The sequence below is a fragment of the Sodalis sp. RH15 genome, assembly GCF_047324255.1.
GTDB classification, from domain to species: domain Bacteria; phylum Pseudomonadota; class Gammaproteobacteria; order Enterobacterales; family Enterobacteriaceae; genus Acerihabitans; species Acerihabitans ligni.
Window position 1 is genome coordinate 2,645,408 of record NZ_CP178738.1, and the last position, 57,671, is coordinate 2,703,078.

The 57,671-nt window shown below is 54.3% G+C and carries 45 protein-coding genes (2 of these 45 running past the window's edge); 23 read left to right on the plus strand and 22 right to left on the minus strand.

What is annotated here, in order from left to right:
* Positions 1-823 carry the 5' portion of a LysR family transcriptional regulator gene (locus tag ACL2XO_RS12255; RefSeq protein WP_132922163.1) on the minus strand. Its footprint begins 92 nt before the window's first position, so only the first 823 of its 915 coding nucleotides appear in the window; it begins with the start codon at positions 821-823; its stop codon lies off the left edge, out of view.
* Positions 824-959: 136 nt separating this feature from the next.
* On the opposite strand from ACL2XO_RS12255, the gene ACL2XO_RS12260 reads away from it, so the two are divergent.
* Positions 960-1,616: an O-methyltransferase gene (locus tag ACL2XO_RS12260; protein WP_413742822.1), complete on the plus strand. Its 657-nt coding sequence runs from the start codon at positions 960-962 to the stop codon at positions 1,614-1,616.
* A 49-nt stretch (positions 1,617-1,665) separates the two neighbouring features.
* Here the strand turns inward: ACL2XO_RS12260 and ACL2XO_RS12265 are convergent, their stop codons facing one another.
* Positions 1,666-2,673, minus strand: coding sequence for a Gfo/Idh/MocA family protein (locus ACL2XO_RS12265; RefSeq protein ID WP_413742823.1), 1,008 nt, complete (start codon positions 2,671-2,673; stop codon positions 1,666-1,668).
* A 394-nt stretch (positions 2,674-3,067) separates the two neighbouring features.
* Between ACL2XO_RS12265 and ACL2XO_RS12270 the strand changes: the two genes are divergently transcribed.
* The 5 genes from ACL2XO_RS12270 (at position 3,068) to ACL2XO_RS12290 (ending at position 8,567) form a co-directional block, all read left to right on the plus strand.
* Complete coding sequence (locus tag ACL2XO_RS12270; protein ID WP_413742824.1) at positions 3,068-4,090, plus strand: TRAP transporter substrate-binding protein; 1,023 nt, start codon at positions 3,068-3,070, stop codon at positions 4,088-4,090.
* A gap of 62 nt (positions 4,091-4,152) precedes the next feature.
* Positions 4,153-6,027 carry a TRAP transporter large permease subunit gene (locus tag ACL2XO_RS12275; RefSeq protein WP_413742825.1) on the plus strand — a complete coding sequence of 625 codons (1,875 nt, stop codon included), beginning with the start codon at positions 4,153-4,155 and terminating at the stop codon, positions 6,025-6,027.
* A 54-nt stretch (positions 6,028-6,081) separates the two neighbouring features.
* A complete protein-coding gene (locus ACL2XO_RS12280; protein ID WP_413724097.1) occupies positions 6,082-7,131 on the plus strand; it encodes a LacI family DNA-binding transcriptional regulator in 1,050 nt (349 codons plus the stop codon).
* A gap of 179 nt (positions 7,132-7,310) precedes the next feature.
* On the plus strand, positions 7,311-8,075 hold the full coding sequence (locus tag ACL2XO_RS12285) for an SDR family NAD(P)-dependent oxidoreductase (protein ID WP_413742826.1): 765 nt from the start codon (positions 7,311-7,313) through the stop codon (positions 8,073-8,075).
* Between the two features lie 75 nt (positions 8,076-8,150).
* Positions 8,151-8,567: an RbsD/FucU family protein gene (locus ACL2XO_RS12290; protein ID WP_413724098.1), complete on the plus strand. Its 417-nt coding sequence runs from the start codon at positions 8,151-8,153 to the stop codon at positions 8,565-8,567.
* Here ACL2XO_RS12290 and ACL2XO_RS12295 read toward each other — a convergent pair.
* On the minus strand, positions 8,545-9,468 hold the full coding sequence (locus ACL2XO_RS12295; RefSeq protein ID WP_413742827.1) for an AraC family transcriptional regulator: 924 nt from the start codon (positions 9,466-9,468) through the stop codon (positions 8,545-8,547). The genes ACL2XO_RS12290 and ACL2XO_RS12295 overlap by 23 nt on opposite strands.
* A 101-nt stretch (positions 9,469-9,569) precedes the next feature.
* Between ACL2XO_RS12295 and ACL2XO_RS12300 the strand changes: the two genes are divergently transcribed.
* From ACL2XO_RS12300 to treY, 3 genes are all read left to right on the plus strand, one after another.
* Entirely contained in the window at positions 9,570-10,304 is a 735-nt protein-coding gene (locus ACL2XO_RS12300) for an SDR family oxidoreductase (protein ID WP_413742828.1), read from the plus strand.
* A gap of 108 nt (positions 10,305-10,412) precedes the next feature.
* Positions 10,413-12,200 carry a malto-oligosyltrehalose trehalohydrolase gene (gene treZ, locus ACL2XO_RS12305; protein ID WP_413742829.1) on the plus strand — a complete coding sequence of 596 codons (1,788 nt, stop codon included), beginning with the start codon at positions 10,413-10,415 and terminating at the stop codon, positions 12,198-12,200.
* Positions 12,197-14,728 (plus strand): malto-oligosyltrehalose synthase, encoded by a 2,532-nt coding sequence (treY, locus tag ACL2XO_RS12310; RefSeq protein WP_413742830.1) that lies wholly within the window; start codon positions 12,197-12,199, stop codon positions 14,726-14,728. Before treZ ends, treY begins: the two co-directional genes overlap by 4 nt.
* A gap of 208 nt (positions 14,729-14,936) precedes the next feature.
* On the opposite strand, the gene cadR is transcribed toward treY, so the two are convergent.
* A complete protein-coding gene (gene cadR / locus ACL2XO_RS12315; protein ID WP_413742831.1) occupies positions 14,937-15,368 on the minus strand; it encodes a Cd(II)/Pb(II)-responsive transcriptional regulator in 432 nt (143 codons plus the stop codon).
* Positions 15,369-15,595: 227 nt separating this feature from the next.
* Between cadR and ACL2XO_RS12320 the strand changes: the two genes are divergently transcribed.
* Positions 15,596-17,740 carry a heavy metal translocating P-type ATPase gene (locus tag ACL2XO_RS12320; RefSeq protein ID WP_413743055.1) on the plus strand — a complete coding sequence of 715 codons (2,145 nt, stop codon included), beginning with the start codon at positions 15,596-15,598 and terminating at the stop codon, positions 17,738-17,740.
* A gap of 283 nt (positions 17,741-18,023) precedes the next feature.
* Positions 18,024-18,992, plus strand: coding sequence for a Gfo/Idh/MocA family protein (locus ACL2XO_RS12325; RefSeq protein ID WP_413743056.1), 969 nt, complete (start codon positions 18,024-18,026; stop codon positions 18,990-18,992).
* 125 nt (positions 18,993-19,117) lie between these two features.
* On the opposite strand, the gene ACL2XO_RS12330 is transcribed toward ACL2XO_RS12325, so the two are convergent.
* The 3 genes from ACL2XO_RS12330 to ACL2XO_RS12340 all read right to left on the minus strand — a co-directional run bounded on the left by ACL2XO_RS12330 (position 19,118) and on the right by ACL2XO_RS12340 (position 22,089).
* Entirely contained in the window at positions 19,118-20,572 is a 1,455-nt protein-coding gene (locus ACL2XO_RS12330; protein WP_413742832.1) for an anion permease, read from the minus strand.
* A 94-nt stretch (positions 20,573-20,666) separates the two neighbouring features.
* Positions 20,667-21,296: a hypothetical protein gene (locus tag ACL2XO_RS12335; protein WP_132922147.1), complete on the minus strand. Its 630-nt coding sequence runs from the start codon at positions 21,294-21,296 to the stop codon at positions 20,667-20,669.
* 49 nt (positions 21,297-21,345) lie between these two features.
* A complete protein-coding gene (locus tag ACL2XO_RS12340; protein ID WP_413742833.1) occupies positions 21,346-22,089 on the minus strand; it encodes an indolepyruvate ferredoxin oxidoreductase subunit alpha in 744 nt (247 codons plus the stop codon).
* A gap of 394 nt (positions 22,090-22,483) precedes the next feature.
* Between ACL2XO_RS12340 and ACL2XO_RS12345 the strand changes: the two genes are divergently transcribed.
* Complete coding sequence (locus tag ACL2XO_RS12345) at positions 22,484-24,277, plus strand: sigma 54-interacting transcriptional regulator (protein WP_413742834.1); 1,794 nt, start codon at positions 22,484-22,486, stop codon at positions 24,275-24,277.
* Positions 24,278-24,483: 206 nt separating this feature from the next.
* On the opposite strand, the gene ACL2XO_RS12350 is transcribed toward ACL2XO_RS12345, so the two are convergent.
* Complete coding sequence (locus ACL2XO_RS12350) at positions 24,484-25,068, minus strand: DUF308 domain-containing protein (RefSeq protein ID WP_413742835.1); 585 nt, start codon at positions 25,066-25,068, stop codon at positions 24,484-24,486.
* Positions 25,069-25,382: 314 nt separating this feature from the next.
* Between ACL2XO_RS12350 and ACL2XO_RS12355 the strand changes: the two genes are divergently transcribed.
* Positions 25,383-25,970, plus strand: a complete 588-nt coding sequence (locus ACL2XO_RS12355; RefSeq protein WP_413742836.1) for a TetR/AcrR family transcriptional regulator — start codon at positions 25,383-25,385, stop codon at positions 25,968-25,970.
* A gap of 97 nt (positions 25,971-26,067) precedes the next feature.
* Here the strand turns inward: ACL2XO_RS12355 and lptG are convergent, their stop codons facing one another.
* Both lptG and lptF read right to left on the minus strand, forming a co-directional pair.
* Positions 26,068-27,156 (minus strand): LPS export ABC transporter permease LptG, encoded by a 1,089-nt coding sequence (gene lptG, locus ACL2XO_RS12360; protein WP_413724107.1) that lies wholly within the window; start codon positions 27,154-27,156, stop codon positions 26,068-26,070.
* Positions 27,153-28,223 (minus strand): LPS export ABC transporter permease LptF, encoded by a 1,071-nt coding sequence (gene lptF / locus ACL2XO_RS12365; RefSeq protein ID WP_132922141.1) that lies wholly within the window; start codon positions 28,221-28,223, stop codon positions 27,153-27,155. The genes lptG and lptF overlap by 4 nt, the downstream gene beginning before the upstream one ends.
* A 397-nt stretch (positions 28,224-28,620) precedes the next feature.
* Here lptF and ACL2XO_RS12370 point away from each other — a divergent pair, with 397 nt between their 5' ends.
* Both ACL2XO_RS12370 and ACL2XO_RS12375 read left to right on the plus strand, forming a co-directional pair.
* Positions 28,621-29,958: a lipopolysaccharide biosynthesis protein gene (locus tag ACL2XO_RS12370; RefSeq protein ID WP_413724108.1), complete on the plus strand. Its 1,338-nt coding sequence runs from the start codon at positions 28,621-28,623 to the stop codon at positions 29,956-29,958.
* Positions 29,958-30,791, plus strand: coding sequence for a hypothetical protein (locus tag ACL2XO_RS12375; RefSeq protein WP_413724109.1), 834 nt, complete (start codon positions 29,958-29,960; stop codon positions 30,789-30,791). The genes ACL2XO_RS12370 and ACL2XO_RS12375 overlap by 1 nt, the downstream gene beginning before the upstream one ends.
* Positions 30,792-30,864: 73 nt before the next feature.
* On the opposite strand, the gene ACL2XO_RS12380 is transcribed toward ACL2XO_RS12375, so the two are convergent.
* The 5 genes from ACL2XO_RS12380 to ACL2XO_RS12400 all read right to left on the minus strand — a co-directional run bounded on the left by ACL2XO_RS12380 (position 30,865) and on the right by ACL2XO_RS12400 (position 35,863).
* The gene (locus ACL2XO_RS12380; protein WP_413742837.1) at positions 30,865-31,422 is read right to left on the minus strand and encodes a YtfJ family protein; all 558 of its coding nucleotides are present in this window, start codon (positions 31,420-31,422) and stop codon (positions 30,865-30,867) included.
* Between the two features lie 148 nt (positions 31,423-31,570).
* Positions 31,571-32,743 (minus strand): serine palmitoyltransferase, encoded by a 1,173-nt coding sequence (spt, locus tag ACL2XO_RS12385; protein WP_413742838.1) that lies wholly within the window; start codon positions 32,741-32,743, stop codon positions 31,571-31,573.
* Positions 32,730-32,990 carry an acyl carrier protein gene (locus ACL2XO_RS12390; RefSeq protein ID WP_132922136.1) on the minus strand — a complete coding sequence of 87 codons (261 nt, stop codon included), beginning with the start codon at positions 32,988-32,990 and terminating at the stop codon, positions 32,730-32,732. The genes spt and ACL2XO_RS12390 overlap by 14 nt, the downstream gene beginning before the upstream one ends.
* Positions 32,991-33,019: 29 nt before the next feature.
* On the minus strand, positions 33,020-33,937 hold the full coding sequence (locus ACL2XO_RS12395) for an NAD-dependent epimerase/dehydratase family protein (RefSeq protein ID WP_132922135.1): 918 nt from the start codon (positions 33,935-33,937) through the stop codon (positions 33,020-33,022).
* A gap of 186 nt (positions 33,938-34,123) precedes the next feature.
* Positions 34,124-35,863: a fatty acyl-AMP ligase gene (locus ACL2XO_RS12400; protein WP_413724111.1), complete on the minus strand. Its 1,740-nt coding sequence runs from the start codon at positions 35,861-35,863 to the stop codon at positions 34,124-34,126.
* A gap of 539 nt (positions 35,864-36,402) precedes the next feature.
* Between ACL2XO_RS12400 and ACL2XO_RS12405 the strand changes: the two genes are divergently transcribed.
* On the plus strand, positions 36,403-37,527 hold the full coding sequence (locus tag ACL2XO_RS12405) for an N-acetyltransferase (RefSeq protein ID WP_413742839.1): 1,125 nt from the start codon (positions 36,403-36,405) through the stop codon (positions 37,525-37,527).
* Between the two features lie 251 nt (positions 37,528-37,778).
* Positions 37,779-38,138, plus strand: a complete 360-nt coding sequence (locus ACL2XO_RS12410; protein ID WP_413742840.1) for a diacylglycerol kinase — start codon at positions 37,779-37,781, stop codon at positions 38,136-38,138.
* A 44-nt stretch (positions 38,139-38,182) separates the two neighbouring features.
* On the opposite strand, the gene ACL2XO_RS12415 is transcribed toward ACL2XO_RS12410, so the two are convergent.
* Both ACL2XO_RS12415 and ACL2XO_RS12420 read right to left on the minus strand, forming a co-directional pair.
* Entirely contained in the window at positions 38,183-38,938 is a 756-nt protein-coding gene (locus ACL2XO_RS12415; RefSeq protein WP_132922131.1) for a hypothetical protein, read from the minus strand.
* A 44-nt stretch (positions 38,939-38,982) separates the two neighbouring features.
* Complete coding sequence (locus tag ACL2XO_RS12420; protein ID WP_413724115.1) at positions 38,983-39,696, minus strand: hypothetical protein; 714 nt, start codon at positions 39,694-39,696, stop codon at positions 38,983-38,985.
* Positions 39,697-39,849: 153 nt separating this feature from the next.
* On the opposite strand from ACL2XO_RS12420, the gene ACL2XO_RS12425 reads away from it, so the two are divergent.
* Positions 39,850-40,575: a thymidylate kinase gene (locus ACL2XO_RS12425; protein ID WP_413742841.1), complete on the plus strand. Its 726-nt coding sequence runs from the start codon at positions 39,850-39,852 to the stop codon at positions 40,573-40,575.
* Between the two features lie 55 nt (positions 40,576-40,630).
* Here ACL2XO_RS12425 and ACL2XO_RS12430 read toward each other — a convergent pair whose 3' ends face one another.
* Positions 40,631-41,272, minus strand: a complete 642-nt coding sequence (locus ACL2XO_RS12430; protein WP_413742842.1) for an SDR family oxidoreductase — start codon at positions 41,270-41,272, stop codon at positions 40,631-40,633.
* Between the two features lie 411 nt (positions 41,273-41,683).
* On the opposite strand from ACL2XO_RS12430, the gene katG reads away from it, so the two are divergent.
* From katG to ACL2XO_RS12455, 5 genes are all read left to right on the plus strand, one after another.
* Positions 41,684-43,894, plus strand: a complete 2,211-nt coding sequence (katG, locus tag ACL2XO_RS12435) for a catalase/peroxidase HPI (protein WP_413742843.1) — start codon at positions 41,684-41,686, stop codon at positions 43,892-43,894.
* A gap of 207 nt (positions 43,895-44,101) precedes the next feature.
* The gene (locus ACL2XO_RS12440) at positions 44,102-44,452 is read left to right on the plus strand and encodes a YebG family protein (RefSeq protein WP_413724119.1); all 351 of its coding nucleotides are present in this window, start codon (positions 44,102-44,104) and stop codon (positions 44,450-44,452) included.
* Between the two features lie 702 nt (positions 44,453-45,154).
* Positions 45,155-51,172: an alpha-2-macroglobulin family protein gene (locus tag ACL2XO_RS12445; protein WP_413742844.1), complete on the plus strand. Its 6,018-nt coding sequence runs from the start codon at positions 45,155-45,157 to the stop codon at positions 51,170-51,172.
* A gap of 57 nt (positions 51,173-51,229) precedes the next feature.
* Complete coding sequence (gene pbpC, locus ACL2XO_RS12450; RefSeq protein WP_413742845.1) at positions 51,230-53,596, plus strand: penicillin-binding protein 1C; 2,367 nt, start codon at positions 51,230-51,232, stop codon at positions 53,594-53,596.
* A 430-nt stretch (positions 53,597-54,026) separates the two neighbouring features.
* Positions 54,027-54,509, plus strand: coding sequence for a cold shock domain-containing protein (locus ACL2XO_RS12455; protein ID WP_413742846.1), 483 nt, complete (start codon positions 54,027-54,029; stop codon positions 54,507-54,509).
* A gap of 189 nt (positions 54,510-54,698) precedes the next feature.
* Here ACL2XO_RS12455 and ACL2XO_RS12460 read toward each other — a convergent pair whose 3' ends face one another.
* The 4 genes in view from ACL2XO_RS12460 to ACL2XO_RS12475 are tightly spaced (at most 43 nt apart) and all read right to left on the minus strand, a layout consistent with a single transcriptional unit that may run on beyond the window.
* Positions 54,699-55,577: a PfkB family carbohydrate kinase gene (locus tag ACL2XO_RS12460; RefSeq protein ID WP_413742847.1), complete on the minus strand. Its 879-nt coding sequence runs from the start codon at positions 55,575-55,577 to the stop codon at positions 54,699-54,701.
* Complete coding sequence (locus ACL2XO_RS12465; RefSeq protein ID WP_132922115.1) at positions 55,577-56,434, minus strand: MurR/RpiR family transcriptional regulator; 858 nt, start codon at positions 56,432-56,434, stop codon at positions 55,577-55,579. Before ACL2XO_RS12465 ends, ACL2XO_RS12460 begins: the two co-directional genes overlap by 1 nt.
* Before the next feature lie 2 nt (positions 56,435-56,436).
* Positions 56,437-57,408 (minus strand): ABC transporter permease, encoded by a 972-nt coding sequence (locus ACL2XO_RS12470; protein WP_132922114.1) that lies wholly within the window; start codon positions 57,406-57,408, stop codon positions 56,437-56,439.
* Between the two features lie 43 nt (positions 57,409-57,451).
* Positions 57,452-57,671, minus strand: the 3' end of a protein-coding gene (locus ACL2XO_RS12475) for a sugar ABC transporter ATP-binding protein (protein ID WP_413742848.1). 1,277 nt of this gene lie beyond the right edge of the window; the window shows 220 of its 1,497 coding nt (coding positions 1,278-1,497); its start codon lies beyond the right edge, outside the window; it ends in the stop codon at positions 57,452-57,454.

The following is a 57,671-nucleotide window of genomic DNA, read 5'->3' on the forward strand; positions in this document are numbered from 1 at the left end:
GCGGCGGCGCATCGATCTTCACCGGCAGGTCGAAGGCATGGAAATCCCGGCGATACCAGCCCGAGGAGCGGGCCGGCACCAGTACAATATGATCTGACTTGGCAACGATGGCGAGCCCGTCGGCAAAGTTCGCCACGGCGACGGAGATGGTTCTGCGCAGGCCCTGCAACGCCAGGGCCGCATCCACAGGGCCCTCGAAGCGGCCGCGTCGCGAAATGGACACATGGGGGTAGGCGATAAAGGCTTCAACGGTAACCGCCTGCCGCGCCAGCGGATGATCGGGGCGCACCACGCCGACAAAACGATCGCGAAAGAGCGTTTGTAAACGGATTTCCGGTCCCATGGCGGCGTCAATGACCCCGATGTCAAGGTCTATGCTCCCATCCCGCAGCGAGTCGACATCCTCGTTGCCTTCGGCTACGAAACGCAGCCGGGCTTTCGGCGCCTGTTCAATCATGGCCTGAGCGATGGCGGCGCCGAAGGTGCCGACAAAACCGTCGCTGGCCCGCAGGGTGAAGGTGCGATCGATCTGCGCCGGAACGAGTTCGCCATCGCCGCGCACCAGGTTTTCCGCGTCCTGGATAAGCTGTCGCAGCTGTCTGCGCAGGGCTTCGGCGCGCGGTGTGGGCACCAGTCCCCGGCCTGCCCGGACCAGCACCGGATCGTCCAGCAGATGGCGGATACGGGCAAGTTGCCGGCTCATGGCCGGGGGGCTGAGATTCATTCGGTTAGCCGCGCCGGCAACGCTGCCTTCGGACAGCAGGGCATCCAGGGCGACCAGCAGATTAAGGTCGAGGGCCGGCGTGGAGGAGGGCGGTGTCATGGGGTGCGCCTCGGCATGGAATGCAAATAATGCATTAATATAATAATAAAGATGCACTGTATGCAACCATGGTTAGCGGGTATCTTTTTTGTCATGACGCGTCGTCCAGGCACATCACAACGTTAAAGGCGTTAAAATGACTACACTCACGACATCCCCCCTTGCCCCGCTGCTGGCCCATCTTTTCGACGAAGCCGCCGCCGCGACCAGCCCCGTAGCGATGAGTATTCCCCGTGAAGAGCGGATGCGTCTGATGCGGAGCAAAACGGAGTATATTGATTTTTATGAGAAAATGAAGGATCTTTGGCTTCCCGTCTCCCGCGAAACCGGCGCGCTGCTGTATATGCTCGCACGGGGCGGCGCGGCGCGGACCATTGTTGAATTCGGTACCTCGTTTGGCATTTCCACCCTGCATCTTGCCGCCGCCTTGCGGGACAACGGCGGCGGTCGTCTTATCACCACAGAGTTTGAGCCGTCGAAAGTCGCCAGGGCCCGGAAAAATCTCGCCGCCGGCGGCCTCATCGATCTGGTGGAATTCCGCGAAGGCGATGCGCTGCGCACGCTGGCCGCGGATCTGCCTGATTCCATCGATTTGCTGCTGCTCGACGGCGCCAAGTCTTTGTATCCGGACATTCTGAATTTGGTGGAAAGCCGCTTACGGCCCGGGGCGTTCATCGTTGCCGACGACGCCGACTTCAGCCCCGACTACCTGGCTTACGTGCGTTCGCCGGCGGCGGGTTATCTGTCCGTCCCCTTTGCCGGAGACGTGGAGCTCTCGCTGCGGCTGAAGTGAGCCGACTAAAGGTAGTGCGTTGGCTCCCTGACCTTTTTCACTGACCTTTTTATTGAACTTGGCGATCTTTCCCTGGATCTTCACCTGGATAGACGAGCCCGATCTGCTTTCTTATCGTATCCAGGGTTTCAATGATGAGTACGCTTTCGTCAGGGGGCATAATCGCCGAGGCTGTTCCTGTTCTCACCAGGCGTTCCATTTCAAATGCCTGGAACTGCATGCCGCGTTCGGCCACCGTCTCGGCGTAATCTTCGAGTACGTTGCCCTGATAGTCCTCAAGGCGAAATGAGGTGGGCGCGTACCAGACCGGTGCGATGACGATGCGCGCCTTGGAGCCATAGATGGCGGCGGCATTGGGACCGGCGCAGTCAAGGGCGGACACGCTCGTTGAAATAGCGCCGCCCTGATGCTGCATGATGGTGGCGATTTCAGCATCGACACCGGTATCCTTGAATCGGGCCGTCGCCGTTATCGAGGTGGGAGCACCGAGAATATCGAAGGCGAAAGAGAGGGGATAAATGCCCAGATCAAGGAGAGCCCCGCCGCCAAGTTCCAGCGCATTGAGACGATGCTTTGGGTCCGTCGACAGGAATTGGCGGTGTTCGGCAGTGACCGACCGCAATTCACCCAAGACACCGGAATCAATGATTTCATGGATACGCTTCATGTGCGGCAGGAAGCGCGTCCACATGGCCTCCAGTACGACCAGGTTCTTTTCGCGCGCGCGCTTGACTATCGTCCTGGCCTCATCGGCATTCAGCGTGAACGGCTTCTCGATAAGAACGTGCTTGCCGGCTTCCAGCGCCAGCAGGGCGGCTTGGGCATGTTGCGGATGGGGTGTCGCCACGTAGATGATATCAACGTCCGGATCCGTGACAAGCGCCTGGTAACTGCCATGTGCGCGGGGGATGCCGAACCGCCGGGCGAAAGCATCGGCCGTTTTCCCGGATCGTGACCCGACCGCCGCAACGTTCAGGCCGGACGCGACAAGATCGCGGGTAAATAACTCAGCAATCCATCCGGTAGCAAGAACGCCCCAGCCAAGTGACTTTTTCATCGGTTTTCCCTCAGTTGTTCAAATGTGCCGTTGACGGCCATGGAGATTGCAAGCCGCCGGCGTTATCTTGACATAGCCGCCTATCATGAAATCACGGCACACAATAAACTGTGACTAAACACCAACTAGACTTTGTATCTTTTTTTCCATTACATCATCGCCGCTCCGGCTTGTCTCACAAAATCACGCTTTCACTGCCCCTTAAGCCCAACCAGGTGTTGATCGGGTAAAAATTCCTCTATATCGTCCGCTGTGACGTTTTAGTGTAACGTTACAGAAAAAACGATTACTAAAAACCCTTTACTCCCGCCATCCCCCTTTTTGACTCGTCGGGAACGATAATTTTGCATGCCCACGCTGAAGGATCATGATGATGAACACTCAACGGCACCCTATGTTACACCAAGTACTGGTCTGTACCTTTTTAAGCTCGGTTCTGTTCGCCGCGGGCGGCGCGGCGGCCCAGGCGCAGGCTGCGGTCAATCTGCGCGTCTACTCGTCACTGACGGCGGACAATAACTCGGCGCACTACATTTGGTTTAAGCGTTTTCAAGCCAATATCGACAGCAATGCGAAACTGAAAGAGCAGATTAAACTTAGCTATTTTCCAAACGGCATGCTGGGCAAAGAGGCCGATGCCATCCAACAGGTGCGCATCGGCGCCATTAACGTAATGATCTCCGGAACCTCCATCTGGGCGACGCTGGTGCCGGAAATCAGCGTACTGGACCTGGGGTATTTGTTTAAGAACTTCGACCAGGTGGGCAATGCGCTGGACGGGCCGGCGGGCAAAACGCTGTCCGATCTGATGCTTAAAAAATCCAACGTCGTTGTGCTTGGCTACGCATACAACCTTGGCGCCAGAAATATCTACACCAAAAAACCCATTGAGAAACCCGAGGATCTTAAAAACCTTAAAATACGCGTGTTGCCGGTGCCCAATTTTATCGCCACCATCAACCACATGGGGGCAGTCGCCGTACCGATGCCGGGCGGGGAAGTCTATTCCAGCCTGCAAATGGGCGTGATCGACGGCCTGGAACATGATTCCGCAACCGTGCTGGCCAACAAATATTATGAAATCGCCAAAAACGCCACGCTGACGCAGCACATCTACAACCCCATCATGATCGCCATGAATAACAGCAGCTTCCAGCAGATCCCGGAACCGCTGCGCCCCGAACTGCTGGCGGCGGCGAAAGAAGCCACCCAGTATGAACGCCGGCAATCCGGCCTGATCGAACAGAAGGCGGTGGAACAACTGAAAGCGCAAGGCATGGTTTTCCGCGAAATCGACCGGAATTATCTGCGCGGCGAAGTCAAACCGGTCTGGGATGATTTCCTGGCCAAATACCCGCAAATGAAGCCCGTGGTGGATGAAATCAATGCTGCCGGATCGTCTGCCGGCGCGCAGTAACGTTCCTGTACCCCGTGCTTTAGGCCGACCTTCTTCTGACAGGAACCATTGAGGGGTTCAACATGGTAGACACATCTATGGCGACAAAAGGGCATACGGGACCGCTGGTTTATCTCAGTCGGCTCAGTAAATTCCTGACAATGATAACCTCCTGGGCGGGCGCCCTGGTTTTGCTGATTAACGTGCTGGTGGTGTTTCTCTCGGTAATCTGGCGTTATATGTTGCATTCCCCCATCGAGTGGGCGGAAGAAGTGGCGCGCGCCATGATGATCGCCCTGGTGTTCTTCGGGGTCGCCACGTCTACCGGCCGCGGCGGGCATATCGGGGTCGACCTGTTTTTGCGGTTTATCCCCGAACAAATACGCCCTTATATTGTACACGCCAGCCGCTGGGTACTGTTTCTGGTGGCCGTCGGGCTGGTGATTTCCAGTTATGATCTGGGCCATGCGTCCTGGCTGCAAACCACGGAAACCGGCCTGCCGCAGGTCATCTACGTGATCCCGGTCATCATTGGTTCGGTGGTCATGATGGTGGCGGCCCTTGAACACGCCCTGCGCGAGCGCGCCAAAGTGGTGCTGGTCAGCGGCGCGGGGATTGTGGTATTGGCACTGCTGGGCTACCTGAAACTTTCCATGATGCCCGATCCTTCAAGCGCAGCGGCGGGATTCATGCTGATCTGTTTTGTGCTCGGCATCTTTGCCGGCGTGCCCATCGCCTTTACGCTCGGTATGTCGGCGATGGTATTTTTTATCTGCGATCCGTCGCTGCCGTTCGTATTCTTTTCCCAGCAGGTTATCTCCGGCGTGGATCACTTTGTCTTGCTGGCGATTCCGTTTTTTCTGCTGGCCGGCGCCGCAATGGAAATCAACGGCATGTCGACCCGGCTGGTTGAGCTGGTGGTGCGCGGCATGGGCCGCTTTCGCGGCGGGCTGAATATGACCACCGTGCTGTCGATGGCGTTCTTCTCCGGGATTTCAGGCTCCAAACTGGCGGATGTCGCCGCTGTGGGCGGGGTATTGATGCCGGCCGTGCGCCGCGCTAATCAGAACAGTGAAGAGGCCGCCGGGGTATTTGCCGCTTCCGCGGTGATTTCCGAGACCATTCCCCCCTGCGTCAACCTGATTGTCCTTGGGTTCGTGGCGAATATCTCCATAGGCGCGCTGTTTCTCGCCGGACTGATTCCGGCCGCTTGCCTGCTGGTGCTGATGCTGATAGCGGCTAACCGCTTCGGCAGCAAAATCAATATCAGGGAAGCCTACCCGAAGATGCGCCCGCTGCTGCAGCTGTGGATTGGCGCCATTGTCGGTTTGGCGATGATTTTCATGATTGGCCGCGGCGTGATGATGGGCATTGCCACCTCCACCGAAATTTCCGCCTTTGCCGTGGTATACGCCATCGTCGTCGGCCGGCTGGCCTTTGGCGAACTGACCTTCCGGGCAACGGTGAAGATGTTTGTGGATACGGCCGCCATGTCGGGGGTCCTGTTGTTTATCGTGGCCTGCGCCACCAGTCTCTCCTATGTATTGACCATCCAGATGATCCCGCAGGAAATCGCGCAATTTCTGGTGGGCATCGGTGTGAAGCAGGGCGCCTGGGTATTCCTGATGCTGACGATTGTCCTGCTGATCGTATTCGGCGCCGTGCTGGAAGGCGCGCCGGCGCTGATCATCTTCGCGCCTATTCTGGTGCCTATCGCCACGCAGCTTGGATTTAACCCGCTGCACTTTGGCATTGTGATGATTCTCGCCATGGGGTTCGGCCTGTTCTCGCCGCCCATCGGTTTAGGGCTATACACCACCTGCGCAATCTGCGGGGTGGAGATGAAAAATGTTATTCCGCCGATGATTAAATACCTGGCTGTCTCGCTGTTCGGGATTATTGTCGTCGCCATGGTGCCGACCATCAGCACCTGGCTGCCCCGATTGGCCGGTTATTGAAGCCGGATTAATCAGGATACGCAGAGAATCAATTGCAAAGTCATGAGGGAAGGTATGGCAAATATTCGGGATGTCGCGCGTCACGCCGGGGTTTCAGTAAGCAGCGTATCCAATGTGCTGAACGGCCGCTCCGATCAAATGCGCCTGGCGACCTTGGAACGCATCAGGCAGGCCATGCAGGAGTTAAACTATCATCCCAACCGGGTGGCGCAGCAGCTTAAAACCGGGCAGGCCAAAATGATTGGTTTACTGGTTCCATCCATCGTCAACCCAAGCTTTGCGGTTTTGACGCGTGAAGTGGACCGGGCCGCCAAAGCGCGCCAGTACCGGGTGCTGTTAGGCAATACCTATCGCCAGGAAGACGAAGAACAGGCCTTTTTGGAAGATATGTTCGCGCACGGCGTGCAGGGAGTGATTGTGGCGGCCAGCGCCATGGAGCGCCCGCACTTCGCCAATGCCGCCAGGCTCGGGCTGGTGATGGTGAACTACGACAGCCGGATGCCGAGCGACGCGCTGCTCGGGAACCTGCCTTTCGACAGCGTATCGATGGATAACGTTGCGGCCGGCCGGATGGCGGCGGAACACCTGATAGAACGAGGATGCCGGCAGCTGGCATTCGTCACGGAGGCTTTCTTGACCATCAGCCGCGCGCATAAAATCGAAGGCTTTTTTTCCGCGGTCAGGGACCACGGTCTGACGGACAGCGCCAGGGTGATCGAAGGGAAAGCCCTGGCGGCTTATGGCGATACCGAAATGACCGAGCTAGGGCGCACCCTGGCGGCCAAAGTATTGCAACAAGCCCCCCGGCCCGACGGCATTGTGGCGATCAACGATGCGCTGGGTATTGGACTCATGGCCGGGCTGCGGGACGCCGGCGTCCGTATTCCGCAGGATATTTCCGTTATCGGCATCGATAATATTCCCCTTGCGGATCTCGTCCACCCCGCGCTGACGTCCGTCATGCCGCCATTAACGGAAATGGTGGCGGTAATGGTGGAAAGGCTGTTGGCCAGAATAGAAAATCCGTCGATTACGCCGGGAGAGTTTTTATTTCCGCCCCGGTTGATTACTCGTCATTCGGTAATCGATAGCACTGAACCTTGATTTTTTAAGCAGGCCCCCGGGCTCACAATAATGTCGCCGGCCCGGGGAAATTTATTTAGCCATTTATGGCAGGGTCTCCTATTGCCCGGCGCAGGAGAACGCACCTGAGACAATAACGGATTCACTCGCAAGCACTACGTCATTCGAACACATTTCACACTGAAAAACAGGAGATCGGTATGGGCAGTTTGTCAGGAAAAAAAGTATTTATTACCGGCGCCGAACAAGGCATTGGCAAAGCGACGGCAATAGAGATGATCAAAGCGGGCTGTGATATTTATATCCATTTTTTCAGCAATGAAGAGGGCCCCAAAGAACTCGTTAGCCTGGCCACCTCTTTAGGACAACGGGCCGCTTATGGTTATGCTGATTTAACCAATGAAGACGACACGAAAAAATGCGTATTGGCGGCGGCGGAGTTTTTAGGCGGCGTCGACATTCTGGTTAATAACGTCGGCGGCATTATCGCCAGGAAATGGCTGGGAGAAATAGATAGCCAGTTCTGGAAAACGGTCATTGACGTCAATATGACCACCATGCTGAACGTTACGCAAAGCGCGCTGCCTTATTTAAAACAGGCGCCGGACGGCGCCAGCGTCGTCAACCTGGCCTCGCTGGCCGGGCGGTCGGGCGGCCACTCGGGCTCGCTGGCATATTCCACGACCAAAGGCGCCGTGCTGGCCTGGACCCGCTCTCTGGCAGCCGAGCTGGGCCAGTATGGCATCAGGGTTAACGCGGTTGCGCCGGGACTGATTCTGGGTACCCGGTTCCACAATCAGCACACCACCAAAGAATCCGCCGACGAAACCATCAGCGCGATTCCGCTGGGCCGGGCCGGCACTGCCGAAGATGTTGCGCGGGTGATTAAATTCCTGGCCGCGGAATACGATGGTTTCGTATCAGGGGCCACGATAGATATTAACGGCGGCATTTACCGTATGTGATGTATCGCCGGCGGAACGGACAAGACTACCCTATGCCAGACGGTATGACGTCTGGCATCTGCCTTAGGAAAAATCATGATCAAATCTGAAATATTGCATCCTGAATTATTAAGCTGCCTGGCAAAATGCGGACATAAAACCAATATTGTCATTGCCGACAGTAATTATTCCTTTGTCACCAATTCGGCGCCTCATGCCACCATTATCTATCTTAATTTTGCGCCCGGAATGATACGAAGCACCGTGATCCTGGAGAAAATCCTAAAATACATTAATATCGAAACGGTGACCTTCATGGAATATCCCGCCGATTTTGACAATACCATTGAAGCGGAATATAAAGCCATTCTGCCGGCGGGGACCGATATTGCCTACGTCGGCAGAAATGAATTTTACGCCGCCGCCAAATCGCCGGACACACTGCTGGTTATCGCCTCGGGAGAAGCGAAACGATTCGCTAATCTTATTATTACCGTTGGCGTGGTGTGTTAGAAAGAATAGTTGAGCGCGAATATTGCTTCGGGGCGAGGGCATAAACGCGTTTGAACGCGTGTCCGAATGCGCTCTCGGAGGAGTATCCCACCCGTAAGGCCGCCGCGGCAACCGTTGAACCGCGTCGCAACATATCCCGCGCCAGCCGCATTCTCCAGCGGAGCAGGTAGTCAAGGGGCGACAGGCCGACTATGGATTTGAACCGTTTTGAAAATGCGGATCGCGACATGGCCGCCGCGTTGGCCAATACCTCCAGCGTCCAGGGGTAAGCGGCATTGCCATGCATTAGTCCGATGGCTTTACCGATCCTGACATCCACCAACGCGCCCAGCCAGCCGAAATCCTCCCCGTTTCCCTGATCCAGCGCTGCCCGCAGCACCTGGACGAGCAAGACGTCGGCCAGCCGGTCGGTGAGGACGGCGGTGCCGATCTGCGTCCCCCGGATCTCATGGTCGAGAATCTGCAGCGTGGAGCGAATAACCGACGCCGAAGGGTTGCCGGCCGGTATCAGCAGAAAACGCGGCAGCGAGCCGAGAAGCAATTGTGCATCCGACGCTTCAAAGCTGAAGCTGCCGGCCAGCAAAACCGTGTCGTCCCCTTCATGATGCGCGATATCCGATTGCGCCCAATCAAACGCCGTTATGCCGTCTTCCGGCGTCAGGCGTTCGTCATTCGCCAGCACATAGGCCGGCGCGTTGGCGAGCAGAAAACAGTCTCCCGCCGCGAGCTGATGGCGCGGTATGTCGCTAAAATCGATCCAGCAGGCGCCGCGGATCACCGCGCCGAACTTCAATGCGGGTTTCGCCGGAAAGCGATAGGACCAGCCGCCGCTGGCCTCAAACCTTGTGCAACGGGCGGCGCGAACGTTTAAGAGAGAAAAAACTTCAGAGAGAGGATCCACACATTGAGCCGATCGCGACGATTTCTAAGAGTTTCAAGCATAGATCGTCCACTTTACCCGTGCAAGAATCATTTTCCAGCCACCTGAAAAGAGACGCGATAATGAGTATTGAAGGTAAGGTCATCGTCATCACCGGCGCAAGCAGCGGAATCGGCCGGGCCACCGCGCTGCTGCTGGCAGAGCGGGGAGCCAGTCTCATACTGGGCGCAAGGCGGTCCGACCGGCTTGCGGCCCTGTGCGAGGCCATCGTGGCCAAGGGGGGAAAAGCATCCTATCTTGTCACCGACGTCAAACGGCGCAATGACCTCAATCGGCTCGTGGAGCACGCCGTCGAACGATTCGGCAAGCTGGACGTGCTGGTCAATAATGCCGGGATCGCCCCGATTTCCCTGCTGGACGACCTGAGGGTGGACGATTGGGAAGACATGATCGACGTGAACGTAAAGGGCGTACTCTACGGAATCGCCGCGGCCTTGCCCGTCTTCCGTCGCCAGGGCTTCGGGCATTTCGTTAACACGCTGTCCACCGCCGGCATACAGATCGTCCCCACCATGGCGGTCTACGCCGGTTCGAAAAACGCCGTCCGGGCGATCTCCGAAGGTCTTCGCCAGGAGGCCGGCCCGTCGCTTCGGGTGACGACCATCTCCCCCGGTTATGTGGATACGGAGCTTCCATCATCGATGACGGACGAGGCTCTGCGGGCGCGGGGCGAGGCGAGCATGGAGGCAATGGCGATTCCGGCGGGCGCCATAGCCGAAGCTATTGCATTCGCGGTGGCACAGCCTGCCAACGTGGACGTCGGCGAGATAGTGGTGCGCCCCACTGCCCAAGGGTAAGAATTTAAATTCCCGCATCTTGGTCTATTATTCTTCTTATGCCGCTTGGTGTCGGGACAATCGGATACCGTTCAAACATCCCCGTTCTGAATTTAATGAGGCCAATGAATGGAGTCCAAATCATTTTTCAAAAGTTGGGGCGCCGAATATGTCGCCGACGGCGCCGTCCGCTTTCGCCTCTGGGCGCCCGGCCAGGACAGGGTGACGCTCAGGCTTGCCGGCGAAGACGCACAGATGAGTTCCCTCGGCGACGGCTGGTTCGAACGGCTGGCAACCGGCGTGTCCCCCGGCGCGGAATATCATTTTGTTCTCGCCGACGGTACGGCGGTGCCGGACCCCGCCTCCCGCGCGCAGAAGGCGGATGTCAATGGCCCGTCCCTTATCATCGACCCCGGGCGCTACGGCTGGCGGAACGGCGAATGGCACGGCCGCCCTTGGGAAGAAACGGTTGTCTACGAAATGCACATCGGCACCTTCACCCCGGAAGGCACGTTCCGGGCCGCGATGGAAAAACTGCCTTATCTCGCCGAACTCGGTATCACCATGATCGAGGTGCTGCCCGTTTCGCAGTTCGGCGGCAACCGTGGCTGGGGCTATGACGGCGTGCTGCTTTACGCGCCGCATTCCGCCTATGGCGCGCCGGAGGATTTCAAGGCCTTTATCGATGCCGCCCATGGCCACGGCCTCTCCGTAGTGCTGGATATCGTGCTCAACCATTTCGGCCCGGAGGGCAATTACCTGCCGCTTCTGGCGCCCGATTTCTTCCACAAAGAGCGGATGACGCCCTGGGGCGCCGGCATCGCCTATGACGTCGATGCGGCCCGCCGTTATATCGTGGAAGCGCCGCTCTACTGGCTGGTGGAGTTCAATCTTGACGGCCTGCGCTTCGACGCGATTGATCAGATTGAGGATACTTCCCCCAAGCACGTGCTGATAGAGATAGCCGAGCGTATCCGGGCCGAGATCACCCACCGGCCGATCCATCTGACCACCGAGGACAGCCGCAACGTCATTTTCCTCCATCCGCGCAGCGAAGACGGTTCCGTGCCGCTCTTCACCGGCGAATGGAACGATGACTTCCACAATGCCGTCCATGTTTTCGCCACCGGCGAAGCGCATGCTTATTACCGGGATTTCGCCAATGCACCCGAGAAGCTCGTGGCCCGCGTCTTGGCGGAAGGCTTCGCCTATCAGGGCGAGATCTCGCCGCAGACCGGCAAAAAACGCGGCGTGAAAAGCGCCGGCCAGCCGCCGGCGGCCTTTGTGGATTTTATCCAGAACCACGACCAGGTCGGCAACCGCGCCCGGGGCGAGCGGCTGATGGAACTGGCCGGCGTCGACCGTACCAAGGTCCTGCTGGCCGCGCTGCTCTTATCGCCGCATATTCCGCTGCTCTTCATGGGCGAGGAATATGGCGAGAGTAATCCTTTTTTGTTCTTCACCGATTTCCATGGCTCCCTCGCCAAGGCCGTGCGCGAGGGCCGGGCAAAGGAATTCGAGGGCCATGCCGGCCATGAGGGCGAAAGCGTGCCCGATCCCAACGCCGGGAAGACCTTCGAGATGTCGAAGCTTGACTGGAAAAAAACGGACGGCAGGGATGGGAAGGACTGGCTGGCGCTCACCCGAGAGCTGTTGGCGCTGCGCCGGCAGTATGTCGTGCCGTTGCTCGCCACGGCCGGCGGCAATGCCGGCAGGGTGGTGAAGACCGCACAAGGCTTTCTTGCCGTCACCTGGACTTTCCCGAAAGGCATTTTATCGATGGCGCTCAATATCAGCGAAACGCCCCAGCCGCTTCCCCACCTGCCTGGCGAGACGATTTTCGTCTGGCCGAACGCGGCAAAGGAGCTGCCGCAGCATGCCATCATTGTCCGTCTCGCCCCGGGAGCCGCATCGTGAAAATCCCCACCGCCACTTACCGTATTCAGTTTCGCAACGGCATGACCTTCGACCGCGCCGCGGCCCTTGTGCCTTACCTGAAGCGGCTCGGCATCAGCCATCTTTATGCTTCGCCGGTGTTCACCGCCACCGCCGAATCGACCCACGGCTACGACGTGACCGACGCCAATGAGATAGAGCCCGCCATCGGCGGCCGGGCAGGTTTCCACCGCATGGTGGCGGCATTAAAAGGCGCGGGTCTAGGTCTGATCATTGACATTGTGCCGAATCACATGGCCGCTTCACTGGAAAATCCGTGGTGGCGCGACGTTATCGAGCATGGCGAAAACAGCCGCTACGCCCGGCATTTCGACATTCACTGGTCGCGCCGCCTGACCTTACCCTTCCTCGGGGATACCTTCGACGCCGTGCTGGAAAACGGCGAGATTGCCGTGCGGCCCGACCCGAAGACCGGCAAGCCGGCTTTCGCCTATTACGACAGCTTCTACCCCCTTGCCCCGGAAACCTGGGCGGACCGCGAGGCGGAAGTCCTGAATCTCACCGATAAGGCGAAAATCGCCGAACTGCACGACAGACAGCCCTATCGACTGATGTCTTGGCTGGAGGCGCCGCGGGATCTCTCCTACCGTCGCTTTTTCGAGATAACCGGTCTGGTGGGGGTCCGGGTCGAGGACCAGGCCGTTTTCGACGATACCCACCGGCTTATCCTCGAACTGGTTCATTCCGGGGCGGTGGACGGGCTGCGGGTGGATCATGTGGACGGGCTCGCCGACCCGAAAGCCTATCTCCATCGCCTTCGCCGGGAGGCCGGACCGGACTGCTATATCACGGTGGAAAAGATACTTGCCGAGGGGGAGGATATTCCGGCGGACTGGCCGATTTCCGGTACAACCGGTTACGAATTCATGGCATCGCTGGCGGATGTACTGGTAGACGGCGATAAAATCGGCGCCCTGCGCAAGGCCTATCACGATGTGGTGGGCAAGCCGGTCAATATGGAATCTGAACTGCGGGCGGCCAAGCTTTTGATGGTGGATAAAAATTTCGAGGGTGAATTCACCACCCTGTTGATGCTTGCCATGGCGATCGCCGGGGGGGAAGCCGTGCGGCTTGACGAGAAAGCCGCCAGGTCGGCCCTGCGCGAGCTGCTGGTTGCTTTCCCGGTCTACCGCACCTACGGCACGGCGCAAGGGTTGCCGCCGGCGGACTATGGCCTGCTGCAAAAGGTGGCCGCCAAGGTGAGGACCGGCGTGAATGCTCCCGAACCCGCGGCGCTTGATTTCCTTATCCGCATTCTCGCCGGCGAAATTTCGGAAGACGCCTCTGGCGAGGCCGCCGTTTTCCGTACCCGATTCCAGCAGCTGACGGGTCCGCTGATGGCCAAATCGGTGGAGGACACGCTGTTCTTCCGCCAGCACATGGCGCTGGCCCTCAACGAAGTGGGCGCCGAACCGGTGCCGCGCGTCTTTCCCCTGGACCGCTTCCACGCCCAGATGAAGATGCGGCTCGAACGGCATCCCGATGCGCTTTCCGGCACCTCAACCCATGATACCAAACGCGGCGAGGATGCCCGCGCACGGCTCTACACGCTCACCGAGGCGCCTGAGCTCTGGGCGGCATGCGTCGCCCGCTGGCGCCGCATGAACCGCTCCAACGTCACGGCGCTCAACGATGGCCCGGCGCCGGAGCCGGCCGTCGAATGGATGCTCTATCAGGCGCTGGCCGGCGTCTGGCCGACTACGCTCCACCCCCATGACGAGGCGGGCTTGCAGGCGCTGGAAGGAAGATTTTCCGCCTATGTGGAAAAAGCGCTGCGGGAAGCAAAGCTGCGCACTAACTGGGCCGACAGCAACGACACCTATGAAAAGGCCGTACTCGACTATGCCCGCCGCCTGCTTTCGCCGACAAACCATGACTTTCTCCTGGATTTTTTCGGCGCGCTGCAACCCTTTATCCGCGCCGGCCTGGTCAATAGCCTCACCCAGACTGTCGTCAAGCTGACGGCGCCGGGCGTGCCGGATATCTACCAGGGCAGCGAGGCGCTGGATTTCAGCCTCGCCGATCCCGACAACCGGCGTGAGCCGGATTTCGCCGCGCTCGAACGGCTGTTGCCCGAGGATGACAAGCCGGTTTCCACCACCGAAGAGGGCTGGCTGAGCGGCCGGCTCAAACAGCATGTCATCGCCAGGCTTCTGCGTTTACGCAGGCAGATGCCGACGCTGTTTCGCCAGGGCGACTATCTGCCGCTCGCCGCCGCGGGCAGGCGTGGGGAAAACGTCCTGGCTTTCGCACGGGCGGAAAATGACGATGCGCTGATTGTCATCACCCCTTGTCTGGTTTTCGGCGCGTTGCGGGACAGCCTTGCCCGGCCGCAGATGAAGTGTTGGCCGCAAACGGAAATCATCCTGCCCCATCGGCTGGCCCACCGCCGCTACCGCAACATTCTCAGCGGAGAAGAGATAGTCTTGACCGACCGCATCGACCTGGCATCAGTGGATGGCTGTTTGCCCGTCATTTTGATGAGTTGATGATTTTTATGTCATTATGGCCATCGGGGCCGCCATTCGATGGCTGTTGACCGCTATGCGGTGTTTGAAATAACACCGGCCTGGATGAATAGCATCGACGGCTCCTGGCTTACGGCGTGTCTCAGCCCCCTAGAGATCCAGACACCTATTCCCGCTTAGCTTAGCGGATTGGCCCTGGGATCGCAGACTGTAACCAATAACAGCGCCGCTAACCCAGATGCGTGTGCCTTTCCTGCACAGACCCGCTGTCCATCGATACGATGCCCTGCACAATGCCGCAGGCGTCCACCCGCTGTTCCCGCCGGCAGCGCCTGCGCAGGTCGGTGAGCTGCTCTTTAAGCTGGGTCAGCTCCCTGATGCGCTCCTCCACATGGTCAATATGCTCCTCAAGCAGATGGTTGACCGCGCCGCATCCGGTGTCGGGCCGATCCAGCAGGCTCAGCAGCGAGCGGATTTCCCCGTGGGTCATATTCAGCACACGGCAGTTGCGGATAAACCGCAGGCGCTCCACATGGGCCGGCGTATAGCTGCGATAGTTGGCGGCAGTGCGCACAGGGACGGGCAGCAGCCCCTCTTTTTCATAAAAACGCACGGTTTCCACCGTGCAGTGCGCCAGTTGCGCCACTTCACCGATTTTCATGCCGGCCTCCTTTAGGTCTTGACTCTATAGTAGCTTCAGGGTGTGCAATACGCCATAGAGAATATTAACCGGAGCAAAACATGGCCTTTCAGCGCATAACCCCTATCACCACGCCGCCCGACTGCTGCCATGCCCGCGTCCCGGGGCGGGGGAACGCTATTGAAAGTCCGGCCGAGGGAAATAAACTTCACCCGCGGCCATGCTGTGGGGCGGAGGCAACGCATCCCATGGCGCCGGGCCGTGTCGCTTTGGGCGCAACCGGTCTTCCCACCGGCGTCCGGTTAAGCAGGCTGTATATTGACCAGATGGATTGTCCCACCGAAGAAGGGATGATCCGCAAGAAGCTGGGCGGGATGTCCGCTGTGCGGGACATGGAGTTTAATCTGATGCAGCGGGTGCTGACCGTCATGCACGAAGACGATGCGCTACCCGCCGTTGAAGCCGCCATTCGGGAACTGGGCATGGATAGCCGGCCGGTGGCGGACGCGGCGGCCGGCGCGGCCGGCAATGCCCCTGAGCCAGCGGCCAAGCCGTGGTGGCCGCTGGCGCTGGCGGGCGTCGCGGCGCTGTGCGCGGAAGGGGTCCATTGGGCGGGATGGCCGGTGTGGATCGGCGCTGCGCTGGCGCTGGCGGCCATTGCCATCGGGGGCTTGGGCACCTATAAAAAAGGCTGGATCGCGCTGCGCCACGGTAATCTCAATATCAATGCCTTGATGAGCATTGCCGTCACCGGGGCGCTGCTTATCGGCCAATGGCCCGAAGCGGCCATGGTGATGGTGCTGTTCGCCCTGGCGGAACTTATCGAGGCGAAATCCCTCGACCGCGCGCGCAACGCCATACGCGGACTGGTACAGCTTACCCCCGAACTGGCGACGGTGCGGCAGCCGGACGGCGGCTGGGCCGACGTCTTTGCCGGCGATATCGAACCGGGGCGGATCGTGCGGGTAAAACCCGGCGAACGCATTGCCCTCGACGGCATTATAACGGACGGCCAATCCAGCGTGGACCAGGCGCCCATTACCGGCGAGAGCCTGCCGGTGGACAAAACCGCCGGCGATATGGTATTCGCCGGCACCATTAACGGGGCGGGCGCCTTTGAATTCCGGGTCACGGCCGCCGCCGCGCATTCAACGCTGGCGCGCATCATCCACGCGGTAGAGGAAGCGCAGGGCGCGCGCGCTCCCACCGCGCGGTTTATAGACCGTTTCGCCAGGATTTATACGCCGGCGGTGTTTGTCATCGCCCTGGCCGTCGCCGTACTGGCGCCGCTGTTGTCCGGCGGCGGCTGGTACGAATGGGCATACCGGGCGCTGGTCATGCTGGTTATCGCCTGCCCGTGCGCCCTGGTGATTTCGACGCCGGTGACGATTGTCAGCGGCCTGGGCGCCGCCGCCCGAAACGGCATTCTCATCAAGGGCGGCGCCTATCTGGAGCAAGGCCACAAGCTTGCCTGGCTGGCGCTGGACAAAACCGGCACCATTACCCACGGCAAACCGGCGTTAACCGATACGGTGGTATTGACGCGGGATGCAGGATTAGACCCGGTGCGTATCGCCATCGCCATCGCCGCCCGATCGGATCACCCGGTCTCCCGCGCGGTAGCGGCGGGGCGGCCAATAGACGGCGCGCTGCCGGAAGTCACGGCGTTCGGCGCCCTGCCTGGCCGTGGAGTGCGCGGCACGGTGGACGGGGTGAGTTACCAGTTCGGTAATCATCGGCTCATTCATGAACTCGGGGTCTGTTACGCCGATCTGGAGGCGCGGCTCGGTGAACTGGAGGCGCAGGGCAAAACCGTGGTGTTGCTCAGCGACGGCAAACGGGTGCTGGCGTTGTTCGCGGTGGCGGACACCGTTAAGGACAGCAGCCGCGCCGCCATCCGGGCGTTGCATGAGCTGGGCATCAAAACCCTGATGCTCACCGGCGACAATATCCACACCGCACGAGCTATCGCCGGTCAGGTCGGCATTGATGACGTCCTGGGCGATCAACTGCCGGAAGACAAGCTGCGGGCGGTGGCGGAGTATGGGCGGCGCGGCAAGGTGGGCATGGTGGGCGACGGCATTAACGATGCGCCGGCCCTGGCGAGGGCCGACATCGGTTTTGCCATGGGCGCGGCGGGGACCGATACCGCCATTGAAACCGCCGACGTGGCGCTGATGGATGACGACCTGAATAAAATCGTGCGCTTCGTTCGGCTGTCTCGTGCGACCCGGACGGTGCTGGTGCAAAATATCGCGCTGGCCTTGGGCATCAAGGCTGTCTTTCTGGCATTGGCCATGCTTGGCATGGCCACCATGTGGATGGCTGTCTTTGCCGATATGGGGGCCAGCCTGCTGGTGGTGGCGAACGGACTCAGGCTTACCCGCGGGTAAGCCGGGTGCCGGTCCGATAGGTTTTTTAGGGTTTGCCTACCGGCGTCGGCGATCAGATTCGCCCCGGTGGCGGGTTCTCTGACTCCATCCATGGATTGAATGCAATTAATCTTCACTCGGCAGAAAGTTGGACTCGCCGTTCGTCTTTGCTACAATCCGTCTTTCATCGCGACGGGGTGTTTATGGTGTTGTCGCGGCAATCATCCTCATGAACTTCCTGCCGACCTTGGCTTGTTTAAGACAACAGTATTAGAGGCAATGCATGCAAACGATTCGCTGGGGCATGATCGGCTGCGGTGATGTTACCGAGGTGAAAAGCGGGCCCGGGCTTTACAAGGCTGCGCATTCCGTCCTGCTGGGCGTGACGAACAGAACGCTAGCCAAGGCCGAGTCATATGCATTGCGCCATGGTGTGTCCAGAGTCTATCCGGATGCGGCTGCTCTGCTGGCGGATCCCGAGATTGATGCGGTGTATATTGCCACGCCGCCGGCCGAACATAAGGCGCTGACCCTGCGCGCCGCCGCCGCCGGCAAACACGTGTACGTGGAAAAGCCGATGGCGATGAACTACGACGAATGCAAGGAAATGATGGCGGCCTGCCAAGCTGCCGGTGTTCGGCTCTATGTGGCGTTCTACCGCCGCGCCATGCCGCGTTTCCTGCAGGTGAAAGACTGGATCGACCAGGGCGCCATCGGCACTGTGTGTACAGTGAGCATTCTGCAGCGTCAGAAACCGGCGCCCGAAGAACTGTCGCCGGAGACGTTGCCCTGGCGTTTGCGGGCCGATGTGGCCGGGGGCGGAAAATTTTTGGATATGGGCGTGCATGTGCTCGATATGCTCGCGTTCTGGTTCGGCCCGGTCAGCGAAGTACATGGCCAGGCCGGCAACCGTGGCGGTGTTTACGCTGTTGAAGACACCGTCACCGCGACCTGGCGCCATGCCAATGGCGTCACTGGCGTGGGTAGCTGGTGTTATGTGGGCCACGATAATGCCGATCGCGTGGAGATCACCGGCACGCAAGGCCGCATCGAATTCGAATTTTTTGCCGATTCACCGCTACGCCTGGTCACCTTGGCAGGGGTGAAGGAAACCCTTGTCGCCAATCCCACCCATGTGCAGCAACCGTTTATCCAGAGTATTGTCGACGATCTGAATGGCATAAGCGTTTGCCCGGGCGATACGCAAGCCGCGGCGCAAACCAGCGCCGTCGCCGATAGTATCCTGGATTCGTTTCGCCGGAAATCAGACTGATTGTCCGCCGGACCCCTTCGTTAAACCACGGGAGGAGACATGCCTGTCCCGACCGGGTACTTTGTCAACAAGCGCGAAGGAGACATCCCTGTCTCCTTGGAACGGCTCATTCCATTGAGCATTCCCTAGAACTGCACCAGGCCGATAACATCCCACCATACCGGGCCGACCAGGGCGAAAATGCCGGTGAATATCACACTGAACAATAGCCCGAGCAGCCAGAATGGTTTGAGCGGAATATAGCCGGAATCAAAGAAAATGGGGGCTGAGCCGTTGCCATAATGGGTGAGACCGCTCATGAAGTTGCCGGCAAACCCCAGGCTGATGGCCGCCAGCATAGGCGGCGTACCCAGTGCGAGCAGAAGGGGCAGAAATGCCGGAACCATAGCCGCCGTGTGCGCGGTGGAACTGGCAAAGAAATAGTGCGCATACATATAGCTCAATATCACCAAAACGAACGCTGCCTGCCATCCCATGCCGCCCAGAGACGCGGACAGGTGCTGCGTCATCCAGGGAATGAATCCCATGGAGTTCAGGTATTTGGCCATCATTACCAGGGCGGAAAACCATACCAGTGTGTTCCATGCGCCTTTCTCGGCGGCAAGGTCTCCCCAGGTTAACACCCGGGTAAGAAGCATGACGACGAGACCGGTCATGGCGGCTATCGTGGCATCGATATGGAACAGCTTGGCGCCAAGGGTCCACAGAAAAATCAGACCGATGAATACGCCAAGCATGATGTATTCGTCCCGTTTGACCGCCCCCAGCTCGGCGAGTTTTTGCTTTGCTATGGTAACGGCTTCAGGACTTTTTTTAATTTCAGGCGGCCAGACAAGCATGAGCACCAGGGGCAAAACCCCCAGACAGACGAGGCCGGGCACGATTGCCGCCATGAACCAGGTGCCCCAGTCAAGATGGATGCCGTGGTTCACGGCAACATTAGCGACGATGGGATTGAATGCGGCCGCCGTCAGGAACATCGCGGATACCACCAGGTTTCCCTGGAAAGCGTTCGCCATGATGAACGACCCGAGGCGCCTTTCCGTACCCTTGGCCGGATCGCTGTCATACGCCAGGGAGATGGATTGCTGCAATGGAAACAGGATACCCCCAAGGCGGGCGGTGTTGGAAGGCACCACCGGGGCGATGACGAGGTTGGTCAATGATGTTGCATAGGCGAGTCCAAGGGTGGTTTTTCCCACCTTGCTCATGAACAGGTAGGCAATACGCTGCCCCAGGCCGGTTTTACTGAAGGCCCGTGAAATAAAGAATGCCGTAACAATAAGCCAGATGGTGGGATCGCCAAAGGAGATCAAGGCCTGTTCCGCTTTGAGGGTGCCTGTCAGACCGCACATGACAATGCCTGTAAACGCAACGACGACCATGGGGTACGGCTTGATGATGAATCCGAGGATGGTTGAGAGAAAGATTGCAAATAGCTGCCAGGCTTTGGGGGCCAGACCTTCCGGCGCTGGGGAGTAATATATGGCGAGGAAAATGACTACCCAAAGGATGCGTTGCCAATTGGCGCCGAGAAAGTTTTTTTCCGTCTTTCCGACGATAGGAATAATCGCTTGCATGATATCTCCTAATAAACGCCGTCGGAAGTCTTCGCGACTTTCGACGAATGGCGTAAATAATAGTTATTGAGAACCTGTCGTTTTTATCCTTGCATCAACAACCCTGATTATTGCCGGCGAGAATACCTGCCGCCCTGTCAGGATTGAACACGCCGCACATGCAAATGCCGCCCATCTTGTTCGCTGCTTCTTCCGCCGTCATCCTTCCCTGGTCCACATCATGTTCAAGCGCCCGCACATACTTGGCCGGTATGCGTTGATGACCGCACATGGTGGTGATGGACAGGGTTTTGGGGTCGGTCAGCCTGGAGGTATTGCCAAACACGCCCAGAGACATGTTGGCATAGCAGGGCGTCACCCCGGCCTCTTTACAAATGCGGACAAGCTCGGTGATCACTCCGGAAAGAAGGATGGACTGGTTCAGCTCTTTCTTCTTTAAAATCCGAAGAAATTTTACCGCCGCCCTTGGGTTGGAAAACACGCCGCGCAGGCGCGAATTCTTTTGCAGCCTGGCTTTTATCTCCGCGGCGGGCATGGTGAGAATGGTGCCGATCTTGGTGTCGCCCCAGTTGGCAACGTCACCGCTTTCTTCCACCGCCCGAAGGAGGTGCCTGGCGGTTTCGGGAAAATTGTCGTCGTTCAGGCCCTTGGTGGAGTAAGCCAGCCAGCAGATTTCTTCACCTTGCGACTCGGGCGTTCCGGCTCTGTATAATGTGTGAGTCATATCATCATTCCTAAAATATATTATATTGCCATTGGATACAGTCACTGCATCACAATGGGGGAAGCCTTGATAAATCGGGCGAGTACGGTTTACCTAACCCGACGTTGATTTTGGAACGCACCGGGCGGGGAATTCCCAGGTCATCAAAGCAACTCAGCACCTCTTCATTTTCGATATTCTCGTCCACAGGGAGAATAAGGCCCGGACAGAGCACAGTATCAATGTCTGTTGATACCTCCTTTAGCGCCTTGAGGATGTCGGGGAGCTTGCTCTTATGGAAATCACCTTCGGTGAGAAGACTGTGCATGTGCACATCAAGACAGTCCGGGCGAAATTTCCCGGTCGTGCGGTCGGGAATGATGGTTGCAAGAGGAAAATCGCCCTCGGCAAACTCCATGCCCGCGGCCATTAACGCCGTAATGATTTTTTCTGCGTCACGAAGATACAAGCCGACGCCAGGCCTGCCCATATCCAGGCAGATGCTGAAATAGTCGGGTTTGAGAGTGGGTTTCACATCCAGGGTTTTTATTTCTCTTCCCCCCCGGCCTGCGTTGCCGCCGGTGACGCTGGATCCTCTGGGGTCGCCAAAAGTCTGCTGAAAAATCTGCAGGTCAGTCAAATCGGTTGTGGGATGAATAGCTCCGAAAGGGCAGCTATTTTCACAGCAGCCGCAAAGTGTGCACTGTTTGGGATCTACTTTACATTTACCGTCGAGGTAGTCGATCGCATCATCAGGACAAAAGAGCAGACAGGTTTTACAACCCGTACAGAGAGATTGATCAATAAAGCTCATGATATTTACCATATCCTTTAACATGTGAGGGTAGGTTGACCCATGTTCAAATAAACATTAGGCATATCCTGTGCCAAACAATGTGAAAGAAATTATTTCGGCGAATAAGCTAATAATCCTCGGCTTTATAAATCAACGAGCTGCAAGAAAATAATTCATTTGTCTCATGCTAAAAACGCCGGGGAAAATAAATCAAAGTTTGTTCCATGCAACATAATAAATAACCACTAAGGGGTATAACTGTTTCAAACGCATAAGACTGTTTCATGGCGCGAATTTATAGGGTTAGCAGCAGTGCGCATGATAATGATAATGATAAGGAGTCTCCTTAATGAGCGGTATTACTTTAATAGCAGCCGACAGGAATTCATTTTCTCTTGGACACAAATTAAGTATGCAATTATTTCCCGAGATTCTCGTGGTCCGGGGCGTATTGGGAGAAGGCGTGGCGGCGGCAGCGAATCAGATACGGCAGGGAACGGAGATCCTCATTAGCAGAGGGGCCACTTCCCAGGCAATCAGGGCTGCATTTCCCGCTCTGATTCATGTGACCATCCAGCGCACAGCCTTCGACTATATTTCCGCGCTTAACCTCGCTCAAAGCGTTGGCAGCCCCATCGCCGCCATCGCCCTCCCGCATCTCGTTGATGGATTGACGGCCACCGCGCGAATTCTGAATCTGCATCTGCGTTTGTACCCCATCTTCAAAGAAGAGGAGGTGGAGCCCATTATATTGCGAGCCATTAACGAAGGGGCCTCTGTTGTTGTCGGCAGTTCATCAACCGGCATCGCCGCGGCGCGATTGAAAGTGCCCTACGTTGTTGTGCAAAGCGGCGAAGAAAGTATTATCGCCGCCATGAACGAGGCGCAGCGCATTTATGAGACGATGCGCATAAACCGGGCGGAAAGTTCCCTCCTCCATGCTGCGGTGGATGCCGCTGATAACGGTATCGTTGCCATAGACAGAATGGGAAGAATCGTCGCGTACAACCTGATGGCTGAACGAATCATGGGGGTCGGCATCAGCGACGCCCTCAGTAAACCTTACTCAAAGCTGTGGCCGAAATTCGATTTTAAAATGGCGATAAGGAATGACTCGACTCCACTGTACCTTTCGCCCGACGGGTCGTCCGAGGTTGCAGGCACCGCAAGGCCTGTGAAGAGCCATGAAGAAACGGTAGGCGTCGTGGTGAGTTTTCAGGAGAAGGGCCACCAGCATAATCTGGCTTCACCCGGCAAAAAAACGACTGGAACCGGGCACATCGCCCGTGCGCAGTTCGAGGATATCCAGGGTTCGAGTCCGGCCATGCAAAGGACCGTCGCCCTGGCAAAACGCTACGCGCAGACAGATAGCACCGTATTTATCGTCGGTGAAACCGGCACCGGAAAGGAATTGTTCGCCCAAAGTATCCATAACTTTAGCCAGCGGGCCAAGAAATCCTTCGTCGCGGTGAATTGTTCAGCGCTCCCCGGTTCACTGCTGGAAAGCGAGCTTTTCGGCTATGTCCCCGGCGCCTTCACCGGCGCCAGCAGCAAGGGTAAGGCGGGGCTGTTCGAGCAGGCGGATGGCGGCACGATTTTCCTGGATGAGATCACGGAAATAGAACCGCATATCCAGACAAAATTGTTGCGCGTGCTCCAGGAAAAGCAGGTTATGCGCCTTGGTAGTGATGCCATCACCCCTTTTGACGTGCGCATCATCGCGGCGAGCAATGAGGATATACCCCATTTGCTTGATGCCGGCAAGTTTCGCTCGGATCTCTATTACCGGCTCAGCGTCCTGATGCTGAACTTACCGCCGCTGCGGGAAAGACAGGAAGATATCCCTCTTTTGTGCCGCTATTTTCTCAAATTACATACCCCTAAAACGGCCCTCGCGCCAAGCTTCACGCCGGGAGCCCTGCGCCAACTCTGCGAATGGCCGTGGCGTGGCAATATTCGAGAAATGCAGAACGTTATGATCCGTGTCGCCACCACGGTGAGCGAGCACCTGGTGGAGAAGGAGACCATACGGGATTTGCTGGAAGGGACCCTGTGTCTGGGGACGGATCCTGATTTTTCCCAAGGGAGGGAAGAAAGTATCCGGCAGGCGCTCGCCAAGGCCGGGGGCAAAAAAGGCAAGGCCGCCGCCACCCTGGGCATGAGCCGTACCACCCTCTGGCGGAAAATGCGGGAAATAGAGATGTAGGCCGAAGACTCCCGGCTGACCGTGCCGCCGGTTTCGTAATACAAATTAGGCAGATAGCTGAAAGATGGGTCGAATGCCTTATATCCCGGCAGGTGCGGCGCAAGCAGGAAGGTTTCGAAAAACCAGGCGGTATCAATCCAGGAAGGCATGAAAGCACGGTAAAATAGCCCCCCAGAACATGGCGTCGGTCCGGTGGGCGGCTCTGTTCAGCGGACGAGCGCGTTTGACCGTTGGCGGATGTTCTTGACGGTCAGCCAGGTAGCCGAAATGAGGAAGTACAGCGCACCGAAGCCCGCGTAGGGCGCAACGATGGACACATCCAGCGGGATGCCGCTGGCAGCCTGCTTAAACATGAAGGCACCGGCTAGCGCGGACTGCGCGCCGCTTAAGATCATTGCCCACTGGCCCCCTGACGTCTTCCAGCGGCGAACGGCGGCGGCCAGTTGCAGCAAGCCGGAGAAGATAGCCCATATGCCGAACACCTTGATCGTGGCCTCCATACTCACTGTCAGCGCCCAGCCGATAGCAATGGCGACGACGATGCTGACGATGAAGTTGAATTTTTGCGGCGGGTTGGATCCGAGGCCGCCGTTTTTACCGGCATCAAGGTAATTGGCGAATGCGTCCCAGGCCGGATACAGGACCAGCAAGGTCGCCCCGATGGCCGGGTTGTGCTTGCCGATGAGGACCGCGAGTATAATCCAGGCAACTGAAACGCCTGCCCGCAAAAAATAGTAGATCTGGAGCCACTGGTTCTGTGAGCTATCAGGGGTAGAGTTGGCACTTTTCATGACAGTTCTCCAAAAGGTTTGGTCAGTCGCTAAAAACTACCTAACGACAGGTAGTTTGTCAACCCGCGACTTTGTAAATTACGGCACCGGTGATTCCGTTACGCTCCGGTTGAAGCTGATTTGGCCGATATTGGAAGCTAACCCATTAGAGGATCTGCGGGCGCGACGCTACTTGCATAGACATGTGGGAATAGGCATACGGGTCAGCATCAATTTTTATGATTGCTCTTGACATTAAAACTACCTTCTAGTAGGTTTTCTTGCCCACTGGCCGACTTCAGCCAATCACTTTCTCTTGATATTGGTCTTATGCCATGACTACCGAGCGCGCGCACAAAGCAAACGAAATCATTTCTTATACCAGACAATTACTGACATCCGGTGGCTACCGCAGTTTCAGCTTTGCTGATATCTCAGAAAAGGTAAATATCCGTAAAGCAAGTATTTATCATCATTTTACCAGTAAGGCCGAGCTGGTCAGTACTGTCGTTGCCCAGTATCGGGAAGAGGCGCAAGCGGGAATGCAGATGCTTAACCGTAAGATCAATGACCCGGTGGCTGAACTGCAGGCATATGCGGATTACTGGTCTACCTGTATCAGGGATGGCTCTTCACCGTTTTGTATTTGTGCCATGCTGGCCGCTGAGCTACCCACGCTGCCGCCTGAAGTGGCCGCTGAAGTTTCCGGACATTTCACCGATCTTTCCCAGTGGCTGACCGGGTTGCTCAGCAGGGGAGAAAACAAAAACGTCTTTAAACTTCGCGGCACGCCATCCGCTGAGGCTAATCTGTTAATGGCGACGGTGCATGGCGCAATGCTGGCGGCACGCGCCTTTGATGACGTTGAGATTTTTCAGCAAATTGTGCAGCCATCAATCAATAATATCATTCTTACCGCCTGATAATTTGGATCGGTATTTGGGCGGAGCGCAAACCAAAGCCATGTGAGAGTGCCGCTCTTCGATGCTGCTTTGGTTCATTGCGATGGGGCAAATACAGTCAGTGCCGCTTATTAAATCGATACACTAATCCCATCGCTGTGAGAAGGAGCAAAATCGGCGGCGTAAGCGTCGTTAATCGGACGTTGAGGGAAAATAACAATCCCAGGTTAACGATGATTTGATAGCTGACGTACGTGAGCAGCCCAACAATGACGCCAACGGCTAAACGGCTGCCTAAACCTGGCGCGCGGGGGACGCTAAAGGTAAATGGGATTGAAAGTAAAATCATGGCCAGAATTAAAATCGGCCGTCCCAGTTTTTGCCATAATGCGAGCTTAAACTCGATATTGGGCTGATCGGTACTTTTCAGGTAGCGAATATAATGATTGAGCTGCTTAATGGAAAAACTGTCACTGGGCATAGTGAGCTCTTTCAGGCTCATATTGGTGAATATGGATTGCCAAAGCAAATTATCCTGCTTTCCTGCGGTTTCTTTTCCATTTGCCCAACTCTTTTGATTAACGCCATGCAGCGCCCACATTCCATTATCAAGAATAGAGGCTTTTTCCGCATAAATATAAGACTCCAGAGAAAGGTCCGGCTTGTAGTGAAATATCTCGACGCCTATGGGTTGATTATGTTCATCCAAGGTCTTTACCGTAACAAATTCATTGTTGTGCCTGGCCCACAGAATATTCCCGGTGTTGATATTATCAGCAATATTACCGGCCTGAGCAACGGCGATTTCCTTAAGTTGTACTGCGCGTTGCTGCAGGGGAGAAGCAACCCACTCGTCGAGCACGCCTAATGACACGGTTAAAATCAAACCTGAATATAAAATGACCACGGAAATTCTCAAGATGGAAAGGCCACTGATGCGCATCGCCGTCAATTCTTGAGTTTTCGAGAGCTGTCCAAGCCCCACGATACCGCCCAGTAGCGCAATAAAAGGACCCAAATCGATTAGGTATCTGGGAATTTTCATTAATACAACCACAAGGGCCTGGGTCCAACGGTATCCGTTGGCGCTTACGTCATCAAGCTCATTGATAAAGTCAAAAGTTGTAAATAGCGGAATCAATAATGCGGCAGCGGCTAGAAAACCGATAAAGACGTTAAAGATGATATAACGACTGAAAATATTCATCGAAATAATTTCTGCATTAATGAGTATTCACGGGCTATCAAAATCAATACCCCAATCGACATGAGCAAGGAGACCAGCCATATCCCGGGAATGACCGGAAGGGTACTGTTGGCAACCAGCGTGCGGCAGATGTTGCCGCCATAAAAAATGACGGTAAATAATACAGCCAGGGGAAGTAGCGTCGCAAAGCGGCCTTGCCGTGGTTTGGTGCGGCTTAAGGAGGTCGCCAGCAGCGCCATTAAAACAGCATTTATCCCTCGGCTTTCCCGCCACTGCAGTTCTGCGATATCGGCAGGATCGGTGGAGCGTGATAACTCCGCTGTTGATGCCGACTTACTCTTGGCATCAATACTCTGCTTAAGGGGTTTGAGATGCAGTGCCAGATTATTATAAATCTGCTCGGTGTCTTCCGTGCCTTTATGATCCAGCTGGTAAGCCGTACCTGAGTGCAGCATCACCGAGGGAGTGGTGGGCGATGAATCTATAACCTCCAGCGAGCGGACTCTGTATACGGAGGTTTTGTTGGCGGAGGGAGTATAAATCAGCGCATCGGACAGGCGGTTGGACGCCGGGTCGATATGCTCGGCCAAGATCATTCTGCCGTTATCATTGATATTAAACTTTTTCGGTCGCAAATGACCGACATCCAGTTCGGACTGTGATTGCTGTTTTAATTGATAAATTTGTGCATAGGCCCAAGGCCTGCCGTACATAGAAAGCACCGTTACCAGCATGCCCAGGGGAATAGCCAGGATCAGAACGGATTTATGCAGTCGCAAAGGACTTGAGCCGGTGGCGAAAATTGCGGTTATTTCAGAATCGTTATAAAGCTGGCCAAGAGCAATGGCGACTGAAACATAAAGACCAACCGGTAGCAGCATTTCCAATGCAATCAATACCTTATAGAAGACAATATCGACTACGGCCTGCAAGGCTATTATACCGTTAGCCGCATCAGTCAGGTAGCGTTGGGCTGAATAACTGGCAAAAATGAAGATGAGAAAACCCACGATGATCATCACTAACCGGCGGGTCTCGTCCATGATGTAGCGCTCAATCAAGTACATATATTACCAACACCCCACATTACCCATTAAGCATAAAGAATATCTGTTAAATTGTATTAGTCGCGACGCGCTCTGACATAATCCCTTGAAAATAGCTCGTAACCGGTTTTGATAAGGTGTCGAATCCTTAAGCTAAACACAAAAGTCAGCTCTCACGCTTCATACTAACAATCCCATCATCAAACACAAAGCCGCTTTGAGTCCGGCTCTATCAGATCTTGTAACACGTGGTGACATTCTAACCCGCAGGGACGGCTTAACGGGTTCATGTTCTTAGGCTTTTCAATGCTATCCAGGATCAAAAGCCTTTAGGTTGGCCTGGATTTGGTTTATTCTGTCACACTGCAGAGTTATCGATAACTGAGTACGGCTTCGCTAATATGGCTGGTTTTTTACCATGAAGTATTGGTTTTCCGACGGTGCATTTCGCACTATTATACGCAACTCCGCCTATTTGGGCTCCGGTAATGTGGCCAGTGCCTTACTTGGCTTACTTGCGCTTTCTTGCGCGGGTAAAGGCATGTCACCCGAGATGTTCGGGGTTCTCATCGTCATTCAATCGTATACCAAAGCGATCAGTGACTTTGTCAAGTTCCAAACGTGGCAATTTGTGGTGCAATTTGGCACGCCGGCATTGGCGAATAAAAATCCCCGGCGATTCCGCGATGTGATTTCATTTTCGTTCGGCTTGGATATTGCAAGCGGAGCCGTTGCAGTGATTGGCGGGATGCTGCTGCTGCCGCTGCTTTCTAAATCTTTAGGGCTCAATGCGGAAAGCTTCTGGCTCGCAGTGCTTTATTGCACCTTAATTCCTTCCATGACATCGTCTACCCCCACCGGCATTCTACGGGCGGTCGACCGTTTTGATTTGATTGCTGTCCAGCAGGCAGCCAAGCCCTTATTAATTGCGGTGGGAAGCGTCATCGCTTTTTTCTGTCATTTAGGTTTTGCGGGTTTTATCGTCACCTGGTATGTCTCCAACTTAATTGGCGGAACGATGTTTTGGTGGTTTGCCGCCCGTGAATTGCGCCGCTTGAATATCCATGGCGCTTTACGGCCGAGCTTATTTGAGGCGGCGCGTGGCATAAAGGGCGCCTGGAACTTTGTATGGACAACAAACATTGCACATTCTATTTGGGCAGCCCGCAATTCGTGCAGTACAGTGTTAGTGGGTATTATCTTGGGGCCGGCGGCGGCAGGGCTGTTCAAGATTGCAATGACATTTTTTGATGCGACAGGAACGCCGGCCAAATTGCTGGAGAAGAGTTTTTATCCCGAGATTATGCGCTTAGACCCACGTACCAAAAGACCGTGGTTACTGGGGCTTAAATCAGCAGTCCTGGCCGGTGGCATCGGTATACTTGTTGCTCTGGTGGTAGTGGTGGTGGGAAAACCGTTAATTTCGGTTGTGTTTGGCTATAAATATCTGCAAGCCTACGATTTGATTCAAATTATGCTGAGCGCCATTGTCGTGTCCATGGTGGGCTTTCCTCAAGAGTCCTTATTGTTTATGGCGGGTAAACAGCGGGCGTCCTTAATAGCGCAGGCCCTTGCTTCAGCTTTATATATCCTGCTTTTAGTGCTGCTGTCTCATGCTTTTGGCGTGCGAGGTTCGGCGTTTGCCTATTTTGCGGGCCAGTGTCTGGATGTACTGTTTTCTCTAATACCGACTTTATGGGTTTACCGTCACCGCAATTTACTGGGGTTTAGCATACCCATAGAGAGTACCAAGTAATGCCTAGCGACAAATGGAAAAAATTCGCTCCTGAAACGGTGCAGTTAATATTCACTGCGGTGGAAGAAGATGACATCGTTAATGAACAGACCAGCCTACCGCAATCTATTGATTTGCAATGCTCCCAAGAAAATATCCGGAATTATTACGCATTGTGTCTGCAGTTTTGGCAGGAAGGCTTTACCCGCTTGGAGCTACAGGGCTTAGTGCATAAGGTATTAAAAGGCGGTGAATTATCAGCGACTGAGCGAATGCAATACAAATATATTCGCTCGCGTTATAAGCATTTACGCTTTGCGCAGCGGCTTTATAGTAAAAAGCATGAATCCAGCCTTTTTTTTCGCCAAACCACCGTAGTGCTTGGGCACTTTCAGGATGCTTTTCGTAACGGGAATAAAGATGCTATTAGATTTTACGGCAATATTTTACGTATTTATCTAAGCCTACCGGTTTGGATACGGGTGCATTATGCTTTACGTCATACCCGTTTGGACAGTGAGAATGGGTTTATTGTGTATCGCCAGGAGCAAATGCGAGCGCTGCGGGCGCTAATAGCTAAGCCGCAGCTGACAGGAAGGGAATTCCACAGCGTGCGCAAATTCATCAGTCAGCAAGTGTCATATTATGACACGTTGAGATCTATTGACCCGAGCAACCAGGATGCCTACAAAATTTCCAGATTTTTAGCGAATATTAATGGATTAATGGGCGACCGGCATGATGAGATGGTGGCGGATAAGCTGGCGGGACGAAAGGCATATGACGAACCCGCTCTGTTGGATATCAATATCCGCCAGCGTTTGGAGTTATTCCTCGCACGTTATCCAATGTAAGTTTGTCAGCCGGTCAATGGATCGCACGTTATCCAATGTAAGTTTGCCAGCCGGTCAATGGACGCCGGGATTTCTATTTATCAAGCAATGTGTGCACTAGGGCGATCACCTGATGCACCTCCTCAGGCGTCAGGGCACCGTCTTTTGCCCACTGAACGCGTCCTTCTTTATCCAACACCACAATTGCCGAACTCTCTTCATCCAACTGCCAGGCTTTGCGGGCCAGGCCATTGCTGTCGATGATAAATTGCGCCCATGGATAGCGCTTTTTATTTTTCTCGATTTTGCCGCTCACGAACAGGCCGGTGCCTGGAATAGCATCGTCGGCGTTGACGATGGTGGTGGGCTGAAAGCGGTCATTGGGAAACTTCGCGTCCTCAATGGCTTGAATTAGCATCGAATTCTTCTTTTTTGCGGCGGTGCGCCCGGCGATGTGCTGCATTACGCGAACTTTTCCCTTCAGCTGAGAGCTGTTCCAGTTTTTATAGCTGAACGTATCATTATCCAGAACCAATTCTCCTCGGTCCGTAATGTCTACCGGCGCGACAGGTTGTCCGTTGACAAAGTTATGCGCAAAGGCCATCAAGGGGAACAGGAGAAGGGGAAAGGTCATTAATTTTCGTAACGTCATGATTTTTCCTGTTTTTTGCAGGCGATTTTATGATGAGGGGTGATAACTATCCTGTCACGGGAGGCCAGGTCAAGGTGGTTAAGTTCATTTGCGAGCTTTGCTGCTCATGGTTGGCCCATGAGCAGTATAGATACCGCTTTGCGCGGTATCATTGTTTGAGTTCAGCAAAGGCCTGAATAATTGTGTCGATTTGCTCTTCGCTGTGCGCCGCATTGACGCTGCAGCGCAGCAGAGTGATGCCTGCCGGCGCCGCCGGCGGCAGCACGAGGTTTACATAAACACCCTTTGCTATCAGGTCGCGCCACAGACGCAGCCCCACTTCTTTGGAGCCAATCATGACAGGAACTACCGGGCTGATGCGTGGGCCCAGCTCGTAGCCGAGCTTGGCAAGACCATGATAAAGCCTATGCGCATTGCTCCAAAGTTTTTCGCGTAGCTCCGGGTGTTGCGCAATGGTTTTTAACGAGGAGCGCACAGAGGCGATGCTTGACGGCGATGGTGAAGCGGTGAAAATGTAAGGGCGGCTGCAATAGCGCAGAACGTCCATCGCTTTAGAGCCGACGGCAAAACCGCCGATTGAGGCCAGGCTCTTGCTAAAAGTGCCTAATACGATATCAACATCCTGCTCAACGCCCAGCTCTTGAGCAAGGCCTCGTCCGCCGGCGCCCATGACGCCGAAGGAATGAGCTTCATCTACCAATAAATAGCCGCCAAGGCGCCGTTTGATGTCGACAATTTCCACCAGCGGAGCAACATCCCCCAGCATGCTATAAATACCTTCAACGATAATTATCGCATCTCGCGCACGCTCGCCAAGACGCACCATGCGGCGCTCCAGATCCTGGGCATCATTGTGGCGGAAACGAATAATTTGCGCGCCTCCCAGGGCACAAGCGTCGTAGATACTTGCGTGGCAGTCCGCGTCTATTAATACGACGGCGCTAGGGTCGGCAAGCGTGCTGATGACGCCTAGGTTAGCGGTATAGCCGGTAGAGAATACGATGGCGGTAGGCCGGTCAAAAAAAGCAGCTAACTCATGCTCTAAGGTCAGGTGCGAGCCATAACTACCGTTAGCCATGCGTGACCCGGTGGTCCCGGTGCCCTGGGCTGCCAATGCAGCTTGGCCGTCCGCAATGGCTTGGGCATTGAAGGTCAGGCCCAGGTAGTTATTTGTGCCCGCCAGAACTATTTTCTGTTTGCCAATGCGTCCCTCAGTTGCTGAGTAGATCTCATCAATACAAATACCAAAGGGATTCAGGCCGGATGTTTGGAATTGCTCTCGTTCGCCGGCAAGACGTGCAAATTTATCATAAAGGCCCATCGATGTTCTCCATATGTGGGAGTAGGGCGTCCAACAACTGCTCAGGTGTTCTAACGTTCAACAAGATATTTATCGGGATTGAAATATCCAATTTGTCTTCTAACATCATCAAGAGGGTCATCACTTTTATGGACTCCAGACCAAGGTCATTGACGAGATCGCTGTCTGGCTTTATCTCTTGATCGCCTTCGACCATACCCTGTAAGCACTCAACGATATAATCCATCATAACTTCACGATTTAGCATAGAATTTTGACCTACCTATATCAAGATAATCAAAATAGTCCTTCACGCAGGGCGCGTTCCAAACCAATTTTTGGAATCCAGTTAATATATTCTGACAAGCTTTTATTGCTTGCAGACCAGTCTTGATGTGTTAATTCGCGGATTTTATTGTGGGTTAGCATCGGTTCTTTTCTAGCTAAACGGTTCGATAGCATGCTTACCTCGGCAATCAGTTTGAGCAAAGGTAAAGGAATTCCGATTAACCGCACTGGACCATTACGCACCGCAGCGCCTATTTCCTGTAGGCGCTGCCAGCTATAACCACCGGTAATGCCGTCGCAGAGTTCAAAGGGATGTGCTTGCGGTTGCTCCACCATTAACCATTGGCTAACGGCTTGCGCTAAATCGCTCACATGCAGGAACGATAGCTGTGCTTCCGGCGCACCAAGTCGAAGCAGTACTCCGCGTAATAGCCAGCTAAATAAAGGTTTTAATTCTTTATCGCCCGGCCCATAAACCGCCGTCGGGCGAAAAATACCCAAAGAAATAGTCGAGGCCATGGTTATTAATTGCTGTTCGGCAACATATTTTGAATTCGCATACCAAGACAGTTCGGGATGGCGGGCGGCAAGCGAAGACATGAACAAGAAACGCTTGCAACTGCCGCTTTCCTTGGCCGCCTGCATGAGGCTTAAGCTGCCTGTCACATTACAGCTGGTAAAGGTTTCTTCCGTGTGCCCGCGAACTTGACCTGCGCAATGCACGACATGGTCAGCGCCGCTAACCAGTTCTGCGAGAGAATGTTGATCTTCCAGTGCGCCTTGAACCCAAGTGAAATGGTCGTTAGTCGACGCCTTACGTGCGGTTCTGGTTAAAGCCCGCACGGTAAAGCCGTGGGAGAGCAGAGTTTCGGCAATGTGCTTACCAATAAAACCTGTCACGCCTGTAACTGCAACCGTTCTTGTCATTGCGCAAAACCTGCTGACCCTATCTGTGAGCTCATTACTCTCCTAAAGTAACGTTTCTTACCTTGTTGGTTGAGTCTTTACGTGCGGTTCTGGCTAAGTCCCGCACTGTAAAAAACCGTGTGAGCAGATTTTCGGCGATATGCTTACCGATAACACCTGTTACACCTGTCACTGCAGCCGCTCTCATTATTGCGCATAGCCGGTAGTCCCTATCTGCAGGTTGAGCAATTCGGTAAGGTATCGCTTCTTAGCCTCAGCGCGCGCAGGCTTCCCTGAGGAGGTCCTAGGAATGCTATGCGGCGGCAGTAATTCAATATCCACAGCAACGCCGAACTCGCTTTGAATGCGCGCTGTCAAGGTATGGATGATTTGCTTGCGACGCTCTTCAGAACTAACCCTGCACTGGATCTGCAAAATAATCTTGGCGCCCTCGTCGTGCTCTTGGGTGGCGACGAAGGCGATTGCATCCCCCGAGCGGATTTCCGGCTCCGATTCCGCAACATATTCAATATCTTGAGGCCAAATGTTACGGCCACGAATGATAATCAGATCTTTTTTACGGCCGGTTATGTAGAGATTTCCGTCAAACAGGTAACCTAAATCACCGGTATCCATCCATCCTGTCGCCTGGATTTGCTGCATTGAAGCAGCATCCCGGAAATATCCGCTCATTAAGCTGGGGCCTGAAATACAGATATGGCCCACCTCCCGTTCTCGAAGCGGTGTACCGGTTTCGCTACGGATTTCAATACGATGGCTGGGAAGCGCCTTGCCGCAATTGACAAAAGTTGCAAAGGCCCGGGTGTTTTTGGTAGGCGCTACAGCTTTACCTTCGTACTCCAAAATTTCGCGGTCGACCTCGTTGACCTGCGGGCCGGATGCCTGTTCGAAAAAGCTTACCGCAAGCGTATTTTCGGCTAAACCATAGCAGGGCATAAAAGCCTTGCTATCAAAATGGACATCGCTGAAATGTTCGCTGAACTGACGGAGCAGCTCTCCCGGAATGGGTTCAGCCCCCACACCAGCCACTCGCCAACTGGAGAGATTGAGTTCGGCCAGTTCTTTCTCGTTACTGCGGCGTAAGCATAATTCGTAGCCAAATGGCGGAGCAACGGAGATGGTGGCCCGGTTTTTACTGATCAGTTTTAGCCATTGCAGCGGACGCATTGCAAAATCTTGTGTGCGCAGGTAGTCAACGGATACCTGGGTGGCCACAGGAGTCAGTAGGCAACCTACCAGCCCCATGTCGTGATAAAAGGGTAACCAAGAGACGCAACGATCCCCCGGACGTAACTTGATACCGTCATGGCTGATAACCTGCAGGTTAGCCATAACAGAACGCTGGGTTACTATCACGCCGCGGGGGAAGCGCGTGCTACCCGACGTATATTGGAGATAGGCAATGTCGTCTGGTGATGGAGGCTGCAGTTCAACATCCTTCTCTGGCAACGCATCTAAATCGTCATTGCTGAGGATATGTGCAGGCGGCGCATCGCCGCTGGCGGACCTAATCAGCGGCAGCCATTCATCACCACTGATGATAGCCGCGGGCTTACAGCTTTTTATCAGACCCTGGAGCTTATCGATATAGGAGGCACGCTGCCCCACCCCCATAGGGATGGCAAGCGGCACCGCGACTAATCCAGCATATTGGCAGGCAAAAAAAGCTTCAACGAAACCCACACTGGTTTCAGCGATAAGCGCAACACGGTCACCCTTGTTGAGATTCAGCGATAATAGGCGCTTTGCGCCCATGATCGCACGGCGTTGTAGCATACGATATTCCAATACGGCCACTAGCTGATTACGTCGATCGTAAAAATTCATACCTGTGCTTCCCTGAGCGGCGTAGTCTAAGGCCTCCACCAGAGATGGGAAGTCTGCAAAGCGCATGGGAAGAGAGTGGGCGGAGCTTGTTTCAAACATATACAATACAGCCTTAGATTTAAAATCAGCCAATAATACAGACAACTAATGATGTGAGAGCGGGAGTCTTTGTAAGCTTTTGTATAAGACATTGTTTTTTTATTTATCATTTTATACTACCTAATACAAGCTCCTATTGTAGCAGTATCTTCCAATCTGCTTTAAATTGTGTTATTTCAGTGAAAAAAGCATTAAGTGGTAAAGGATGGCAATGTATATCCAGATAATGTCAAAAGGCATATAGAATGCGTTGAGAGGATCTGGCTTGCGCGGCTCTGAAACTCAATAATGCCAAGCATAATATGCCTAGCGCAAGGATAAACGTACTTGCCATCACATTTTCAGCAGGTTCGGTAGGTGGGGGGATCAAAATATAACAGGGATTCTTTTGACTGGGCTTCGCTAAGGTAATAATTGCTTTTTTTTGTCCTTACGAGCTCCTTAGGGAAGAATTAGCCATCAAGAGAGCACAGACTGGATAATATATGCCGGTTTATTGTGCTTTTTTTTCAGTAAATTCTAGAGATTTAAGGGTGTTTATGGTCCGCATTGAAAAAATCATGGACAAGCGTGGGCTTAAGGCATTCATCGCTTTTCCTTCTTCACTATATCGCGATGATCCAAATTGGATTGAACCCTTGTATCTCGAGCGTGCAGAGCATCTTTCTCACAAAAATCCAGGTACTAAACATATCGAATGGCAAGCGTGGGTAGCTAAAAAAGGGGATAAGATTGTCGGGCGGATAACCGCTCAAATCGATACCTTGCACCGCGAACTTTATGGTGAGGATACCGGGCATTTTGGGATGATTGATGCCATCGATGATCAAGAAGTATTCAGTGCGCTATTTGCTGCTGCAGAAGAGTGGTTGCTGTCTAAAGGAGCACGAAAAATCACCGGGCCGTTCAGTCTTAATATTAACCAGGAAAGCGGCTTGCTGGTTGATGGGTTCGATACTCCGCCGTCTGCATTAATGACGCACGGCAAGCCTTATTATGCCGCGGGTGTGGAGCAGCAAGGATATACGCAAGGCATTGATTTGCTGGCCTACTGGATGCAAGTTGCAAGCCTGCATTTTCCTCCGGTATTAAACAAGCTTATGGAGCAAGCGCGTAAAAAGGTGACCATCCGCCGGCTCAATCGTAAGCATTTTAGTGAGGAAATGCAGATTTTGCGTCAGATCTTCAACTCTGGCTGGCAGAACAACTGGGGATTTGTACCCTTTACCGAGTTTGAGTTTGCCACCATGGGGGAGCAACTGAAGTTATTGGTGCCGGACGACATGATTTATATTGCCGAGATAGACTCCGTTCCTTGTGCCTTTATTGTTGGTTTGCCAAATATTAATGAGGCTATCGCAGATTTAGAGGGGCGTTTACTCCCCTTTGGCTGGGCGAAGCTATTATGGCGTTTGAAAGTTCGTGGTGTACGTACCGCCAGAGTGCCCTTGATGGGGGTTCGGCAAGAGTATCAATTCAGTCGTCTGGGGCCGGTTATGGCGCTGCTGTTGATTGAGGCGCTACGTGACTCCTTTGCGAAGCGGAATATCGCTGCTGTAGAGATGTCTTGGATCCTGGAGTCTAATGCCGGCATGCGGACGATCTTGGAGCGGATTGGTGCGATTCCCTATAAGCGTTATCGTTTGTACGAAAAGCAGCTTTAACCCGGCGTATAGGCGTCGTCTTGTCCTTGAGGCCTCACGTAGATGATAACGGCCGGGCACAAAAGGTGCCCGCCCTGGCCCCTGGGAACGTCTAGCCTGGGGTGCCTTTGGCCGGTTGTAAGTCAACGCTGGCAAGTGAACGGCGATTTAATAGGTTATGTGTAATGTTTTTGGCGCTAAACATTAGCATATCTAATCGGTTGTCATGAGATAACGCCCGATCGCTTTCATTTTTATAAGAGCACATATTCATGGCATTTGAGAAGAAGAAAGGCATCAAACGATTAATAAGCAGTATAAATAACTCGCTGGCTGGGCTTGCTGATGCTTTGCTAACGGAAGATGCGTTTCGCCAGTTGTTTATTATTAACTCAGTATTAGTGATCATCGCATTTTTTTTGGACGTTACAAAGTTAGAGCGCTTATTCTTAATTTCCAGCTGTTTTCTTTTACTGGTGGTTGAGTTACTTAACACAGCTATCGAAACCGTGGTAGATCGTGTTTCCTTGGATTTACATCCCCTATCAAAGCGGGCAAAAGATTTGGGTGGCGCGGCGCAGTTAGTAACAGTAGTGATGACGATAATAATTTGGTTAATTATTATTTTCTGATGCTTATGGAGTCCACACTGTAGTGTACGGCAAAAGCAATATGGTTACGCGATGGCTTTATCCCTGCGCCGAGAGGCTACGGCAACTGAAGATATGGCATCCAGTGCTTTTTCCAGCACCTCGCTGTAGGGCGCTCTGGCATCCAGATCGAGTATTTTTGAGCCATTGTACCGAAGCTTGACCATGACGCCGATTTTATCCCGCAGTTCCTCATAACTATGGTCCGGTTTACGCGAAAAGGCGGTGCCGACATCAATATCAAGGCGAATGATTAATTCGGGGCGGCATAAGGCCATCTGCTGATACAATCGCCGCTCGCGAGCCGCTAAACGCGTCATCAGCCAGCCCGCCACGCGCTCCACGCCAATGCCGGGCCCATCATAATAAAACCCTGAAACCTCTGCCTGCGGATAGCGATCGCTGATAACCAACACGCCGCTCTGGGCCAGACGCTGTACCTTGCGTAGATTAGCGGCACGAAACAGTGAGAACCCGTACATGATCAACGCAGCCCAGAGCGCCGGAGACTTGCTGCTCATGTTCTGAGTCTTCCCGGACTTGGCGGCCAGGCGCCGCTCGAGCCATACGCCAATCAAAGGCAGATGTTTGATTTTATCGCCGGTCTCACCGGAGAGGAGCCCTAAGTAACGACGCTCGGTCACCCAATGTGTCCGCAGATGTTTTTCCAGGTCCGCGGTCAGCGTCGATTTACCCGTGCCGTCACAGCCCACTACCGCGACAAGCCCGGCAATATAGGCCGGGGAAGGTTCGTTTGTTGTATTCAAGCTATCTGTTTGCATTTATTTCAATATACTAAAAGGTAATCATAAGCCGAAACGCATGACTACGTAAGAGAGGCCCGAATCGCACGTAACGACTCGTCAAGAATTTCACTCGCCGGCTCTCGACCATCTAAGTCAAGAATCTTCGCGCCATTAAAAGTAAGGTGCGGTATGACGGTAATCTTCTCACGTAAAACGGAGATCTTGTGATCAGGCTTGCGCGAATGCGCCGTTTGTTCATCAATATCCAGCCGAATCAATAAGAGTGGCTGATAAGAGGCCATCCACCGGTAGAGTTTTTGCTCATGTTTTCTCAGCGCGCGCACCCAACCGTTACCACCAACCGTTTTTGCCAACTGCGGACCATCAAAACGAAACCCGGCCACTTCAGCCTGCGGGTAACGATCTGTAATCAGCAAATGCCCCTGTTGGCTCTTCGCCAGCATTCGCCGGAATTTGTAGGTTCGCCAATAAGACAGTAGATAGATCACCAGCGCCGTTACATTGCCTGGGGGTGTCGATGGATTATCATGTACCCGCTCAGACTTCGCCAGCAAATAGCGGCCAAAGGAAGCGCCAATAACGGGTAGGCTGCTGATCCATTCGCCTATGCGTCCCGACGACTGCCCAAGATAAAACAGTTCCGTCGAGCCTTGGGAAGAGAGTTGTCTTACCAGACTGGCGGCTAAAGTCGATTTACCGGAACCATCACAACCCGTTATTGCTATCACTCGCAGCGGAGCATTATCGGCAAGGGGGCTAATCTGTTGACTCACATCAAAAAATCCAATATCTAAAAAAAAACTATTGTATGCTAATCCTTCCTGGGTTCAAGATATTTGTTCCACTTGGCCGTAACAACAATTAATAGCGATTTTCCCCTTTTCAAACGATATATTCTTGGGGATTTCTAGATAAGAGAGTGTTTTATGCATTCAAAACTCCCACCGATCATAGCGGTTATTGGCAGCGATGGTTCCGGAAAATCCACTGTCTGCGAACATCTTATTGACTATGTAAAAAAATATGGACCCGCGGCAAGGGTTCACTTGGGTAAACAAGCAGGAAATGTCGCCCGTGCGATGGTGAAGCTCCCCGTTTTAGGTAATTCCCTAGGCAAGTCTATTGAAGTTAATAAGGCCAATATAAGCAAGTCTCTTCCCGGCCCGCTGCCTGCCTTGGTCATCATGTCTTTCGTGCTGCGGCGATTATTGCGCTTTCGCCGCATGCTGGCTTTTCGTCGGCGCGGGCTACTGATCTTGACCGATCGTTTTCCACAGGTGCAAATACCGGGTGGTTATGATGGCACGGTACTTCCGGCCAACGCGCCGGGCAGCCGCTTTGTTACCTGGCTGGCGGGCCGCGAACGTGCCGCTTTTCGATGGATGGCCGGCCATAAGCCGGATTTGGTGCTAAAACTGAATGTTGATCTTGATGTTGCCTGCGCCCGCAAGCCCGATCATCGACAAGAATCCCTTGCCAAAAAAATTGCCGTTACTCCGCTGCTGACTTTCGAAGGCGCCCAAATTGTCGATATCGACGCCAATAAGTCCCTTGATGAAGTGTTTTGCGCCGCTGAAGAGGCCGTATCGAAGTTTATGGCATCGCGTGGATATAGCTATGTTGACGAAGGTAAGCCCGTCGTCAACCCATAGCCATTATCCACTCCCGCAGGAACCGACGTTTCCATTAGGCATGATTGCGCGGCGATCAGTACCAAGACGGCTTGTCGCCATCGGTGTCCGGCTTGTTAATGCCCACGGAGGCCCGCACGTCGCGCGTCGGATCTTGCGCCAGTTTCACGACAAGATCGGCAACGCTCTGGCGGGAGACTTCGGTACCCTTGAATGGCTCCCCCTTCTGGGTGAGCTCATAATCCACCTCGTCGCTGTCGGTCAGCCAGGCCGGCCGCACAATCGTGTAGGCGAGCGTCGAGGACTCGATAACCTTGGCGGCTGCGCTGTAGGGTTCGAGATAGCCGTCATCGAGCATTTCATGGTTCCACTTGCCGAATGCGCCTGGGACCTCGTCATAGATACCCAGGGTTGAGATCCAGATCAGACGCCCTACGCCCGCAGCTTCAAGCGCCTCGACCACCGATTTGGCCTGCTCCTCGATATTGTCGCCCGCCAGATTGGCGTAAACGACGTCTTGTCCTCGTGCCGCCTCCTGCAAATGGCGCGTATCCGTGACATCGCCTTCGATAACTTCAACACTATCGCCCGCAAGCTTCTGCAGACGTCCCGACTTTCGCAGATAGAGGGTAAGAATGATGCCTTCCTGCCCGAGAAACTGATGGATCGCGTGCCGCGCTATCTTTCCGGCAGCACCAAGAACGAGAATCTTGCTCATGACGGGCTCCTTTTCCTCGATATCTCCCCATTGGAGAATGACGTTTAAAGGCCATCCGCCGCCGCAGCCCGTGGCCGCTTGCAACCTCAAGGAGCGTGCGCGCCAAAACGAGGAAAGATATGCGACCCAGGCTTATCGACCACTTCGGCGGCCATAAAGCCGAGATATGATCCTACCCTAGCTGCGGGGTTAATGCGTACGCGGGCTTTTCTGATTTTGCGTCTCCGACAGGGAATAATTTTGTCATTAACTGGCAATATAGGGTAAAGGAGACTGCTTTCATGATTAAAACCCGGGGGATGGACGCTGAAATCCCATGGGAAGGTCTATCAAATACATAGGGTAATTCAGCTGTGACTGAGTGAAATCCGCGTATAGAGTAGCATTGAGAATACTTAAAAGGAGCATGTCATGAGCAATTCTATCGATGAAGATGCAAAAGATGCAAAGCCTATCGTTGAAGCAGATAGAGAAGCATCTGTCAGTAAATGTCCTTTTCATGAGGGAAATTCCAATAAGACGTCCGGCGGCGGGACAAGCAATCGGGACTGGTGGCCTAACCAGCTTAGAGTCGACCTCCTGACACAGCACTCAAACCGCTCTAACCCGTTGGGCGAATCGTTTGATTACCGTAAGGAGTTCGCCAAGCTAGACTATTCGGCGCTCAAGGCCGATCTCAAAGCGCTGCTCACTGATTCGCAACCCTGGTGGCCGGCCGACTGGGGCAGCTATATCGGCCTTTTCATCCGCTTGGCGTGGCACAGCGCAGGGACGTATCGCTCCGTCGACGGGCGCGGTGGTTCGGGCCGCGGCCAGCAGCGCTTCGCCCCGTTGAACTCCTGGCCGGATAATGTGAGCCTCGACAAAGCGCGCCGCTTGCTGTGGCCGGTGAAGCAAAAATATGGTCAAAAAATTTCCTGGGCCGACCTCTATATCCTTGCAGGCAACGTCGCTTTGGAAAATTCCGGTTTCCGTACCTTTGGCTTTGGCGCCGGGCGTGAAGACGTATGGGAACCCGATCTGGATGTGAACTGGGGCGACGAGACAACCTGGCTTGAACACCGCCATCCTGAATTGCTGGCCCAATCGCCGTTGGGCGCAACGGAAATGGGGCTGATTTACGTCAATCCCGAAGGCCCGAATCACAGTGGCGATCCTGCCTCGGCGGCCCCGGCTATCCGTGCCACCTTCGGCAATATGGGGATGAACGATGAAGAGATTGTTGCGTTAATCGCCGGTGGCCATACGCTGGGCAAAACCCATGGCGCAGGTCCCGCCACTCATGTCGGTGTCGACCCTGAAACCGCGCCTATTGAAGCGCAAGGCCTGGGCTGGGCAAGCAGTTATGGAACCGGCGCCGGGGCTGATGCCATCACTTCCGGCCTGGAAGTGGCCTGGTCCCAGACGCCAACGCAGTGGAGCCATAACTTCTTCGAAAATCTCTTCAAATTTGAATGGGTACAGACACGCAGTCCCGCCGGCGCTATCCAGTTTGAGGCCAAAGATGCGCCGGAGAGTATTCCCGACCCGTTCGATGCGGCGAAGAAGCGTAAACCTACCATGCTGGTCACCGATCTGACGCTTCGTTTCGATCCGGAGTTTGAAAAGATATCCCGTCGTTTCCATGGCGATCCGCAGTCCTTCAATGAAGCTTTCGCGCGGGCGTGGTACAAATTGACCCACAGGGACATGGGGCCAAAAGCGCGATATATCGGTCCGGAAGTGCCAAAAGAAGACTTAATCTGGCAAGACCCTCTGCCGGCCCCGGTGTATCAGCCGACGGCCGCCGATATCGAACTGCTGAAAGAAAAAATCGCTGCTTCCGGCCTTACCGTCGGTGAACTGACCTCGGTGGCGTGGGCTTCGGCTTCTACCTTTCGCGGCGGAGACAAGCGGGGCGGCGCAAACGGCGCACGGCTGGCGCTGCTGCCGCAAAGAGAATGGAGTGTAAACGCCATCGCCGCCCGCGTACTCCCCACTTTGGAATCGATACAACAATCATTCCAGAAAGCGTCTCTGGCGGATGTGATCGTTCTGGCCGGCGTGGTGGGTGTTGAACAGGCAGCGAAAGCGGTCAACGTTGAGATTGAAGTGCCTTTCACCGCCGGTCGCGTGGATGCTAGCCAGGATCAGACCGATATTGAATCGTTTGAATTCCTCAAACCAAAAGCGGATGGTTTCCGTAACTATCGCGGTGTTGCCGACGGCACATCCACTGAAGATCTCCTCATCGACAAGGCTCAGCAACTTACGCTGACCGTGCCGGAATTAACGGTGCTTATCGGTGGACTGCGGGTGCTTGGTGCAAACTACGATGGCAGCCGGCAAGGTGTTTTCACGCACAACGTGGGCGAGCTTAACACTGACTTCTTCGTAAACCTGCTCGATATGCGCACTGAATGGAAAGCAACGGACTCCTCCGGAGAACGCTTCGAAGGACGCGATCGCCTCAGCGGAGAGGTCAAATTTACCGCAACCCGTGCCGACCTGGTATTTGGTTCGAATGCCGTATTGCGCGCTTGCGCGGAGGTTTACGCCAGCAGCGACGCCAAAGAAAAGTTTGTTAAGGACTTTGTCGCGGCCTGGACGAAGGTGATGAATCTGGATCGATTCGACATCTAAGCGGTATTGACCGGTTGCAAAGACTGAAATCACCACGCAAACAGCCCGCGTCAGGGAACTGAGGCGGGCTGAGCTTGTTGGCAATATGTCCCGCCTTCTTGGCGGCGGGTATATTTGTCAGTAGTCTGAGCCGGCCGTTAAATGTGTAGTGGACGATGAGCGGCATTTGCTGATATACTGTTTATAATTACAGTATTGGAGGCGGTTATGGCTATTGAAATAAAATATGTGGTCGTCAGAAAGGGTGAAGAGAAAATGACATTTGCCAGTAAGAAAGAAGCTGAGGCCTACGACAAGATGCTTGATATGGCTGAAGCGTTCAGCGACTGGCTGTTGAACAGCGGGATGCAGCTGGATGAAACGCAGGCTGAAAATCTGGGTCTCTATCTGGCCGAGCATAAAGATAATGTTCAGCATATCCTGCGTACCAGCAAATTGCCGGAAGCCGCCGGCGCTCAGGCTCCTTCAGATGAACCGGAAAGCATGGATGCCGATGCCGATGCCGATGCTGATGCTGATGCCGGCACAAAAAAAATCAGAGCGGTGAAAGCAGCCTGATCCCCTTCGATAGTTACACAAGTACTGAACAGCGCCGTTAGTGATAACCCCTGGCGGCGTTGATGCATGAAAAGCAGCACATGCCCGCCAGAATACACGCATAGCCAGTCCGGCTCAGCCGGCAAGATCCCCGCTTTATACTCGCCGATAACAATGCCTATCATATTCCCATGCCAAATATTTTCAGGTGGCAAGCGAGCGCTATGACCTCGGCCCGCCACAGGGTGGGCGCGTGTTATTTCCGGTAATAAAAACGGATAGTGGAATCATGATGTTTTACCTATTGTGTGACTGGCATCATATTTAAATAATTGTCAGCCGCGGTGTGCCCGCGTCTTAATAATGATATTCTTCAACCTCTGCCATTGATGATGTTGCGTCGTCGATACAGGGCTTTAGCCAGGAAATCAGGGTCTTAGCCAAGGAACGTTCTCGCGGGATGTTATAATTGTTTTTATATACCTGTCGCGATTATCAAATGTTAAATATAACAACTGGGTGTTTATGTATAACGGTGGCGCGATTAAAAATCGTCGGAGCCTATGGCGATTCAGTTTCAGTATAGGTAAAATAACGATGTCACAATTGCTCACTGCTATAATAATTTTTCTAAATAACATTACTTCTTAGCGTATTACTTCATTTTGCTTTTTTATTAAGTTGAACAAATATCCCTTAAAGGGATTAGGGATACCTCTACTAATGGATTTACTCAGATTCTTGCTACGCTTGCCCTTTACCCTGATAAAATGCGGCATTTGGGCGCTTTCCGTTATCCTGGCGCTGCTGTGCCGCGTTCTCAAGCCGATTGTCGGTAATATCGACTGGCGCGCGCCGGCCTGGTGGGTGGCGATGTCCGGCTGGCTCAGGCGCGGCTGTCAGCATGCCGACCGAGGGATGGACCGGCATCCGAAAGCCATCGGCATAACGGTATTGGTCTTGGTTTGCGCCGCTGGCTCGGCCGTTTACGGCTGGTATTGGTGGCAAAACCGGCCGCAGCCGATGGTGCCGGCGCCGATGGTGTACCAAAATACCAGCATACGCGTCAGCAACCCTGAAACGGTGAATTACGTGGCGCAAAAGGCTGCGCCGCAGCGGGTGGTTTTTACTTTCAACTACTCCGCCGCACCGCTGACAGACGTAGGCAAAGTGGTGGGTAGGGGCATTTCGCTGAAACCGGCTATCGAGGGCGAGTGGCAATGGGTAAGCGGCGATACGCTAGTCTTCACGCCGAAAAATCCGTTGCCGATGGGCGCCGGCTATGAAGTGGATTTCACTCCCGGCCTCCTGCTCGCGCCGCAAAACAGGCTGAAGGTAACCGGTTATGGCTTCAGCGTACCGGAGTTCGATTATAAATTTGGCGAAGCCGAATATTACCAAGACCCGCAGGAGCCGCAGAAACGAAGCGCAATTTTCAACGTCAAATTCAATGCGCCGGTGGATGTCGCCAGTTTCGAAAAGCAAATCGCCCTCGGCCTGACCCAAGGCGGAGCCAAAACCGAATCAAAGCTCAATTATTCCGTGGTCTATGACCAGAAAAAGCTCAACGCCTGGGTGCATTCCGAACCGCTGAAATCCTTTGACCACGGCGGTTCGGTGCATATCGCCATCGGTAAGGGCGTAAAAGCTTCAGTGCCGTCGAATGCCACCACGCTGGCCCGTGAGAGCCGGGTTTCCGTACCGACGCTCTACAGCCTGAAGGTAAATGAAGCCAGCGCGCAGGTCGTCGTCGCCGAGGGTGCGAAAGGCGAGCGCGCATTGATTATTGCTTTCAGCGATGCGGTTAAAGATAAAGACATTCGCCGCGCGGTGAAAGTCTGGTTGTTGCCGCAGCACAACCCCAATGATCATGAAACCGGTCAAGGCCCGGATGATTATGCCCACTGGGACGTGTCGAGCGTTGAAAACAATGTATTCGCGTTATCCACGCCGCTGGATATCAAGCTTGATGAGGCGGAAAATGACGCCCAGCCGCAGTTCAGCTTCCGCTTCGATGCGCCTGCGCACCGCGCTATGTTGGTTGAAATCGATAATATATTGACCTCTTCCGGCGGCTATAAAATGCCGGAAAAGGTCTACCGTATCGTGCAGGTCCCGGATTATCCAAAATCCCTGCAATTCATGTCGCAAGGATCGCTGTTGTCGGTTAACGGCGACAAGCAAATCAGTATCGCGGCGCGTAATGTGCCGGGGCTGCGTCTCGATATCAAACGGGTGATCCCGAGCCAGCTGCAACATATCGTTTCATTCAAGAGCCGTGAATATTCATCGGCGGAATTCAACCGCCTGAATGACGAGTATTTTACCGAACACTTCAAATACCGGGCAGCGGTAAATAATGACAAACCGGGCGAGGTGAATTATCAGGGCGTCGATCTCTCGCGTTATTTATCCACCGATCCGAGCTCGCATCGCGGCGTCTTCCTGCTGACGCTATCACCCTGGGATCCAAAGGAAAAGAAAGATACCCCGGCCACCGATCATGGCTATCAATATCAGGAGGAATACCGGGACGGAGATGAAGCGCCGGTCGGCGATTCGCGCTTTGTGGTCGTGACTGATTTGGGGATTATCGCCAAGCGTTCGCAGGATAAGACCCGCGACGTATTTGTGCAATCGATTCACAACGGTACGCCGGTCAACGGCGCCAAAGTGTCGGTTATCGCCAAAAACGGCGCCACGCTGCTGAATCAAACCACCGGCGCCGACGGCCATGTGCGTTTCCCGCCGCTGGATGTCTACACCAACGAGCGCCAGCCGGTCATATTCCTGGTGGAAAAAGAGGGCGATGTTTCATTTCTGCCAGCCGGTCGTAACAATGACCGCGGCCTGGACTTCTCACGTTTCGACGTCGACGGTGATGAAACGCCGGACGATCCGCGCGCGCTGAGCAGCTATCTGTTCTCCGATCGTGGTGTGTACCGCCCGGGGGACACTTTTAATATCGGCCTGATTACCCGCGCTGCCGACTGGCGCACGGGATTAGCCGGCGTGCCGGTGCGCGCTGAAATTCACGACCCGCGCGACAAACTGATGAACACTATTCCGCTGACGCTGGGCGACAGTGGCTTCAATGAGCTGAGCTACACCACCGACGACAATTCTCCGACGGGTGAATGGAACATCTATCTGTATCTGGTTGGCAAAAACAATGAATCGTCCACGCTGCTGGGTCATACCGCGGTGAACGTGAAAGAATTCGAGCCGGATCAACTGAAAGTGAAATTGCAATTGGCGCCGGACCGTAAGCAGGGTTGGGTCAAACCGTCGGAACTGCAGGCCAATATCGATGTCCAGAATCTGTTCGGGACGCCGGCGCAGGGCCGGCGGGTGACGTCGAAACTGACGTTGCGCCCGATGTATCCCAGCTTTGAGCAGTTCCCCGGATATGCGTTTTACGAAAACCGCCGCAACAGCGACGGATTTGAGACCGAGCTTGAGGACCGCTCAACCGATGTCAGCGGCGCGGCGAATATACCGCTGGATCTCAAATCTTATGCTGACGCGACGTATCAGCTGCAATTGCTGTCAGAAGCCTTTGCGGCGGGCGGCGGACGTTCCGTGGCGGCCACAGCCCGCGTATTGGTGTCGCCTTATGACTATCTGGTGGGCGTGAAAGCGGATGGCGATTTAGGCTACATCAACCGCGCTGCCGTTCGGCATCTGGATATGATTGCCGTCGATCCCGCGCTTAAGCGCATTGCGTTGCCGGATTTGAAAATGGCGCTTATCGAGCAGAAATACATTTCGGTGCTGACCAAGCAGGATTCCGGCGTCTACAAATATCAGTCGAAACTGAAAGAAGTGCAGTTGTCGGAACAGCCGTTGGCGCTGAATGCGCAAAGCAATGACATAACCCTTGCAACCGATAGGCCGGGCGATTTTGTGCTGGTGATTCAAAACGCCCAGGGCAAAGTGCTGAACCGCATAGCCTATACGGTCGCCGGCGACGCCAATCTCAGCCGTTCCCTGGATCGTAATGCTGAACTTAAGCTGAAGCTGAATTTGGCGAAATACCTGCCGGGCGATGTAATCGACGTGTCTATCAACGCGCCGTATACCGGCAGTGGATTGATTACCATCGAAAGGGAAAAAGTCTACAGCTGGCAGTGGTTCCACACCGATACCACCAGTTCGGTGCAGAAGATCCGCATTCCGGCCGGCATGGAAGGCAACGGCTATATCAACGTACAGTTCGTGCGTGACGTGAATTCCAATGAAATTTTCATGAGCCCGCTGAGCTATGGCGTCATGCCGTTCAGCGTCAGCACACAGTCTCGTCAAAACTCTTTAAAAATTGCTGCGCCTGCTGTGATTAAACCGGGGGAAAATCTTCCGATAACCGTGAATACCGATGGCCCGCAGCAGGTTGCGCTGTTTGCTGTCGACGAAGGTATTTTGCAGGTGGGGCGTTATCGCCTGAAAGATCCGCTCGAGTACTTCTTCCGCAAACGCATATTGGGCGTTGAAAGCTCACAAATCCTTGACCTGATTCTGCCGGAGTTCAGCAAGTTTATGCAGCTGGCGGCTGCGCCGGGCGGTGACGGCGGCGAAGGGCTGGATGTCAATGTGAATCCGTTCAAACGCAAGCGCGACAAGCCGGTGGCATATTGGTCCGGTATTACCGAAGTAAACGGCGAGAAGCAGTTCGACTATCCGGTCCCGGATTACTTTAATGGCAAAATTCGCGTAATGGCGATTTCCGTAACGCCGGACAAAATCGGTAAAGCGCAGACCTCGGCGACCGTGCGCGACAGCGTCATTATGACGCCGAATGTGCCGTCGATGATCGCGCCCGGCGATGAATTCGATGTCAGCGTCGGTGTCAGTAACAACCTCGAAGGTCTGAACGCCGGCACAGTGCCTATTGCGGTGCATCTGACCGTTCCACCTCAGTTGGAAGTGGTCGGGAGCGCGGATCAAACCCTGTCTTTGGCTGAAAAACGTGAAGGCGTGATCAGCTTCCGCTTGCGCGCCAAAGCCGTTCCGGGCGATGCGCCGCTGGTATTTGATGCCCGGATCCTGAATAACGAATTCAGGGACATGACCAGCCGCCGAACCCTCAGCACCTCGGTGCGTCCGGCGATGCCATTCCGTACCCAATCCATCATGGGACGCATGAGCGGCAGCAGCCAGAGCGTCGATAATCTGCGCCAGATGTTCGATGCCTACGCGGTGCGCAAGGCGGCGGTCTCCAACTCGCCCTTAGTGCTGGCCGGCGGGTTGTCGCAATATCTGGCGGATTATCCCTATTACTGTTCCGAGCAGATTGTCAGCCGATCGATTCCATTGATCCTTGAAGGTCTGCATCCGGAACTGCAAGGCAATACGAGCCAGGCAGAAAACAGTAAGCAGCTGAAAAACATGCTTGCTGTTCTGCGCTCGCGGCAGAATGACAGCGGTGCGATTGGCCTGTGGCGCTCATCGCCGAAAACCGATCCGTTCGTGACGACGTATGTGGTGCAGTTCCTGCTGGAAGCTAAAGCCTCGGGATATGCCCTGCCAGCCGGTATGCTGGAAGAGGCCAACGCCTCATTGCGCGGGCTGGCCGCCAATCAGAATGAAAATTTATACTCTTTGCGTCTGCGCGCGTGGGCGGTTTATCTGCTGACCCGTCAGGGGGAAATCACCACCAGCCAGCTGGCTTCGGTGCAGGATACCTTACGGCAACGCTATCCTGACCGCTGGGCGACCGATCTCAGCGCATTGTATCTGGCATCGTCCTATCGTCTGTTGAAAATGGATGATGTGGCCAACACGTTGTTGCAGCCGATCTGGAAACAACTGAGCAATGCGTATGGAAAATCCTGGTGGACGCAGAATTACTTCGACCCGCTGGTACAGGATGCCACGCGGCTGTATTTGATCGCCCGCCACTTCCCGGAAAAAGTATCCTCGATTCCGCCGCAGGTGCTGGAAAATATGATCAGCGCTCTCAAAGAGGAGCGTTATACCACCTATTCATCGGCGATGAGTATTCTGGCGCTGGAGAGTTATTCAGCTCAGGTGGCGGCGCAAGCCAATACGCCGGACGCGCTGAAAATCACGCAGATCGGCAAAAACAGCGATATCGGTTCTCAGGTGATTTCCAGCCTGCAGGGACTGTTCGCCAAAGGTCGCTTTACTGCCGATGCGCAAGCAATCCGCTTTGAAAATGATAATGACGCGCCGGCCTGGTATGTGGTGACGCAGGCCGGTTACGATCTGAGCGCGCCGAAAAAAGCCATTTCGCGCGGTCTGGAAATTACTCGTGATTATACCGACGAACAGGGCAAACCTGTTAATCAGGTCACACTGGGACAGAAGATAAACGTTCATCTGAAAATCCGCGCCAACGCGAAAGAAGGCCAAAGCAATCTGGCGATTGTCGATTTATTGCCGGGCGGTTTTGAAGTGGTGCAGCAAACGCCGCCGGAACCGGACTCTGACGACAGCGACGGTGACGCCCCGGCCTCATGGCAATCGCCGCTGGCTGCATCCGGCTCCACCTGGGCGCCGGATTACAGCGATATTCGCGAGGATCGTGTTGTTATCTATGGCAGCGCCAGCACCGATGTGCAGGAGTTTATATACCAGATTAAAGCCACCAATACCGGCAGCTTCGTGATCCCGCCGGCTTATGGCGAAGCCATGTATGACCGCGAGATTCAGGCACTGTCGGTCAGCGACCGTAAGCTGGTGGTCGTGCCTGCTGACAGCGCGGCTGTGGCTAAAAAATAATAACTCAGGTCGCGCCCTTTCAGTGGCTGCGGGGCGTGACCTGTGCCGAGTAACAAAATGAACATTTTTCACTCTGTTCCCAAAGCAATTAAATACCTGCTGCAAAATATCGCCATGGCGGTTTTTCTACTGGCGCTGATCGCGTTGGCGTGCCGTCTGTATCCTCATCCGCCCCTTTCCCGGGAGCAGCCTTTTTCGTCTGTCTATTATGACCGGCAGGGTACGCTGATGCGTATCACTCTCGCTAATGACGACCGCTACCGTTTGTGGACACCGCTGGAACAGGTATCTTCATTGATGGTTCAAGGCTTGTTGCTGCATGAAGATCGCTGGTTTTACTACAACCCCGGCTTCAACCCGTTCAGCCTGATACGGGGTTTCTGGCGCAGTTATGTTGCGGGTGGACTAAGGCAGGGTGGCTCGACCATCACCATGCAACTGGCGCGCATGCGCTGGCATCTGAACACCCGAACACCGTCGGGCAAAATAATGCAGGTGCTGCGTGCGGTGCAGCTGGAACTGGCTTATTCCAAACACGACATTCTTGAAGCCTATCTTAACTACGCGCCTTATGGCCGCAATATCGAAAGCATAGGCGCGGCCAGCTTGATTTATTTTAATAAGGCGCCGAAAGATCTGACCTTGCCAGAGGCGCTGACGCTGGCCGTGTTGCCGCAATCGCCGAGTTATCGTATTGATGTCAAAACCGGCGTGCTAAGCGCCGTGCTGGCGCAGGCGCGCAACCGGCTCTTCCAACGCTGGCAGAAGTATTACTCGGCCGACAGCAGCCAGAATGCATTGTTCAGGTTGCCCCTGGCGCTGCGTCAGCCCGAGCAGATGCCTTATATCGCGCCGCATTTCATCGAGCAGCTCCGCCGGCAAAATCGGCACTATATAGGCACGGATACCCGCATCGACACTACGCTGGATGCTGGTTTACAACGGCTTGTCGAGCGGCAGATGAATGCCTTTATACTCCGTAACGAGAGCCGTGGCATCCATAATGCCGCCGTGCTGCTGGTGGATACCCGTGATATGGGCATACGTGCGCTGGTGGGGTCGGCCGATTATTACAATCGCGGCATTCAGGGGCAAGTAAACGGCACTACTGCCAAACGTTCGCCGGGTTCGGCGCTCAAACCCTTTATTTATGCGCTGGGGATGGAGCAGGGGGTGCTGCATCCGATGACCATCCTGAAAGATGTGCCGTCGGCATTTGGCGCCTATGCGCCTGAGAATTTTGACCGGCGTTTTCTAGGACCGGTCACCGGGACCGATGCCCTGAACTTCAGCCGTAATATTCCCGCCGTATATGTCGCTTCGCAGCTTCGGCGGCCGACGTTCTATCAGTTCCTGCGGGTTTCCGGCATCTCCAATATGTCCAGCGAGAACCACTATGGTCTGTCGCTGGTATTGGGCGGCGGCGAGGTGACTATGCAGGAAGTGGCAAAACTGTATGCTTTACTGGCGAATCGTGGCGAACTCCTACCGCTGCGGATGCAAAAAAACGATCCGACACCAACGCCGACAAGGTTATTGAGCGAAGAAGCCAGTTTCATGACACTCGATATGCTGCGCCAGCACCGTCGTCCCGGCGATACGCTGGTACAGCAGCCCTCTGCGTTGCCGGTGTACTGGAAAACCGGTACCTCGTGGGGGTTTCGCGATGCTTGGAGCGCCGGGATTTTTGGTCCCTATGTCTTGGTGGTGTGGGAAGGGAATTTCGATAGTAAAGGCAATAATGTGTTTGTTGGTACGGATGCCGCCGCACCGCTGTTCTTCAATATCATCGATAGCATCAACGCCAGTTATCCCGCTTTGCAAGAACCGAAACATCCGTTTCCCAAGCAGCTCAAGCGGGTCGAAATCTGCCTCGCCAGCGGGGATTTATCGACACCCTGGTGTCAGCAGAAGGGAAAAGCCTGGTTTATTCCCGGTAAGTCGCCGATCAAGGTCGACACGGTTTACCGCCCGGTGCGGTTGGATAAACTGACCGGCGAGGTAGCCTGTCGGCCTTACAATGAAGAGGAAACCCGTATCGAAGTATTCGAGTTCTGGCCGTCGGATCTGGCAAACGTATTTGCGCAAGCCGGTTTGCCCAAGCGCAAGCCACCGGTGAATCGCTGTAAAGATGACGTTGTGGACGTCAGCGGAAATCCGCCGCGCATTACGTCACCTTTGCTGAATACCACTTATACGCTGAGGCAATCACAGCAGGGGCAAGACCAGATTTCATTTAATGCGGTAACGGATGCCGACAGCCAAACGGTGTACTGGTTTGTCGATGAGATCTACCTTGGCAGCTCCGCCAATAAATCGGCAATCGATTGGCGGCCCATCAATAAGGGACGCTATCGCATCCGGGCGGTCGACGATCGCGGACGCGCCGATAGCCGGTGGGTCAATATAGAGATTGTGAATTAGGGACCGGCTCGGGTAAGCGGCTTAGCGGGGTTTGTCATAGTGGAGAGCTTTGCCGCATGCAGGTATCAGGGTCAATGCTCTATCCAATCGGGATGAGCCCTGATTTGACCTTAAAGATGGGGCAGTCAATAGAACAACAAGGAGCGGGATGCAAGGAGTAGCCATGAGCGCATTACTTCAGAACCCGCTGAGCGTTTCCACGACCACCGCCAGCAGTCAGACCCTATACTGCAACAGCCGCGGTTAACTCTTTCGCCACGTCTGGCCGCAGCGTTTCACTCTGCGTCGCTTACGCCTTTACCTGGCCGTTCCCCTCGCATACCAGAAATTTATCATCCAGACTTAACCCAAAGACGTAGTTTGCGCAGGCATTGTGCTTTACACTGCGCGCTGCAAAAACTGAGTAGATAAACGAGTAAGCAGGGGGTTAATGGCGATGAACGGAACGGTCACAGCGTGGTTTAAAGATAAAGGTTTTGGCTTTATCAAAGATGAAAACGGTGATAACCGTTATTTTCATGTGATTAAAGTCGCCAACCCGGAGCTGATTAAGAAAGATGCGGTGGTGACTTTCGAAGCCACCACTAATAACAAGGGTTTGTCAGCTTATGCCGTGAAAGTTGTATCGAAAAGCAAATACATCTATATCGCAGGCGAGCGCCTTAAGCTTACGTCGATCAAGTCTTACCTGGTTTACAGCGAAGAGGTGTCTGCCGATACCCGCATTGATAAAGAGAACGCGGTACTGTCTGTGGGTGTGCTGATGAGCAGCATCAGGCCGAAATCAGCCGCGAAGCCTGGTGAAATGCGCTCGCTGAAAAAACTGGCGATTACCACCTTTCAGGGAACGACATTAATCTTCTCAGAGGATGAGATAGACGTGGATGCCACGGTGAAAATGCTCGGGGTGTGAATGACTATATTCCGCTCTTAGCTGATTTCCACAAACCGTAGAAAGCCCATGCATACGGGATAATTACACTATCCCTGGCGGAGCAATCAATACTCCTGCAAGACTCCATTTCCACCTGGCTGGGCGTTCAGCTTGGGAGCATACCTCGACGGCAGCTATGATTGGTTCTCCCGCCGTCGCCCGTAGTTATTAATCCCTATCGGTTTTGGGCTGGGAAACGTGTATGGCCGCCGCATGGTTTGCAGCCTCAATCGCCTCGTTAAGCAGGCGGCCCTCATTGAAAGCCCTACAGAATGTGCCCATAAAACAATCGCCGGCGCCATGGGTGCTGACTAATTTCACTCTTTCCGCCGACAGTGAATCGTACGAATTTGCGCGATCGGAGAAAGCCACACCATATTCACCGGCGGTGACTATCACAACGGGGAAACGCGCTCTCAACGCTAAGACCGCTTCACCGGCGGAATGGAGGCTGTTTACCGCCACGCTGGACATATCCCGCGCCTCAACCGAGTTGACCACCAGTACATCAATGCAGCGCTGGAAATCAGCCGACAGGGTTCTGGCCGGCGCAGCGTTTAAACAGACGGTAACATGACGACGCCGGGCTTCTTGCGCGGCAGATAAATTCACCGCTTCGGGAACCTCGTTTTGCAAGATCAGCATGCCGACATCCGACCAGACAGTATCGTCGGATAATCTATCAGTATTGATTTTTGTATTGGCCCCTGATACCACCACCGCGCCATAATCGCCATCAGCATCGGTAATGGCCACGCTCATCCCGGAAGCAATGGCGTGGATAATCTCGACGTGCTTTGTATCTACGCCGGCCGTTTGCAACGTGGTGAGCAGGAATTTCCCATTGTCATCCGCCCCCACGGCGCCCAAAAACGTGACGTCGGCTCCCGCCTTGGCTGCTGCAATCGCCTGATTACCGCCCTTGCCGCCAAACTTATATGAACAGCCGCGACCGATAACGGTCTCGCCTTTTTCAGGCCGATGATGGGCATCCACCATGATGTCATAATGCAGACTGCCTACCACCAGGATCTTTTTTAAGCCCATTACTCTTCCCTCATGCTGCGTACCGCCATTTGCGTCTTGTTCAGGTTTTCTTGCGCCAGCTTGAGGTTTTTCTTGGCAATGGCGACAAACAAGGCATCCAATATATTGAGCTGTGCTATACGAGATGCTGCATTCTCACCCAGTAAAGGCGAACCTTGGGAGGTTGAATGGAGCTCCACATCGGCATATTTCACAATAGGCGAATCAACATAATTGGAAATCGTAATGACTTTTGCGCCATTTCCCGATGCGAGCCTTACCGCTTCAATGACTGCCCTGGTCCGGCCGGAGTGGCTGATTGCGATCACCACATCATCATCTTTTAATACGGATGCGGACATCATCATCATGTGGGAGTCATCATGCACCATCCCGCGAATGCCTATTTTCAAGAGTTTGTGCGACATATCCCTGGCAATCTGCGCCGATCCGCCGACACCGTATAGATCGATATTCCGGGCGCGAAAAATAATCTCCGCCGCCCGCTCAAATGCCTTGATATCAATAATGGCTTTGGTTTCTTCTATTGCTTGAATTGACGTCTTGAATACTTTTCCCAGCAATTCTTCAGAAGAATCGTCCGGAGAGATTTCTTTATGAAGATTCGCCACCTCGGAGTGATTATAATGCACCAGGCTGGTTCTAAAATCTCTGAAACCGGTGAAATTGAGTTTCTTGGCTAATTTAACAATCATGGCTTCTGAGACATTGTTTTCGGTGGCAATATCCTTCAGCGGTGTGCTTTCCGACAGATTTTCTTTTGACGTTATTGACTCTACAACCTTTATTTCCAACGGCGTTAATTGGGGCAACCGCATACGGATTTGAGCGCCTATCGCACGTGGATCGTATTTCATTGCTATTTACCTCTGGTGGTTCTGTCTATCAGCATGGCAACAATAATAATCAGGCCGGTTGCAAGCAGTTGATAGAATGCCTGAATGTTCATTAAAGTCAATCCGTTACGCAGCGCACCTAAAATTATCGCGCCGACAATCGTACCCAGTATACTACCCTTTCCGCCCATCAGCGATGCGCCGCCGATGGCCGCCGCCGCGATGGCATCCAGTTCCCAGAGGTTGCCCAGGGTGGGTTCCGCCGCTCCCAGCCGGGCAATGAGGATCAGGGAAGATAGGGATGCCAGAAGGCCGGAAATAACAAATACGATGACTTTTGTCTTTTCCACCGGTACGCCGGCGACCCTGGCTGCTTCCTGATTACCACCCACCGCGAGGATATATTCACCCAATGGCGTCTTGTTCATGGTGACCCACAGGATGATGGCAATGATGGCGACGATGATAATCGGACAGGGAACACCAAGAAATTGCCCGTTGATGAAATTCCTGAAATCCGGCGGGATACCGAAGATAGGGTTGCCGCCGGTGCAGATGAGGGCTATGGCCCGGAACAGGGACAATCCGCCGAGGGTCACAATGAACGGCTGAAGGCCGGCATAGGCCACCAGTACGCCGCTGAAGGCGCCGCACAGCATGCCAACCGCCAGCGCGCCGATAATGGAAATTGAAACGGGCACGCCCGCCACCATTAATGAAGCGCCCACCACCGCCGAGAAGGCGGCCGTTGAACCCACCGATAAATCGATGCAGCCCGAAATGATGACCAGGGTCATACCGAGGGCAATGGCGGCATTAATGGAAGATTGCTGAAGAATATTGAGCAGGTTCGGTATCGTCAAAAATACCGGCGACAGTACTGAAAATACACAGACAATAATAATCAATCCAATCAGGGTTCCCGCATCGCGTAAATTAAATTTACGAAATCTGGAATAAAAACTTTTATGCAAGGTATTCTCTTGAACGTTCATGGCTTAGCCTCAAGATATCAATTTATTATGTTTTGATAAATATTTAATTCACCGTGCTGCTGATAGCATATTGGGCAATGTTTTCTTCCGTGATTTCATTGCCGGTGAGTTGGGCGGTGATTTTCCCGCCTTTGATGACCAGGACGCGATCTGAAATTCGCATGACTTCAGGCATTTCAGAGGACACCACAATAATGGCTTTACCTTCTCGCGCCAGTTTTTCAATCAGATTATATATTTCCGATTTAGCGCCGATGTCGATC

What these genes read in the sequence shown, in the direction of transcription:
- ACL2XO_RS12260 (WP_413742822.1), top strand. Translation starts at nt 960, where the DNA reads ATGACTACACTCACGACATCCCCCCTTGCCCCGCTGCTGGCCCATCTT.
- ACL2XO_RS12265 (WP_413742823.1), bottom strand. Translation starts at nt 2,673, where the DNA reads ATGAAAAAGTCACTTGGCTGGGGCGTTCTTGCTACCGGATGGATTGCT.
- ACL2XO_RS12270 (WP_413742824.1), top strand. Translation starts at nt 3,068, where the DNA reads ATGTTACACCAAGTACTGGTCTGTACCTTTTTAAGCTCGGTTCTGTTC.
- ACL2XO_RS12275 (WP_413742825.1), top strand. Translation starts at nt 4,153, where the DNA reads ATGGTAGACACATCTATGGCGACAAAAGGGCATACGGGACCGCTGGTT.
- ACL2XO_RS12280 (WP_413724097.1), top strand. Translation starts at nt 6,082, where the DNA reads ATGGCAAATATTCGGGATGTCGCGCGTCACGCCGGGGTTTCAGTAAGC.
- ACL2XO_RS12285 (WP_413742826.1), top strand. Translation starts at nt 7,311, where the DNA reads ATGGGCAGTTTGTCAGGAAAAAAAGTATTTATTACCGGCGCCGAACAA.
- ACL2XO_RS12290 (WP_413724098.1), top strand. Translation starts at nt 8,151, where the DNA reads ATGATCAAATCTGAAATATTGCATCCTGAATTATTAAGCTGCCTGGCA.
- ACL2XO_RS12300 (WP_413742828.1), top strand. Translation starts at nt 9,570, where the DNA reads ATGAGTATTGAAGGTAAGGTCATCGTCATCACCGGCGCAAGCAGCGGA.
- treZ (WP_413742829.1), top strand. Translation starts at nt 10,413, where the DNA reads ATGGAGTCCAAATCATTTTTCAAAAGTTGGGGCGCCGAATATGTCGCC.
- cadR (WP_413742831.1), bottom strand. Translation starts at nt 15,368, where the DNA reads ATGAAAATCGGTGAAGTGGCGCAACTGGCGCACTGCACGGTGGAAACC.
- ACL2XO_RS12320 (WP_413743055.1), top strand. Translation starts at nt 15,596, where the DNA reads ATGGCGCCGGGCCGTGTCGCTTTGGGCGCAACCGGTCTTCCCACCGGC.
- ACL2XO_RS12325 (WP_413743056.1), top strand. Translation starts at nt 18,024, where the DNA reads ATGATCGGCTGCGGTGATGTTACCGAGGTGAAAAGCGGGCCCGGGCTT.
- ACL2XO_RS12330 (WP_413742832.1), bottom strand. Translation starts at nt 20,572, where the DNA reads ATGCAAGCGATTATTCCTATCGTCGGAAAGACGGAAAAAAACTTTCTC.
- ACL2XO_RS12335 (WP_132922147.1), bottom strand. Translation starts at nt 21,296, where the DNA reads ATGACTCACACATTATACAGAGCCGGAACGCCCGAGTCGCAAGGTGAA.
- ACL2XO_RS12340 (WP_413742833.1), bottom strand. Translation starts at nt 22,089, where the DNA reads ATGAGCTTTATTGATCAATCTCTCTGTACGGGTTGTAAAACCTGTCTG.
- ACL2XO_RS12345 (WP_413742834.1), top strand. Translation starts at nt 22,484, where the DNA reads ATGCAATTATTTCCCGAGATTCTCGTGGTCCGGGGCGTATTGGGAGAA.
- ACL2XO_RS12350 (WP_413742835.1), bottom strand. Translation starts at nt 25,068, where the DNA reads ATGAAAAGTGCCAACTCTACCCCTGATAGCTCACAGAACCAGTGGCTC.
- ACL2XO_RS12355 (WP_413742836.1), top strand. Translation starts at nt 25,383, where the DNA reads ATGACTACCGAGCGCGCGCACAAAGCAAACGAAATCATTTCTTATACC.
- lptG (WP_413724107.1), bottom strand. Translation starts at nt 27,156, where the DNA reads ATGAATATTTTCAGTCGTTATATCATCTTTAACGTCTTTATCGGTTTT.
- lptF (WP_132922141.1), bottom strand. Translation starts at nt 28,223, where the DNA reads ATGTACTTGATTGAGCGCTACATCATGGACGAGACCCGCCGGTTAGTG.
- ACL2XO_RS12370 (WP_413724108.1), top strand. Translation starts at nt 28,621, where the DNA reads ATGAAGTATTGGTTTTCCGACGGTGCATTTCGCACTATTATACGCAAC.
- ACL2XO_RS12375 (WP_413724109.1), top strand. Translation starts at nt 29,958, where the DNA reads ATGCCTAGCGACAAATGGAAAAAATTCGCTCCTGAAACGGTGCAGTTA.
- ACL2XO_RS12380 (WP_413742837.1), bottom strand. Translation starts at nt 31,422, where the DNA reads ATGACGTTACGAAAATTAATGACCTTTCCCCTTCTCCTGTTCCCCTTG.
- spt (WP_413742838.1), bottom strand. Translation starts at nt 32,743, where the DNA reads ATGGGCCTTTATGATAAATTTGCACGTCTTGCCGGCGAACGAGAGCAA.
- ACL2XO_RS12390 (WP_132922136.1), bottom strand. Translation starts at nt 32,990, where the DNA reads ATGCTAAATCGTGAAGTTATGATGGATTATATCGTTGAGTGCTTACAG.
- ACL2XO_RS12395 (WP_132922135.1), bottom strand. Translation starts at nt 33,937, where the DNA reads ATGACAAGAACGGTTGCAGTTACAGGCGTGACAGGTTTTATTGGTAAG.
- ACL2XO_RS12400 (WP_413724111.1), bottom strand. Translation starts at nt 35,863, where the DNA reads ATGTTTGAAACAAGCTCCGCCCACTCTCTTCCCATGCGCTTTGCAGAC.
- ACL2XO_RS12405 (WP_413742839.1), top strand. Translation starts at nt 36,403, where the DNA reads ATGGTCCGCATTGAAAAAATCATGGACAAGCGTGGGCTTAAGGCATTC.
- ACL2XO_RS12410 (WP_413742840.1), top strand. Translation starts at nt 37,779, where the DNA reads ATGGCATTTGAGAAGAAGAAAGGCATCAAACGATTAATAAGCAGTATA.
- ACL2XO_RS12415 (WP_132922131.1), bottom strand. Translation starts at nt 38,938, where the DNA reads ATGCAAACAGATAGCTTGAATACAACAAACGAACCTTCCCCGGCCTAT.
- ACL2XO_RS12425 (WP_413742841.1), top strand. Translation starts at nt 39,850, where the DNA reads ATGCATTCAAAACTCCCACCGATCATAGCGGTTATTGGCAGCGATGGT.
- ACL2XO_RS12430 (WP_413742842.1), bottom strand. Translation starts at nt 41,272, where the DNA reads ATGAGCAAGATTCTCGTTCTTGGTGCTGCCGGAAAGATAGCGCGGCAC.
- katG (WP_413742843.1), top strand. Translation starts at nt 41,684, where the DNA reads ATGAGCAATTCTATCGATGAAGATGCAAAAGATGCAAAGCCTATCGTT.
- ACL2XO_RS12440 (WP_413724119.1), top strand. Translation starts at nt 44,102, where the DNA reads ATGGCTATTGAAATAAAATATGTGGTCGTCAGAAAGGGTGAAGAGAAA.
- ACL2XO_RS12445 (WP_413742844.1), top strand. Translation starts at nt 45,155, where the DNA reads ATGGATTTACTCAGATTCTTGCTACGCTTGCCCTTTACCCTGATAAAA.
- pbpC (WP_413742845.1), top strand. Translation starts at nt 51,230, where the DNA reads ATGAACATTTTTCACTCTGTTCCCAAAGCAATTAAATACCTGCTGCAA.
- ACL2XO_RS12455 (WP_413742846.1), top strand. Translation starts at nt 54,027, where the DNA reads ATGGCGATGAACGGAACGGTCACAGCGTGGTTTAAAGATAAAGGTTTT.
- ACL2XO_RS12460 (WP_413742847.1), bottom strand. Translation starts at nt 55,577, where the DNA reads ATGGGCTTAAAAAAGATCCTGGTGGTAGGCAGTCTGCATTATGACATC.
- ACL2XO_RS12465 (WP_132922115.1), bottom strand. Translation starts at nt 56,434, where the DNA reads ATGAAATACGATCCACGTGCGATAGGCGCTCAAATCCGTATGCGGTTG.
- ACL2XO_RS12470 (WP_132922114.1), bottom strand. Translation starts at nt 57,408, where the DNA reads ATGAACGTTCAAGAGAATACCTTGCATAAAAGTTTTTATTCCAGATTT.